The following is a 57,172-nucleotide window of genomic DNA, read 5'->3' on the forward strand; positions in this document are numbered from 1 at the left end:
GAGTTCGACGTCGCCTTCGCGCCCAACTACAGCACCAACACGATCACGCTGAAGCCGGAATTCTTCGCCGAGGTCAACGACGCCTCAAAGGTCACACTCACCCTCCACTTCTGGAGCGGCACGACCGTGACCTACTTCGTCACCAAGTCGGGAAGCACGGTCACCGGTACCACGACCTGACCGAGCGGGCTCCCCGCCCAGCAGCGTCCCGGCGGGCCACGGTTCAGCAGAACGGATCGTGGTCCACCGGCATCCCAGGCCATACCAGAACGTACGCCTGCGACCTCATCCGGCCGATCTTCGGCCTGACGTACAGCCGAATGATCATTTGAGGGGCCGTGGCCTGACCTGCACGGCGTGCGCCTCGATCCAGTCATCCAGGTACTCCACCACCGTGATCGCGTTCCGATCGACGCGGGCGCCCTCTCACACCGGAGCCGACGACGCGAAGGCCGCTCCACACGGAGGGTGATCATCAGAGCACGAACGGCGTTTACGGCAGTTTTAGGCGGCCTGATGCATTGTTCTCCTATTACAGCTAGTGGGAGGAAGAAAGATGACCTCTGGGTCGGACGAATTCAGCACTGCGGAAATGCTGGCGAACGAGCCACCCAGGCGCCGCGTCCCCCGCTCCGCACTGCTCATCGCCACCACCGCACTCGTCGTGGTCACGGGTGCCGGCGTCGCCACCGCGTCCGCGTTCTCGCCCTCGCCCTCACCGTCCTCGACACCCACGGCCGGCGACACCGCGACACCGTCGGCGGCCCCGTCCGAGACATCTTCCGACAAGGCGCCGGGACAGGGCCGGGGCCGGGGCCACAGGATGGGCTTCGGCGGACCTTCCATCCACGGCGAGTTCGTCGTGCCCGACGGCAAGGGCGGGTACGTGACCGTCGCCACCCAGTACGGCGACGTCACGGCCGTCGACCAGGACTCGGTCACGGTCAAGAGCGAGGACGGCTACACCAAGGAGTACGCGATCAACGGCGACACCCGGATCAACCGCCGCGGCGAGGACGGCGACGCGCTGAAGACCGGGCAGAAGGTCATGGTCATGGCGAAGGTGGACGGCAGCACGGCCACCGCCGTCGCGATCCACGACGCGACCATGCGCGACGGGCAGGGCCGACACGGCAAGGGAGGCCAGTGGCACGGCAGGGGAGACCGCTCGCACCACGACCACCAGCCCGGCCAGTCACCGACCTCCTCACCCGCGCCGACCTCCTGAGCGCTGGGAATCACCCCCGTTCCATGCCGCCCGAGGCGGCATGGAACGGGTTACCGCACCTTGAAGAGAACCGGCGTTGGCCCTGCGCCGACGCCTCGGCCGCCCACCAACGACAGCCCTCGTCGAGGGGGTGATCCGTGGAGACGCCATCGACGGAGGAGAGGGCGGTCCGAACACGCGGTGATCTCGACGCCACGGTTTCGGCGATGTCAGTCCGGTCGTGGGGCCGGGTTGGCGGTGACCGAGCGGAGCAGGGGCCGTGACAACGCGCCCGCCCCCAGCACCCCGGCGAACCCCACGGCGACAGAGGTCAGCAGCGTGACCGCCCCGCTCACGCTCATCGCCGCGTACACGAACGGCAACGCGCAGAACATGCCGATCAGGATGGAACCGCCGCCCATCACCGCGAGGGGGACGAGAGTCTCGGTACGCCGCGCCCGATCCAGCACTTCGAGTGGGGTCCCGGCCAGGCGGAGCAGGGCGTACGCCTGCCGCCGGTCGAGCACCGACGAGGCAGCCGTGATCCCCGCGCTCGCGATCGCCACCAGGAAGGAGACCCCGAGCACGACCAACGTCCCGGTGCGGACATCGTCGAGCAGACGGGTGCCCTGCCACTGGTCGTCCACCGGCAAGGTGGCGATGTGCCCCGGCACCAGGCCGGCGAGTGCCGTACGAGCGGTGTCGACCCGCACGGTGTATCCGTCACCCGAGGGCAGGCTGATCGTGAGCGTCCTCTCCTTCGCCCGGCCGGACCCCGACCCGCCGGAGGTCGTGACGTGAGCGTCGATCCCGGCTCCGGAGAGCCGTTCCCTCGCCTGCTCCGCGAGGGCGGACGCCTGGGCGTCGGGGACCACAAGGCGCAGGCCGGCCGTGGAGGGGGGAGCGCCCAGCAGGTCGGACGACGGGCTCAGCAGCCCGATGAACCCGGCGATGAAGCCGGTCAGTGCCACTCCGCTGACGGTCCGCCAGGCCGACTTCGGGTCGTCGACCAGGCGGCGGCCGGCCAGCAGCCTCGCGGGCCGCCGCGCCGTACGGGTGGTGATTCGGCCGATGACGCCCACCACCCAGGGCCCGACGAGGTTGACGCCGAGGAAGGCCAGCCCGAGCACGCCCGCGACGACCGTTATCGACGTGTTCCGGAACGACAGCGGGACGGCGATCAGGATCGCGAACAGCGCGACCACCCGGACGAACCGCATCGCGGGCGGCGTCTCCCGTTTCGCCACCCCGAGCGGGCTGACCACCACCCGCCGCAGCCCGACCACCGCCGACAGGCCGACCAGCAGGGGTACGGCCAGCAGTACGCCGAGCACGGGGAGGATTCCGGGCCACAGGTCGGTGGCGAACCACGACCCGCCGGCCATCTCGATCCGGCTCAGCAGCGGAATGGCCGCGCCGTACAGCACCAGGCCGAACACGGCCCCGCCGAACGCCGTGATCACCGCCTCGGCGACCGTCATCGTGACGACCTGCCACGGCGTCGCCCCCACCAGCCGCAGCGCGGCCAGCCGCTGGTCCCGCCGCGCCACGGTCAGCCGGGCCGCCGCGCCCCCGAACACGAGCAGCGGCACGACCATCAGCACGCTCGCGATGAGCGCCATGATCTGGTAGACGACGGTCTCGTCGCCGGCCCTCCCCGCGAAATCACTGATCTTCGTCGGCGGCTTGGACGTCAGCGGGTGGTCCGTCCGGGCGGCCGCCATCGCGGGGTCGGCGGCCGTGCGTCCCACAACGGCGACGAGCTCGTCCGGGTACAGCAGCCCGTCGTCCCCGATCGTGCCCGCCACCTTGCCGGGGAAGCGCGCGGCGAGCCGCCCGGCCGGCAGTTCCCTCATCAGCTCCACGAGCCCCGGCGACACCCACACCTCACCCGGCCTGGGCATCCGGCTCATCCCCGGCGGCCTCACCCCGGGGGCGTCCCGCAGCGGCGCGACGTCCACGACCGTGATGCTCAGGTCCCGGACGTAGTCCTTGGCCGTGGCCTCGATCGCGACGGGCGTCCCCTTGGCCTCCACCGGGTTGCGCCACGCCTCCCGGTCGGCGCGCGCCGCGAAGGCGACGTTGGCGGCCAGCGCGAACACCAGCAGCGCCGACGATATCGCCACGGCCACGGCCGTCAGCCCCGTCCCCAGCATCGACTGGCGCCCGCCGCCGCGGAGCAGCCGCCAGCTCAGCTCCAGCAGGTTCCTCACGCGCTCCCCCCGGACAGCGCCTGGGGGTGGTCCTGCCTCTGGCCAGGGGTGAGGATCATGCCGTCGCGGACCTCGACGACCCGGTCGCACCACCGGGCCACCTCCGGGTCGTGGGTGACGACGACCAGGGACGCGCCGTTGTGCTTGGTGGCCTCGACCAGGATGCGCATGATCTCATGGCCGGTGGCCTGGTCGAGGGCGCCGGTGGGCTCGTCCGCGAAGATCACGGCGGGGCGGGTGACGAGCGCGCGGGCGATCGCGACCCGCTGCGCCTGCCCTCCGGACAGCTCGCCCGGCCGCCGCCCCTCCATCCCGCCCAGTCCGAGCGGCCCGAACCACCCCCGCGCCTCCGGTACGGCCCGCCCTCGCGCCGTCCCGCCGAGCATCAGCGGCAGCGCGACGTTCTCGTCCGCCGGCAGTTCGGGCAGGAGCTGCCCGAACTGGAACACGAATCCGAACCGGGTACGGCGCAGCGTGCTGCGAGCCCGCTCCCCCATCGTGTCGATCCGTTCTCCCAGCAGACGCACCTCTCCGGAATCCGGCTTCATGATGCCCGCGAGGCAATGCAGCAGGGTTGACTTCCCGGACCCGCTCGGCCCCATGATCGCCAAAGCCTCCGCGCGGCCGATCCCGACATCCACCCCCGCCAGGGCGACGGCCGGTCCGAACCGTTTGACCAGGCGGTGGCCGGAAAGCACGAATTCACTCATGCCTCCGACCCTGGCCTGCCCGCCCTCTCTCCCGGATCGGCCGACCGGCTGATCGTCCATGTCCCGCATCGGCCGAAAGTCCACCCTGGTAAAGACGTACCGGGGCCTTCGCCCGGGTGCGGCGATGGCCGGAGGCATCGCCGCCGGTTGGGACCGGGCTCAGCGGAGCGTCACCCCGCCTGCGGCGGTGGCGACGCCTATCCGGTTCCAGGCGTTGATCGCGGCGATCGTCCACAGCAGATGGACCAGTTCGGTGTCGTCGAAGTGCTCGGCGGCCGCGTCGAGGACCTCGTCGGGAACGCCCTTCTCCGCGATCAGGGTCACGGACTCGGTCAGTGCCAGGGCCGCGTTTTCGGCTTCGGTGAACAGTGGGCTCTCACGCCAGGCCGACAGCGCGTCCAGACGGCGCGGGTCCTCTCCCGCGTCCAGGGCGGCCCGGGTGTGCAGGCCATGGCAGAACGCGCAGCCGTTGAGCTGTGATGCGCGCACCCGCACGAGCTCGACGAGGGCCGGCTCCAGTCCCTCGCACGCGGCCGCGTCGAAGACCGTCATGACGGAGTGGACATACGGTGCCGTGGCGTGCACGTTGACGCGCGGCTTCATCAGGCCTCCATCGGGCGGCGGCCCTGCACCGAGTAGATCACGCACGAGCTGGCCCGGAAGCCGGGGTCGGCCAGCAGGATGCGCACGGCGGCGAGTTGCCGGTCGGTCATCCCCTCCTGGATGAACTGATCACGCAGGTGCCGGGTGTGGTGGGCGACAAGGTGCACCCCCGGGGAATCCGAGTGCCACAGCTCCAGCCTGGGCAGCGGATCGATGTCGACCAGGCCGGCACGGCACATCGCGGCGGCGGCGTGGCGCCCCCACGCCACATCGGCGCCCGCGCGGGTCATCAGGCGAATCTTGGCCTCCATGAACGTCTCGTAGAGCCGCCGCGCGGCGGGGTCGGGCATCAGCAGTGCGGGACCGTAGGTGATGTCGAACTCGTCGAGTTGGAGCACGCCGCCGGGTTTGAGCGCGCGTACCAGGCGGTCCAGCACGGCGAGGCGTTCGGGCAGGTGCAGCAGGACCAGCCTGGCGTGTACGAGGTCGAACTCGGCTTCGGGCAGCGGGTCGCGCACGATGTCGTGGCGCAGGATCTCAAGGCCGGGGACGGCGGGAATGCGCTCGGGCTTGATGTCGGTGGCCACCACGCTCCCGGTGGGACTCACCCGCCGAGCCAGCCACACCGCCACACTGCCGCCGCCCGCCCCCACCTCCAGACACCGCCACCCCGGAGCGACCCCGGCCTGGGCGAGGCGGTCCGTGGTCATCGGGTCGTAGGCGCGGGCCAGGCAGCGGTGCTGGTCGAGGGCGTGCTCACCGTGATTGTCGAAGACGTAGCGCGACGCGCTCGTCCCGGCGGCGGTGACGGTTGGGTGCATGGATCACTCCTCGGTCGGTATGAGAGAGCCGGGGACGGCGGACTCGGCCGCGATGCGGGCGAGGGTGGCGGCGCAGACCTTGCCGGTCGGGCCGAGCGGCAGTTCGGGCAGCACCACGAACCGTTCGGGCAGTTTGCGCGGCTCCAGGCCACGCTCGTCGCGCAGGTAGGCGGTCAGTACGGCCGGGGACGGCGACGGGACGCCGTTCTTCGGGGCCACACACGCGCACAGGCGCTCACCCAGGTCCGGGTCGGGGACCGGCACACAGCACACGTCCGCGACATCGGGGTGGGTGCCGAGCTCGCGCTCCACTTCGAGCGGAGAGATGTTGAGCCCGCCCCTGACCACCACGCGCCGGATCCGGCCGACGACCCACAGCGTGCCGTCGGCTTCCAGCCGGCCCAGGTCGCCGGTGCGTACCCACCCGCCCGCGGCCCGGTAACGGTCGTCCAGTTCGGGTGCCGCCACGTGGCACAGCGGGCTCATCGGTCCCAGCGCCCAGATCTCCCCGATCTCCCCGGCGGGCACCGGTCGCCCTTCGCGTTCCCGGACGGTCACCTCGGTCACGTCGGGGTCGGGGCGACCGGCCAGCCCGGGACGCCACCGGCCGGGGTCGCCTCCGGTATGGCAGTTGACACCGTCGGTGGACCCGTAGACGTTGACGACGGGCCGGTCGAACCGCCGTACGCAGGCGTCCCACGTCTCCTGATGCAGCGGCGCCCCGCTGGCGATCACGGCCCGCAGGGACGACAGGTCCGCGTCGGCGTGACCGTCGAGATCGGCCATGCGGCGCAGCATCGTGGGTACGCCGAGCACGTGGCTGGGGCGGTGCCGCTCGATCGCGCGCAGCGCGGCGGCGGGGTCGTAGCGGGACAGCAGCACGAGGGTGCCGCCGTGCCTGGCCAGAGTCACCGAGGTCCCGCAGGACCCGAACGAGGACGCCAGGGAGACCAGCAGCAGATTGCGCATCGGCTCCGGGCCGAACCGCAGCGCCGCCAGGTAGTTGCCCCGCCCGCCCGCCATCGCGTTGTGCGAGTAGGCGACCATCTTGGGCTCGGCCTCCGAGCCCGAGGAGACCAGGATGCGTGCGGGCGCCTCCGGGTCGGGGCGGGTGGGACGCCAGCGCCGGACCTCGTTCGCTGCGGGACGGTCCAGGCCGCGCGCCCCTGTCACGGGCCGGCCGAACGTCCACAGTTCGCGAAGGTGCGGCATCTCGCACCGCCGGTCGCGGGTCGCCTCGACCGTGGCCGGGACGGTGATGAGGGCTCCGGCCCGGGACCTGGCGAGCAGGGCGACGACGTCGCGAAGCCCCCGGGCGTCGGGAATGGGCAATGCCACGGCGCCGATCGCCGCGACCGCGAGCTCGGCCACCACCGCGTCGCGTCCGTTGGGCAGCAGGACGCCGATGATGTCAGCCGAGCCCCAGCCCGCCCCGGACAGGGCGGCGGCGGCGCGGCGGACCCGGATATCCAGCGCGGCGTAATCGAGGGTGCCCGCCTCGTCGATGACCGCGGGGCGGCCGGGCGCCGTCCGGACATGCTCACCGAACAGGGTGTACAGATCCCGGCCGGGGCACAGTCCACGCGCGGTCCACTCCGCGCGCAGCCGTCCGGGAACACGATCGGTCAGGACGATGCCGTTGGCGGAGGTCCAGGACGGCGCATTGACGGGTCTCATCGGGCGTTCTCCAACTAAAGGGGCGCGGTTGCCGGGACGAACGTCCACGGCGCGCGGCTGTAGACGGCCTCGCCGCCGATGTCGAGCGCGGCCGAGAACGCGGGGTCGGCGGCCATCTCGGCCAGCTCGGTCACCACGGTGACGGCGCCGGTCCTGCCCGGCCACCGAGCTGGTGAGCAGGCGGGCGCGACACCACCGTCCCCCCTACCGTGCGGGACGGTGGTGTCGCGGATGAGGCGGGCCGCGTCGACCAGGGCCGTCTCGGCGCGCACCCCCGCGCCGGTGCGGGCGCGGGCCAGCAGCGCGGCGACGATCCCTTCCGCGCTGATGAGCCCGCCCAGCACATCGGTGAGAGTCAGCAGGGACGGCGCGGGCGGCTCGCCGGGGCCACCGACCAGGGCCGCCACTCCGCAGTACGCCTGCACCAGGTAGTCGGTGCCCAACGGCTGGGGGTCGGGCAGGAGGTCCGCCCACCCCCCCGCGTGCGCGTGAACCAGGCAGGGCCGCACGACGGCGAGGGCCTCATGGTCCAGGCCGAGCCGGGCCGCACGGCCCGGCGGCCAGTTGTGCAGGAACACGTCCGCGGCGGCGACGAGCCGTAGGGCGGCACGACGGCCAGGCGCGGACTTCAGATCGGCCTCGACCACCCGTTTTCCCCGGTTCAGTGCCTGGAACCTGGCCGAGCACTCTCCCGCCATGGGCGGCACTCCCCGCATGGGGTCACCTCCTGGCGGTTCGAGCCGGACGACCTCGGCGCCGAGCAGGCCGAGCAGGTGTCCCGCGAGCGGGCCCTGCACCCTGCTGGTGGCCTCCACGACCCGCAGCCCGGCCAGCGGGGCGTGGTCATGCGGACCGAGTGGCGGAAGGGCGGACGCCGGGGCGGTGACGGCCCGCCCGCGCAGCCGCCACGGCGACGCCGGGGCGGGGGGAAGAAGACCGGGGGCGTCGGCGGCCCGCACCGGCAGCACGCTGACGCCGCTGCGCTCGGCCACGGCTCGCACGGCCCGGTAGTCCAGCGCGGCCGCCGCCGTCCCGAGCGCGGCGGGCAGTGGGCACGTCGCGGTGGCGAAGCGCTGCTGGAACGGTGGCCAGCCCGCCGCGACCGCGGCGGGGCCGGCACCCAGTTCCGTCCAGAAGCGCCTCCAGTCCTCGGCGTCGAGCGTCTCGATCTCGAAACGCACGCCGTCCGCCGAGCGGAAGGGCGGGGCACCGTACCCCGCCGGGCCGGGTGAGCCGGGTGAGCCGAGGCCGGGCTCGGCGGTGGCCGCCGCCAGGGCCGGCCCGCCGCGCAGCAGGGCCAGCACACCCGCGCTGACCGCCTGGACCGCGAGCACCCCGGCGCACACGGAGACGTAGTCCACGCGCAGCGGTCGTGGCCCGCCGGCGGCCCGCCCGTGGACCTGCATGATCCCGCAGGCGGCCTGCACGTCGCGTTCGCCGGCCATGGGCACGGCCACGGGCCCTGACCAGCCGATCCGGCACTCGGGCAGCGCATCGCCCATCGCCGCGAACGGAAGGCGGGTGACGCCCAGCCACCCCGCGGGTGCCCCGTCCGGCGGCGACTCGTTCCCCGTCTCGACGGCGCAGCCCAGCGCGCGCAGCCGCCGTACGGCGACCCGCAGCGCGGGTGAGTCGCCGAGCGCGCGCACGGCCGCCCCCGCCAGCGGCCGGCCCGCCGCCACCCCGGACCGGATTACGTCCACCGGCCCGTCCCGTGGGTCTCCCGCATCTCGCCGAGCCGGTCGCGCAGAGCCATCCGGCGGACCTTGCCGGTGCCGGTGCGCGGTATCTCATTCCAGGTCAGCACCACGGGGTCGGCCAGCCGCGGCAGATCGGCGGTGGCGCGCCGCCACGATCCGAGATCGAGTGCGCCGTTCTCGGTGACCACGACGGGCAGGGAGGGGCGCTCGGGAACGCTCAGGATGACGCACTCCAACACCTCGGGGATACGGTCGTCGATGACGTCCTCCAACTCGACGCAGCTTCCCTCGGGGATGGCGTCCACCTCCCGATCCACGAAACGCATGCCGCCGGTACGGGTGAGGGCGCCGACGTCGCCGGTGTTCCACCACTCGCCCGCCCGCTTGTCCTGCCAGCGGCTCTGTTCGCCGACGTATCCGAGGCACAGTGCCTTGGTCCGGCAGTACACCAGGCCGGTGGTGCCTCGCGGCACCGGTCGCAGCGTCTCGGGATCCACGACGCGCAGCCGGGTGCGAGTGGGGATCGGATGACCGAGGTCGCGGGTGGTGGGGTGCCGGTCGTGCGCGGTGGCCATGGCGCGCCGGGTGAGGAACCGGAAGGTCAACGGACCGGTCTCGCTCTGCCCCCAGCCCTGCAACCACACCGGGCGACGGTGCCGCGTGGTGTGCAGGAAGGCACGCACGGTGGGCGGGTGCATGGCGTCGAAGGTGCTGATGTAGAGGCGGACGCGCTCGAACGGACCGCCCTGCTCCTCGGCGTGGCGCTGCCAGCGCACATAGGTCGCGGGTAGTGCTTCGAGGGTGGTGGGCCGATGCCGGTGCAGGAACGGGCCGGCCTCGGCCCAGTCGGGGGCGCAGACCGCCAGGAGTTTGGCGGGGGCCAGCCACAGCACGCTCGCGGCCTGGGCCAGCGCGCGGCCGTGCGCGAAGGAGATCGCACTGGCCACGGTGTCGCCGGAACGGCTGCCGAGCACCGGCCAGCGATGCGCCTCGAACCCGGCCAGGCGACGCATGATCGTACGGGTGGAGTGGACGACGAGTTTGGGCACGCCGGTGGTGCCGGAGGTGTGCATGATGGCCAGCGGGTCGTCGGCGGGCGGGCGGTACGCGGGTGGTGCGGCATGGCCGCGTACATCGTCGATGGACAGGGTGCCCTCGGCCGCACCGTCGACGAGCAGGGTCCTGGTGGCGAAACAGGTCAGGTCGGTGCCGGCCTCGCGGCTCGACGCCAGCAGCGCGGAATCGGTGACCAGGAGGGTCGGCTCCAGTCGCTTCAGCAGCGTCTCCAGCACGTCGGGGGTCAGGTTCGCGGAGAGCGACGCGGGCACCGCGCCGATGCGCGCCGCCGCGCAGTTCAGCAGCACGTAGTCCCAGTGGTTGCGCTTGGCGATGGCGACCCGGTCTCCGCGCCGCACCCCGGCGGCTGCGAGCCACCCGGCGACATCGCGGACGAGCCCGGCCAGGCCGGGAATGTTCAGCGCGGAACCCAGCGCGGGCGCGATGTCCAGCGGCCGGCTCAGGTGCACGGCCGTGGCGTGGCCTCGGTCGGCCAGATCGTCGAACAGGGTGCCCAACTCGATGGGCTTGGTGAGGAGTGCCATCTGCTCGCCTTCCGGTTCGGGGATGGGGAGGGGAGGCCGCGGCGCGGCCACGGCGGACGACCCCGGTCAGCCGGCGGGCGACAGGTGGGCGAGCACCCGCGCGGCGGCCCGCGCGGCGGAGGCCACCGCACCCTCGCTGCACGGGCGCAGCGCCGTCCAGTCGCCCGCGTACTCCACCGCCGAGGCCGGACGGGCCTCGAACGCGGCGCGCAGTTCGAGGGCACGCGGTGTCGCCTCGGGCAGGCCGTACCGGAACCGATGCACGTGGGCGGAGGTGACGCACGCGGCCATCCCTGGCACGAAGTGTTCGGCCCGGGCGGTGAGGCGGTCCTTCACCTCCTCGTCGGGGGCGTCGATCAGTTCGGCGGTACCCCGGGGTGAGGCGACGAGCGACACCAGGCCACGCCCCGCGGGCACCCGTCCGGGATGCTTGTGATGATCCACGGTGATCACGTTGACCAGGGGGTCCTCGGCGGCGGGGACGAGGGTGGCGAAGCCGCGCCGTACGCCCGTGGGGGCCATCGGCCGGTCCAGGACCAGGGTGAGACGGAGCATGGGCGCGTAGCCGCACGCATCCCGGTAGGCGCGTTCGACCGGCGGGGCGTCCGTGTGCAGGCGTGCCGCGACGGGGGCGGGCACGGCCAGTACCGCCGAGCGCGCGGTGACGGTGCCGCCGGGCGACTCCAGCCGGACCTCGCCGGAGTCCGCGACCACCCGGGTCACGGTGTGCCCGGTGACCACGTCGAGCCGCGCGGCCAGCGCGCGAGCGAGGGTGTCCATGCCGTCGCGGTAGGTGTGCCAGCTGTTCGTGCTGCCCGAAGCCGCCAGATGCGCGGCGAACGGGGCCGCCGCGGCGCGCTCGGAATCCCACCCGAAGAATCCGGCGACCAGCGGTTGGACGAGGTAGTCGTGAAGGTCGGGATGGTAGCGCCTGACGAGGTCGGCGACGGTGGCGGAGCCCAGTGGGCCGCGCTCCGGGCGGTCAGGGTCGAGGTCGCCGAGCCGGGCCAGGCGCGTCTGGAGGCGGAGCAGGTCCACCCGCGCGCGTGGCGGCAGCCCCGCCCCGGTGAGCAGTCCCAGCGGGCGGCCGGCGTGTGGCCTGGATCGGCCGCCACGCCACACGGCGAGCGCGTCGCGCACCCGGGGCACGGCCTCGGGGTCGGCGTCGAGACCAAGGGCGGCGATGAGCCTCCAGGTGGCCGGGTAGCCCGCGGCCGAGGGGAGCATCTCGGCCCCGGTGTCGATCAGACAGCCGTGGGCGCGCAGGGTGCGCATCCGCCCGCCGACCGCGTCGGCGGCCTCGAAGACTCTTACCGAGCACCCCGCCTCGGCGAGCGCGTAGGCGGCGGCCAGCCCGGCGGGACCCGCGCCGACCACCGCGACGTCCAGTGCGGAGGTCATCTGGTGGTGCCGGCGAGCAGGGGGGCGGCCAGGTTCGCGATGACCAGCAGGATCACCGTGGCCCGGTGGGCGCGAATGGCGATCCGCCGGGCGCGCAGGATGTCACCTCGCACGGAGCCGATCACCAGGTGGGTCGCGCGCATGGCGAGAACCGGCACCAAGACGATCGGTAACCACCAGGGTGCGGCGCCGAGAAGGGGGCCGACGACGATGAGCAGGCCCGCGGCGGCGGTCATCACGGTGATGAACGCCGTGTTGACCCCGGCGGGCACCAGGGCCGCGACGGTGACACGCCCGGCGCGACGGTCGCCGTCGATGTCGTGGGTGTTGGAGTAGAGCCCGAACAGCATCGGCCCGAATCCGAACAGCAGGGCCTGCACGAGAACCAGTTCGGTCACCTCGCCGGTGAGCAGGCCGTACGGCACCAGCACCCAGCCGACGCCCAGACCGATCAGGAAGATCTCCTGAAATCCTCGATAGCTGATCTTCAGTCCCCAGGAGTACTGCACCGACGCCACGACGCACACCGCCGCCAGAACGACCGCCCACGGCGGGCGGTGTGGCGCGGCGGCCACCGCCAGCGCCCACAGCAGCACGCCGAGCGCGGTCGCCGCCCAGGCGAAACGGAGCGCCTGCGCCTCGGTGAGGGTGCCGGCGACCAGCGGTTTCCTGGCCAGGCGTCGCTTGGCGGCATCGGCGCCGTAGTTGGCCGCGTCGCTGCCGTCGCGGTAGCCGGTGATGTCATCGAAGCCGACCATGGCGGCCACCACGGTGACCTCGGCGAGGCAGATCAGCACCAGCAGGCCGATGACGCCCGGCTCCCACCGGCCGGCGGGGGCGAGCAGCGTCCACACCAGTGGCAGGCCGATGTAGTAGTCGTAGACGTCGAGCTTGGCCAGGCGCGCGTAGGCCCCGAGGGTGCCGCGTGCGGTCGCGGCCGGAGCGGACTCCGCTTCCCTGCCGGTGAACTGATCGGTCATCGTGCTCCCCGGGTTTCGTGGGCGAAGGCGCAGACGGTGTCGGCGATGTGTTCCAACTGGATGTCACTGAGGTGCGGATACAACGGCAGGGCGAGGTTGCGCCGGGCGGCCGAGGCCGCGTTGGGCCAATGTGTGTCGCGGGGCGCGTGCGGCGCGAACGCGGGCTGGGCGGGAAGGGTGCGCGGGTAGTAGACGTGCGAGTCGACGCCGTGTGCGGCCAGGTGGGTTCTGAGCGCTTCGCGGTGGGTGGCCAGCACCGCGTAGACGTAGTGGCAGCGACCGTCACCGCCGACGGGAGGTGCCGACACCCCGAGGGCGGCCAGGGAGGCGAACCGGGTGGAGTAGTAGTCGGCGATATCCGCCCGGCGTGCCAGCCGTCGGCCCAGACCGGCCAGCCGATACGTCTGGAAGGCGGCCATCACCTCGTCGAAGCGGCTGTTGTGCCCGATGCGGTGGTGGACGAATCGGCGCGTGCCGTCCTGGCCGTGATTGCGCAGCATCCGCACGCGCGTGGCCAGGTCGGCGTCGTCGGTGACCACCACACCGCCCTCACCCGGCATCCCGAACGTCTTGACCTGTACGAACGAGTAAACGCCCGCGTCACCCCAGCGACCCGCGGGACGTCCCAGCAGCGTGCCGCCCTGCGCGACCGCCGAGTCCTCCAGCAGGCGTAGGCCGTACCGGTCGGCCAGCTCACGGAAGCGGGGCATGTCCGCCATCGTCGAGAACATGTGCGCCGGCATCAGCGCCTTGGTACGCGGGGTGATGAGTGCCTCGGCGGCGGCGGGGTCCATGGTCAGCCGCACCGGGTCGACGTCGGCGAAGACCGGCCGGGCACCGATGTTGACGACGGTCGCGGCCAGTGGCGCGCAGCCGAAGGCGGGCACCACCACCTCGTCGCCGGGGCCGACCTCCATGGCGTTCAGCACCAGGGTGAGGGCGGCCGTGCCACTGGAGCAGGCGACGACGTCGCCGGCCCCCAGCCGATCGCGCAGTTCCCGCTCGAACCGGGCCGTGTGCTCGCCCAGGATGAATCTTTGGGGGGCGGCGGTGCCGATGGTGTGCACCGTCTCCAGCAGCGCGTCGCGGTCCTCCTCGAACAGGTCGGGTGGGAAGAAGGGGATGGTCGTGGTGGTCGGGGCGGTCACCGTCGTCCTCCCGCGTAGAAGTTCTCGATCTCGTCGCACACCCGGTCCACCTGCCACTCGGCCAGGTCGGGATAGAGCGGTAGCGCGAGGGCTCTCGCGCAGGCCGCCTCGGCGCGTGGGAAGTCGCCGGGGGCGTGTCCCAGATGCGCGAAGCACGGCTGGAGATGCATCGGAACCGGGTAGTAGGTTTCGGACTCGATCCCCTTGGCGGCCAGATGCGCGACGAGGGCGTCGCGATCCTCGGCCTCGATGAGATGGACGTAACAGACCCGGTTGCCGCCGGGGTGCGGCGGGACGGCGCCGGGAACCGCGTATACCCCCGGGACACCGCGCAGCCGGTCGTCGTAGCGCGCCGAGAGCTCGTCTCGGCGGACGATGTCGGCGTCGAGGCGAGCGAGTTTGGCGAGCAGGACGGCGGCCTGGATATCGTCCATCTTGCTGTTGAGGCCGGAGAGCACCGTGGGGTTGGCGATACCGGGAAAGTGGTCCAGGGTGTGTCCGCCGCGACCGTGGTGGCGTAGCGCCCGCGCGGTCTCGGCGACGGCGTCGTCGTCGGTGAGCAGTGCCCCGGCGTCGCCGATGGCGCCGAGGGTCTTGGTCGGGAAGAACGACAGCACCCCGCCGACGCCGAGCAGCCCGGCGTGCGTGCCGTCCAGACGCATGCCGATGGCTTCGGCGCTGTCCTCCAGGACGGTCAGCCCGTGTCTTCGCGCCACCTCGTGCACGCCCCGCATGTCCGCGAGGCGGTCGAACAGGTGTACCGGCATCACCATCCGGCTGCGGGGGGTCACCACGGCGTCCACGGAGCGCGGATCGATCCCGTACCCGTGCTCCTCGATGTCCGCAAAGACGGGCACGCCTCCGGCGAGCACCACCGAGCCGGCCGTGGCGATGAAAGTGTAGGCGGGGACGATGACCTCGTCTCCGGGGCGCAGCCCGGCCGCGCGCAGCAGCAACACCAGTGCGTCGGTGCCGGAGTTGACGCCGACGACGTGTCTCGCGCCGGTCCACCGGGCGAGCGCCCCCTCGAACTCCGCGACCTTGGCGCCGTGCGAGAACTTGCCCCGGTCCAGGATGTCGACGCAGTGAGCGCGGATCTCGGGCCACAGCTCATCGAACGACACGGCCTGGGTGAAGAAGGGGATGGGCGCGGACTCGGTTCGCGCCGGGGATGTCGCGGGAGGAGGGAGGGGTCTCTCCATGGCTCTCTTCCTGTGCGGCATGGTCGGGGAGATCAGGTCCAGAGAGCACGGCGGCATGGCTCGGGAGGCCATGTGTCGGTTTCGCGCGTCCGGTCGCACCAGCCGTGGGCTGTCCGGGGCGCCTCCGGGCAGCCGCACGGCGGGCGCGCGGCGGACGCGTCTGGGTCAGCGGCCCAGCAGGGGGATGTCGTTCTTGCCGAGGTGGTAGTCGCGAACCGCGTCGATCAGCTCCGTCACGGAGAGCCGGCCGGTGCCGTCGGTGTCCAGCTCCCGGAACGCCTGGTCGGCCACGTCCGGCTCAAGGCCGATGGCCTCGAACCACTTGGTCATCTCCGTCTGGCTGACCTCGCCGTCGCCGTCGCTGTCCAGGACGTTGACGATGGCCTGGATGGTGGGACCGACCACGCTGGCGAATCCGGCGTCGCCCTTGCTGATGATCTCCTGGTTGGCGGCCTGGATGAACTGGCCCTTGTCCATCTGGGGGGTGCCCGCGGCCCTGGACAGGCGGTCGAACATGGCCAGGTAGACCTGCCTGAGCTCGGCGCCCTTCGGGGTGCCCTGAGCGCCCAGGCCGGTGACGATGTCGTCGGCCTCGGTTTCGAAGTCCGAGCGCTCGATCACACCGTCGCCGTCCGAATCCCAGAGACGGAAGCGCTCTTCCAGACGGCTGCTCTGCTTGGTACCTGCGGCCATTCCAGTCCTTTCCCGAGAATTTTGGGCAGCCCAATGGGTGAGCGCCCGGGATGAGCAGAGTCGGCGGCAGAATTCCATCCTTTGAAATTCGCCACTCTCCGCAACGGAGATATAGCCATGCGTGACGACTCGTAAACACAGGATCAAGAAAGTCCCATGGCTTTACAATGGCGAGGGAACAAAAAGGGGATAGCTGGACATAAATCTGCTGTCCGCTGATATCTGAATATCGAGGATCGGCCAATTCTCATAGCCCGATCACCGTGAAATCACGCACGCCGGCACCGGACTCATCCATGCCCCCGGGCTCGCCCTGCCGGAACACCAGCGACATCTCAGGTGCCAGATTCAGGTCCCGGCCGGTGACCATCGGATCGGCATGGATGAGCACGTTGTAGTGATTGGGGAAGTGGCAGCCGTCGAACCCGAGCAGCACGCCGATCCGGCGCCGGCCGATCCAGACCTCGTCACCACGGTCGAGCACACCCGCCGTGGCGATCTCGACGAAGCCGAGAAAACCGACACGGTCGATCCTGGCTCCGGCTGCGGTCTCGGTGTGGTCGGTGACGACCAACTCGTGTACCTCCCCGGCTCGCACGCACCGGCTTGCGTACGGTTCGAGTCGCATGCCCCGGTCCGTCCGACGGTGGACCAGCAGCTTCACCAGGGTCGCGGTGACCTCGCGCTTGGGACCGTCCTCGTCCGGGTTCACACCGTCTCCTTTCCGGTGGCCGCCAGCCGATAGACGTCCTCGACGAGACGTAGGGCGGGCAGTCCGCCGTCACCGTCCCCCACACCGTTCCGGATCCGCCCTTCGAACGCGCGCAGCACCCCCACGTACTCGTGCCACAGGGAGTTCTTGAACCCCGGATGGCCCGTCAGCATGTCGGCGTAGAGCGTTCGGCCGTCGGCCAGCAGGACCTCGATGTCCTTGCGCTCGCCCGGATAGGACCAGTCGAGCAGCACCCGCACCGACGCCGCCCCGGCGCGCAGCCCGATGTCGGCCCGCCGATCGGTGTCCGCCGCGTCACGGGTGATCCGCGCGGACACCACCTCGGCCGGCCCCAGCAGCGACTCGACCAGATCGAACGCGTTGGGGCCGTTGTCGGCGACACATCCACCGCCGCACCGCCGCGCGTCCAGGTACCAGGTGTCCGCACCCGCGTGCTCCTCGATGCGTTCCAGGTAGCGCACCGTCAGCTTCTCGACCCGTGCCCCGGCGAGCCCGGCTCGCAACCGCCCGACCGCGTGGTTGTACCTGCGGTGGAAGGCGGTGAACAACGGGGCGTCCCCGCGCGCGGCCAGCCGCGTCAGTGAGGCGCCCTGCTCCGTGTCCAACGCGAGCGGCTTCTCCACGCACACGGCCACTCCGCGCTCCAGCGCGTCCGCGCACACCCGCGCGTGCGCGTCGTTCGGCACGGTGACCACCACCGCGTCCGGACGTACCTCGTCCAGCAGCCGCAGATGGTCGGTGTAGACGGGCACCGAGCCGGTCTGCGCGGCCAGCACCGCCGGATCGCGGTCGCACACCGCGCTCAGCCGCAGCGTCGCCGAGCCGCGCAGCGCCGCGAGGTAGAAGCGGGAGATCACACCGAGACCGACGACCCCGATCCGCAGCGGGACCGTCATCGCTCCGCCAGGACGTCCGGTACGGCAAGACCGGCATCTGCTGCGACCTCCGCCAGCTCGGCGTATACCGTCGCGTCCAGCGGGACTCCCGTACTCAGGTGTTCCTCGGCACGCCGGTGTTCGTGCCATCCGGGGTAGCGCACCGGCTTCGCCCGGTCGACGGGCGGGCAGGCCAGCAACGCGCCGAACAGGGCGTTCGCGTCGGCCTCGGCCCCCTCGCGCAACGCACCCGGCGCGACGGCCGCCACGAAGAAGCCGATGTCGTCGTCGCGCCCGCCCGGTCCGCCGTCGCCCGCGAGCGCGTCGGGATGCGCGCCCAGCCCCGCGCCGGGCACCAGCGCGGCCAGCACCTCCACCGCGATGCCCAGCCCGAACCCCTTGTACTGCCCGGCCTCGCCCCCCAGCCACATCAGGTGTGCCCGCCCGGCGTCGAAGGCGGCGGGGTCGGTGACGGAGGCGCCCCCGTCGTCGCGGAGCAATCCTTCGGGGACGGGTCGCCCGGCGCGGGCGGCCTGGCGGATGCGGCCGGTGGGGGCCGCGGTGGTGCTCATGTCGAGTACGAACGGGGGATGGTCGCCCGCCGGAGCGGCCACGCTGAGCGGGTTGGTACCCAGCATCGTCACCGCACCGCCGGGTGGCCTGGCGATGCGCTGGCCGCCACAGTTGCTGGCGACCAGTCCGATCATGCCGCGGCTGACCGCACGCAGCGCGTGGTGCCCGGCGCAGCCCAGATGGGTGGCCCCACGCACGGCCGCCACACCGATCCCGTACTCGGCGGCGCGTTCGGCCGCCACGTCCATCGCGACCCCGGCGACCCACAGGCCAAGCGCCCGGTCGGCGTCGATGAGCACGGCCGCGCCGCGGTCGGCGACCGTACGGGGCTCGGCATGGGGGTTGACCCGCCCCTCGTCGAACAACGGCAGATAGAGCCGGGTCAGGTTGACCAGGCCGTGCGAGTTCAGGCCGGTGAGGTCGCCGTAGCAGAGCGCCTGCGCGGCCTCGTGCGCCCGCTCGGGTGCCAGACCCCGGGCGGCGAACACCGCCGAGGTGAGACCGAGCAGGTCGGCGTGGCGCACCCGTACGGTCCCCGGCACCGACGGCGCGGGCTCGGGGTGCGGTCGCGCGGCTGACAGGGTTTGGTTCACGGTCGTCCGTTCGTGTCGTCGGTGAAGGCCAGCAGCAGTCGGGCCACCGCGGCGGCGAACTCCGCGAGCTCGTCGACTCGCGCGAACTCGCCGTCGGCGTGGGCGTTGTTGGCGGCGAGGTCACCGGGTCCCAGCACCACGGTGCAGGCCCCGGCGACCTCCGACATCCAGATGGCGTCGCAGGTGAAGGCGGGCTCGTCGGACGGCCACGGCACGATCCCGGCCGCGTCACGCAGGAGCGCGTGCATCCGGAGGTCACGATCGTCCAGGACGGGCAGGCCGCGCTTGAGCCACTCCAGCCGGGTGATGACGTGCGCCTCGGCGGCGGTTCTGGCGAACAGCGTCGTGCCGGCGAAGGCCGTGACGAACGCGTCGAGACCGTCGTCCAGGGCGGTTCGCAGGTCCCGCTCCAGCCGCCGCCCGGCGGCGGCCGAGGCGTAGGCGAGGTTGAGCAGTAGCGACCCGCCGCCGTAGACCTTGTTGTGCAGGGTGCCCGTGTGCAGGCCCGCCACGCACACCGCGCCCTCGGCGGTGTGCCGGTCGAGCGCCCGGCCCAGGTGCTGGGCGAGAAAGCCCAGCAGGACGCTGGCGTTGTGCCCGTGGGCGGGGTGGTCGTCGATGGCGTCCATCCCGTCGACGACCACCTGTGCGGTCATCGCCGCCGTGCCGCGCGGCAGGAACCGCAGCCGGGTGGGCTCGCAGAAGACGTTCAGTCGCCCGGTGTAGCCGCGCTCCACCAACGGCCTGGTGCCGAAGACGCCCATGGCACCGCCCTCCTCCCCCGCCACGGCCTGGATCAGAATCCCGATGTCACGGCCGATGGCAGGGCGCAGCGCCCGCGCGGCGCGCACCCCGGCGAGCAGCGCCACCGCGGGCCCCTTGGCGTCGATCGCGCCGCGGCCGTAGAAGCATTCGCCGTCGAAATGGACGGGCTGCCGTCCGGCGACGGTGTCCAGGTGCACGTTGAACATCACGGTGCGGGCGACCGGCAGGGCGGGACCCAGCAGCAGCACCAGGCTGGGCTGGTGTTCGAGGAAACCGGGGATGTCCAGCGCCGCGCGTACGGGTGCCGGGACATCGGGGCGGTCAAGCTCGGCCCGCTCGGCGGGCGCATGGTGTACGCCGCGAAAGCCGATCGCGGCGGCGGCGCGGAGATAGTCGGCCTGCGCCTCGCGCAGCCTGGGCACGGGCGCCTCCGGGCCGGTCTCCAGCGGACCGGCGGTGGGCAGCCGCAGCAGTCGCAGCAGCAGGTCGCGGTCGGCCGGGGTGAGCGGGATCGGGGGCACGGCGCGGGCGGGCGGAACGGTCATCGGAGCTCTCCGGCCGATACGGCGACCTGGGCCACAAGCCGTTCCAGCGCACGCCCGTACGCCACGAATGCGGCGTGGTCGCCACGACCGGGGTCACCGGGCGCCGCGTCGGTGCTCGCCGCGGCGAGGTGCGGGCGCAGGTGCAGGTGCGGTTCGATGGAGAGCACCCCGGTGTAGCCATGGGCGAACAGCAGGCGAAGGCATTTCGCGACCTGGGCCTCACCGGTGCCCGGCGGGACGAAACCGACTCTGCCCTCCGGGCCGGTCACCGCGTCCTTGACGTGCACGTGCACCACGTGCTGGACGACGGCGGCCAGCATCGGCGCCGACGGGTATCCATACGCGACGCCGTTGCCGACGTCGAACAGCAGCCGCAGCGCCGGACTGCCGACGCCGGTCACCAGGTCCAGCATTCGTTCGGCGCGATCGCCTGCCCAGCCCGTGCAGTTCTCGTGCGCCAGCAGCAGCCCGGCGTCCTCGGCGCGCCGCGCCAGCTCACGCAGCCGCCGATGGGCGCGACGGCCCCACTCGGCCTCGGGCAGACCGCCCGAGGGGTAGGACATGACGCGCACCAGGCGGGTTCCCAGAACGGCGCAGCGTCGGGCAAGGACATCCAGTTCGGCCAGGTCGAGGGCGAAGTCGCCGGTCACGGGCCGGGACCAGTCACCGATCTTGGAGGCGACGCAGACCACGGTGACGCCGGCCGCCCGGATGCGCTCCGCCGAGTGGGCGAAGGTGGCCTCGTCCAGCTTCGCGACGGGAAGGCCGCCGATCGTGCGCAACTCCAGGTGCTTCCAGCCCAACTCGTCCAGAGCGGCGAGTTGGCCGGGCAGGTCGGGAGCCGCCTCGTCTCCGATCCCGGCCGGCACGACTCCGCCCGGCGGGGCGGGCGTGTGCTCAGCGGACGCCGTGGACACGCCGGACCTCCTTGTGCCGGCCGGTGTCCGGCTCGTGCGCGGCGCACAGCTCCTTGGCCTCGTTGAGTAGCCGGACGGCGTCGATCTGCACCGGCAGCGCCCCCGGCGCGGAGGGAAACCGGGCGTAGCGCGTGTAGGTGCTGCGGACGAAGGCGGACAGGGCGTCGTCGGCGAACGCCGAGCAGGTCTGATCTCGGCCCTCGATCACCACCCGGAGCTGGGCGGTGTGGTCCGCGTCGCTGCACGGATAGTGACCGACGAGCGTCGCCCCCTCGAAGTCCAGGGTGATACGGCGCTCGCGCACGGGCGAGGTCAGGTCCGAGTCGATCTCGGTGCGCACGCCGGAACGGTGGTCCAACCGGAGCCTGGCGCGGCCCAGGCGTGGCAACCGAAGCTGGTCGGTCACCATGTCCGTCCAGGAGGCATCGGCGATCCGGGCACCGCCGGCCAGGGTGAGCACCACGGCGAGCGCGTGCGGCATCTCGACGTCGAAGGCGGTGGGGTGGCCGGGGACCGTCGCGCTGCGGGTGAACCGGGGCTTGTTCTGCACCACACGGATGCCGCGCAGCCTGCCGAACTCCTCCGAGTCCACCGCCGCACGCAGGCGGTTGGTCAGGGAGCTGTGCAGCCAGTGGGTGGCGACGGTGATGTCCAGGCCCCAGCGTCGCCTCGTGCGTGCGATGGCCGCCAGGCCCATCAGGTCCAGGGCCAGCGGCTTCTCGATGATGATCTTTCGGTAGCCGAGCTCGGCCAGCCGCTCCAGCATGCCCGAACGAATATGCGGCGGGGTGCACAGGTGGACCACGGTGCGGTGCGGTGGAGTGCGCCCGGCAGCCTCCTCCAGGGTGCCGACCGCGACCACGCCGGCGACATCGGGGGGAGGCCGGAACGGGTCGTGGACGATGATCCGCCCGGGGGCGAGCAGGTCCGGGATCGCGGCGCGCACCCTGAACAGTGCCGGCAGATGCAGTCCTTCTCCGGCCCTGCCCATTCCAAGGATGAAGGTATGCAACATGATGCATCAGCGCCTTTCCGAGTTGCCTGTCACATGACTCCGAAACATGTTTTCCCGGGTACATGTCAGGCGTTCGGCGGAATCTTCATTCACATGGTTCGACGCCACCGTGAGCACCCGCAAACCGTGCTGCTCCACTCACCGCGTCGGGCTGGATGCCATCGAGCGTCAGATATCGAATATCGGGTGTCGGGTGCCAGGTGGAGAAACGTTGATGGGGACATGAATAAAGAGCCGGCCGGCACCCCTGAACCCGAAAACCTGGAATTTCGCGCGATCGGGCCGCCGGCCTGTGCGGGCGGGAATTTTCCGGGTGACCTCCGCCCCCGATCACCGGTGGTCATGATTTTGACGGTCGGGTCGGCAGCGAGCCGGACGTGCCTACCGGGCTAACCCGGACCACGTCACGCCGTTCACCTGTCGCGATCAGGCTGTGGAGAAGCTGGACTGTCCGCCGGGCGGGGCGTGCCAGCCGTGATTCGGCTCGACCGGAACACCGGGGCCAAGGCAGAGCGGACCCGCGTGGATGAAGACCTTGGAATCGGTCAGGTTGATCAGCAGATGCGCGGTCGGCGGGAGCCGTCTGCATCCACCGGCGGGTAGGTCCCGGTACCTGCCGAGCTCCTCCAACTCGGTGGTGAAGACGACGACCTCGCCCTCGGCGGCCGCACCCGGCCCCGCCCAGGCGAGAACGGTCGTGGCCGACACCACGATCACCCCCAGAACAGCACCGAACAGCTTCATTCGCCCCTCCTGGATGGTCTTGAAGCATGCCCCGAAAGATCTCGGCGCCCCGGCGTCGTCCATACGGAACCACCGACATCGGCCATCATCAGGTAATGGAAAGTGATGTGTCAATCACTCTGGGTAATGAAAATCCGAAGCCGGTCAACCCGGCGGACGTGCCGGCTCCGCGCGCCGGTCGAGCCGTACGGTGACCTTCTGCGAGCCGCCGCCCCGGTCCGCCAGTCGTCCGAAGGCGAGGGTGAGGCTCGCGCCGGTCGTGGCGCTCCTCAGGAGCGGGTGTTCGCCGAGCACCTCGGCCACCGGCCGGTCCCAGGTCACGATCAGCTCGTCCAGGTCGCGCCGGGGATCCGACACGGTCAACGTGGCCGTACCGTCGCCGCGCTCCCTGACCAGGACCGCGCACGGGGCGGAGGCGGCCAGGCCGCCGACGGCTCCGTCGTTCCAGAAGTTGACCGCGGTGATTCCGAGAGACGGGACCCGGACGCCCTGCTGCCGGGCGGTGTTGGCGAGCACCCGTGCCCAGCCGGGGTCGGCGGCACGGGCCCGGGTCTCCGCCCGGCTCGCCCCCGGCAGGAGAAGGTAGACGTAACCGGCCGAGTCCGGGTCGACCCCGTGGTCCAGCCAGAGCGTCACGTAGCTCCGGGTCACCTGGCCTGCCGTGCGTTCCTCGCGCAGCGTGCGCAGCCGGGTGGGACAGGGCAGGACGTAGCCGCCGTGCCCGGCCAGATGTGCCCAGCCCTCCCGGTCGTCCACGGTGAGGGGCGCGCCGGTCCTGCGGTTGTCCACGACGGTCTCGACCGCCGCACCGTCCTCGCTCGTGATCCCGGCCCCCAGGCAGAGCACCGCGTCGTCGAGGAAGAACCACGACTTGAAAGCCTCCATCGTGCTCTCGAAGCCGTTCAGGTGCTGGCCGACCGTCGCGTAGGTGCCGTCGGTGGCGCCGCCCACCCAGCGGGCGGGCGGGCAGGTGTCGCCCCAGGCGTTACCGGCGCCGTCGGCCAGCCGCCTGGTGGAGACGGTCGTGCCCGGCAGGCGGTAGGGGTCGACGGTGGGCCAGAAGGAGTCCGAGTACTGGTCGCCGTGCCCCTCGCCCCACCAGTAGAGCATCCCCGAGCCGGTGTGCCAGCCGCGCCGGTTCTCGCCGTTGCCGTGCTCGTAGTGGCCGATCCGGTACGAGGCCATGCTGAGCCCCGCGCACCAGGCCGGCCTGCGGTGGACGGCGCGGGCGCTCATCGCCGTCAGCCGGTGCCCGAGCGGTTCCTCGGCCGCCGGGATCGCGTCGTCGTCCAGAACCGCGGCGAGGCGGGCGTGGAACCCCAGGTCGCTCCTCTCTGCCGCGTCGAGCATGGGTCTGGAGGTGTCGCGCAGCACCCACCCCTTGACCATGCCCTGCCAGCGGACCCGCTCGGCGGCGGAGGCCGCCTCCCCCAGCAGCAGGATCGCCGCGGCGATGTCGCGTCCCCTGCGGTGGTCGCCGTACGGTTCCCTGCCGATCCCCCGGCCGCTGACCAGGTCCATGCAGAAGCCGTCGTGGACGAACGGCGCGAACGACCTCTCGACGCCGTCGAAGACGACCTGCCTGTTCGGGTCGGTGATCTCCCATGGCGAGCCGCGCAGCACCGCGAACAGGGTGGCGAGCCCGGACAGCAGCACCGCCCCGTACCCGCCCTGGTAGGGGACGGAGGTGTGCTGGATGAACGAGCCGTCCCGATAGAACCCGTCGCCCTCGAAGACGTGGCGGAAGACCGGGGAGAGCGCGGAGGCGGCCGACGTGGCCTTCCCGGAGTCGGAGCCGAGGATGGCGCGGAGCAGCATCACCGTGCACAGGTCCACCCGATTGGCCCCGGTGCTGGTGCCCTCGTAGTCGTTCAGACGGCACTCGGGGAGAAAATGGTCCACCGCCTCCTGGAGCGCCCCGCTTCGTGGGTCTGTCAGGTGCGGACCGATCAGCACGGCCGCGTCGAGGAGCTTTCTGGGAACGCCGATCTGCCAGTTCCACCAGTTGCCCGCCGGGTCGGCGCCCGCGGCGTACACCCGCCGCCGGTAGTGGTCGACGCCTTCCGCGACGGCGGCGGCCAGGTTCGCGTCGCCGGTCAGCCCGGTGCCCGGCAGCGCGTACGCGCGGGCCATGGTCCGCAACCGCACCGGAGTGTCGGTGAAGGAGGGGAACGCCAGCCCTGGCCAGAGCGAGGTGTCGGCGGGCGCCATGGTGTCCCGGTACAGGGCGGCAGTCGTCCCCAGCCTCGCCAGCCGGATGCGGTACGGCTCGGCGGTCGGGTCGAATCCCGACCCCGTCGTCACCTCACGCCAGCGGCGGCGCAGCAGGGCGAAGGAGTCGTCCTCCGCGGGCGCGGTACGCGCCGGAACCAGCGCTCCAGCCGCGGCGGCACCGCCGAGCTGGAGAAATAATCGCCTGGAATATCCGCTCACATATAGATTGTGAGGCGACGGTCACCGCCGCCCCGAATGCTACGCCGTACCGCCTCACGCGCTCGGGCACTCCGGGCTTCCGCCGGAGGCCGCCCTACCCGGGCATGAGGGCGCCTCGCTCGCGGCCTGTCCCGAGCGAGGCGTCCTGCCCTGGCCGACGGGCTGTCAGCAGCCCTTGGTGATCTTCTTCAGGTGGTAGCGGGTGACCCAGAACTTCTTCTTGCCGCTCGTCTTGCCGTTGGTGATCAGGCACTTCGTGGTGGTCTGGCCGCCGCCGGCCCTGAAGTGGAGCTTCGCCTTCACCTTGTGCGAGCAGTGGTTGTTGAAGTAGACAGTCGTGGAGTCGTTACTACCCGTACCCCAGGAATAGTTGGCCTTCTTTCCCGCGGGCTTGGAGCAGGGGATGCTCGCCCTCTTGACGTCCAGGGTTCCGGCCGTGTCCGCGGACTTCGCCGCCACCTTGGCGGCGGGCGCCGCGGCCTGGGCCGTGGCGGACATGGCGGGCGTGACCATCATCGCGAGCGCGACACCGGTCGCGGCCACCGCAGAGGTCGGTTTCCGGTGGTTCATGTTCTCTCCTTCTCGTCGGAACGCGGTTCTCCGGGGTGCGGTCAGTGGGACGGAGATGTCTTCCGATGTGGGCGCGTTTCCATCCACGGATGACGCCCGTGGATGGAAACGCGGCCCGAGTCCTCGCGGCCCCCGTAGGCCCCGCTTCCTGCGTGGATCGCGAACACTGCGGGAATCCACGGAAGCGGTGAGGCGAGGAGTGGCCCCGACTATGCCGGTGTGCCGCGACCGGCGGCAAGGAGGATCCACCGGATATGCGGCCAAACATTGTCCAGACCCCTCTGGACAATTGACGGCGCAGGTCACAGCCGTGTGCTCTGCGGATCAGATCCGGACCGAACGGCGGCGGACGGCCGGCAAGGGGGACTTCCGGTAATCTCCTCAGGTTTTGGGCGTACTGCCAAAGAGGCCGCGCCTGGGGCGTGAGGATGTCCGCACGGCGGTGTCGAGCAGGGGGTGGATATGGCGGAGTCACCGAATCCACGGGACGGGGAGCCGGGGACACGGCGGGGGCGGAAACCGGTCCGGCCCGATCCTGAGTCCGGTCCTGTCGCGCTGCTCGCGCACCGGCTCTGGAAACTCAAGGAGGAGGCGGGCGACCCCTCCTTCGCCGAGATGTCGTCCCGTCTGGGCGCGGCCGCCTCGAAGTCGTCGCTGGCCGCCGCCGCCCGGGGACAGGTGCTGCCGAGCTGGGAGACGACCTGGGAGTTCGTTCGGGTCCTGGCGGTCGACCGGCTGGGACAGGACCCGGCCGAGGCCGAGCGCGAGTGGCGGGAGCACTGGGAGCGGGCCAGGAGCACCGGCCGGGAGCCCGTCCCGGCCGGAGCCGGGGCCGAGCCCGGATCCCGGGATGTTCGACGGTCGCGCGTCAGGAAGCCGGTCGTCCTCACCGTGCTGTCCGCCGTGGTCGCCGGTGGCGCGGGCGCCCTCATCGCCTTCGTCGCGTCGTCCGACGGCGGGGAGGAGAAGCCCGTTCCGCAGGCCCCCCTGACACACGCCGCCTCACCGCGCGACGACTCCGCCTTCGAGGGGGACGTCACGCATCCGGACGGGACCGTGGTGCGGGGCGGGACGCACTTCACGAAGGTGTGGAGGCTCCGCAACTCGGGGACCATCCCGTGGCACAGGCGCTACCTCGACCGGATGAACGAGACCCCGTGCCATGCTCCCGAACGGGTCGCGATCGAGACGACCGCGCCTGGCGAGACCGTCGACATAGCGGTGCGCGTCCGCGCCGCCGACAGCCCGGGCAGGTGCAAGATCTACTGGAAGATGACCAACGAGGACGGGGCTCCACTGTTCGCCGGGAAAAATCCGATATTTCTGGATGTCACGGTGAAGTGATCGTCCACCTCGGAGAGCTTCACGGGTCGGACCCGGTGCCGGAGAACCGAGGTCCTTTCCTCCAGTGCAGGATCGCGGGCGCCGCTCCGGTCAGGTCGACGACCAGACCCGTGCCCCCGCGCGCGGCCGGACCACCCGCCCGTCACACCTGGGCATCGCGGTTCCTCTCCGAGCCTCCCCCTGCCGGACGCGGGAGACCGGTGCCGCCCGGTGAAGCGCCGCCTGCCGTGCGGCGCCCGGTTCCGCCGGGCCGCTCAACCATGATCGGGTACGCCCCCGGCGGCACCAGGGAATCGGATATGGCGCCCGGGGAGCCGTGATCCGACGGGAGTCAGAGGTCCACGTCGTGGGAGGCGATCACGTGGACCCCCTCGGGATGCCGGCCCGCGGGAGTGACCAGGACCCGCCGGCCCTGCTCCCGGTAACCGTGCTCGGTCAGCCACATCAGGGCATACGGGCCGAGGTTGCTGAAATCGATCGGGGAGTCGGGCGAAAAGAGGTCCTTGCCCGACGAGATACCGCCGGTGTCGCCTTCGACGATCGACAGGGTGTAGGTGGTCATGGCAGCCCCCGAGCCGTAGTTGTCCTCAGGGTGTTTCATACCCGGCCACCCGGGTTCTGCTCTCGGCTCCCGGTTCCCCCGTCCCGGACCCCGACCCCGGATGCCGGACATCAAGCGGCGCCTGCGGCCCGGCCGCCGCACATCACCCGAAGCACCACTAAAAGCAACATAAAGGATATATAGGTATATAGTGGACAGAAATTTCCCTCCAGGAGGAGCCCCTCCCCACAGCACATGTGGTTGATCGCGAAGAGCGGCCCGGCACAGGCCGAACCGGGTCACATCTCCGGCGCCGCCGCCCTCCCCGATCGCTCCTTCGACACGCTCACCAGCAGACCCGGAAGCCATGTCATGAGCCAGGACAGCGCCAGCCCGTATGTCGACTTCGAGATCGACCTCACCCTTGAGGAGACTCGCCGCCGCGCCGCCGTCATGGCGGCGCTGGAGCCGGACTGGGATCCGCCGGGGGTGCTGCGGGCCGAGGAGGAGGCGTACGACCTCCTCTACTCCGGCCTCGACAGCCGGCAGCAGGAGATCTACGACATGCTCGTGGCCGCCGGCGTGCTTCCCCCCAGGGAGTCCGGCCGTGCCGCTTGACCCACACGCCGACTTCGGACGCAGGGCGTGGGTGCCCTGCCCCGGCTGCCAGGACCACCGCGACTGCGACGACTGCCTCGGCGGCCGCAACTGCGGGGAGCACTGGCGCTACCTCATCGGCAACACCGGAAGCCTGCTGCACCTGCAGTGCCCGGGATGCACCCACCTGTGGAACCACGAGACGGGCTTCGGCGCGGGCGGCCGGACCACCTCCGGCTGACCTGGCCAAAGGTGTCGGCGTCGCCCACGTGCGCGACGAATGCGAGCGGGTCAACGGCATCCCGCGGCAGTTCCCCGGCCGGGACCATCACTCGCCGACCGAGGTCGGCAAGGCGTTCGGCGAGGTCGCCCGGCGTTATCTGGAGGGGGTCTCCTACCTGGCCCGGCGCGAGCACCTGGTCGCGGAGGCCAGGACCCGGGGAGCTCACCAGGTGGTGGTCGACTCGCTGCTGATGATCCCGGCACGGGAGCACCCCGGGGGAACGCGGTTCTGGTGGAGCTCATCGAGCTGGAGTAGACGGCACCCCTGCCCGGAGGGGACGTTTCGCGTCGGCACCGGGCCTCCCCGCCCGCGCTCGTCGCGGGCCGATCGCATGCCCGGCGGGCCGTTCGGGGCGCCCCTCCTGAGGCGGGAGACCGTCGTCCCCCGGCGGGCACGGAAAAGACGGAGCTCCAATTCCCGGAACGGGGTCCGAGGCCGAACAGCCGAACCCGGGAAACGCATTCATATCAAGTTGTTATGGAGCTTGTACCAATCTGGAGTGTGAAAGGTTTTCGCGATCACTTGCCTCCTGCGGGACGCCCGGCCGGAGACCGGAAAGCCCAACGGAAGGTGAACAACGGGCTTGCTCTGGAAAAAGGGCAGTTCACCAAGGAGCACGGAAGGTCACCCGAAACCCAGAGATGACGGCACATCTCTAGAGAACTACTGGTACGGTCCATCGACAGGATGCCAGCAGGTGGGGGCAGTCCGTATTTCGGACAGCCCATATGTCGACTTAAGTGTTATTTATAATCAAATAGCCATAAGTATCAATTACTAAGCCCTTTACCTTCCCAATAGATCACGGTCAGTCTAATATTTGGACCTATGTCATGGCGTGCATCAGATTTCCCAGATGGACAGGCTGGGTCCTCTGGCCGTGGCGGTGCTTCCTCCAGGCATGATTCCGAACAAGGATCCGACTGGCATCCCGAACGCCTCCTGTCATTCGATTGGCGGAAGGTCATTCTGTTCACGGCGGTTTTAGCGATCATCGCCGCCTCCGCGCTCTGGCTCGCGACCAGAGAGCCCTCCGGTCCGCCCCTCGCGGCGAACCCCACCCCCGACTCCTCGGACGCCGGCTGGGAGAAGGCCGTTTCCTCGCCCTCACCGACGCCGTCCTCCTCACCCCCCACCCCCGGTTCAACCCCGAAACCCGCAAAGAGCGGTAGGTCCTCTCCTCGCCCCGAGGCGACCGGTACGGAGAAACCCCCCACGGAGAAACCCCGTACGGAGAAACCCCGGAGCGAGACGAAAACCCCCCCGCCCGACACCGACTCGCCGGCCGCGTCCCGCCCGCCTCAGCTCACCGTCAAGGAGGCGTACGGCATCCACGGCCGCTACCAGCGAGGGCTGTCGGCCGCCCAGAGCAGGAAGGACCAGGCCGCCATGGCGAAGCTGGAGCACGGGCTCGCGCTGGAGATGACGCGGGCCGGCTTCAAGACCGCCGAGATGGAGAAGAAGTCGCTGGCCTCGGGGATATGGCCCAACCCGCAGATATGGATCCCGCGCCATGTGAACGGCACCGCCGACTGGTTCGTGGCGGTCTCGTACGAACCCGGTGTCGCCCGGATCGTCGACGTGATGAGCTCGGCCCCCGGTGGCTGGCGGCTCGTCGCCTCGGCCGCCGACACGCGTGCCACCCCGGCGCGGTTCCCCAAGATAGCGACCGACGCCGAAGGCTACGCGACGAGCCTGCCGGAGAACGCCACCGGGCTGAGCGCGACCCCTCGCCAGATCGCCCGCGCACACCTGGCGAGCCTGGAGAACGCCGAGGTCGACGCACGGTTCGACGAGGGGCCGTGGACCAGCGAGGCCGCACTGTTCTGGCAGCAGGAGCGGGCGCAGCTGGGACAGGCCGACTGGAAGCTCACGCTGTCGTACCGGCTTGAGGGACCGGTACGCGCGCTCAGGACCAGTGACGGGGGCGCCCTGGTCTGGTACGGAGCCCGATCCACCGAGGTCCGCGAAGCGGAGCGGGAGGGCGCGACGGTCAAGCTGAAGGGCTCGGCCGCCGTCCGCACCCGCGGTAAGGCCTTCGCCCACTCGGTGAGCGCCACATACGGACGCATGTATGTGACATATGTCCCCCCTGCCGGCTCGAACGAGCCCGCTCGCGTGCTGGGCGAGTGGAGCGACGTCCTGGAGAGCCACGGCGACTGACGTTTCACCGGAAGAAAAGGAACATTCATAATGACACCCTCACGTAAGCCATCACGCGCGACGGTGCTCACTGCGAGTGTCGCGATCGGCGTCTTCAGCGCCGGCGCCGGGCTGGGAACCGTCATCGCCGTCCGCTCCGACCCCGGCGGGGGGCAGGTGATGCGACTGGCCGCGGGCACGTATCTCCTCGACGACCAGGCCAAGGCCTGGTCGTCGAGCGCGTCTTCCGGCAGTGACCAACCGGTCCCGCTCTCCGGCGCCGACGCGGGCAGCACCATCGCGGGCGGTGCACGCAGGGGTGACTCCACGGACCCGCGGGTCTGCCTGACCACCACCACCGACGGGCACGCGGTCGAGGCATCGGGGGAAGGCTGTGTCGCCCTCCCGGTCCTGGCCCTGGCCGCCGCCGCAGCCCCTCTCGCACAGCGGCCCGGAAACCCCAAGAGCACGCCGATCCCGCCACCGCCCAAGACGACCACGGCGGCGAAACCCTCGACCCCCACGACGAATGCCCCGGCGGCCCCCAAGGCCACCTCGGCGCCGGTGCAGCCCGCCCCCAACCCGGGGCCGGTGCAACCCCCGGCTGCACCACCGGTGGCGAATCCCCAGCCCGTCAAGCCCCCGGCCCCTCCGGCACCGACGCCGACGGAGAAGGTCAGCGGGAACATCTCGCAGAGCGAGAGCGAGAGCGGCAGCGTCATCGAGCACCCCGCGGAGAAGAAGGTCGAGGTGGTCTCGCCACCCAAGCCTGCTCCTGAGGCCGGCAGGACGAAGTCCTCGGGCCCCTCACTGTCATCGCAGCCCCAGCCCCCCGGCGGGAACAAGCCCTCCCAGCCCCCCGGCGGGAACCGGACCTCACAGCCGCAACCCCCCAGCGGGAACCGGACCTCCCAGCCACAGCCCACTGGCGACAACAAGTCACAACCCCAGCCTCCCGGCGGCAACCGAACCACCCAGCCAGGGGAGACGGCACCGCACACCCGGCCGACGGGCACCCTGCTGCCGGCGATCCGGTCGGGTACGGGCCAGCCGATCGTGCCCTCCGGCGATGTCAGGCCCCCCACGGCGCCCGCCGTCGTGCCCCCCGCGACCAGGCCGACGGACGACGCGGGCGCGCCTTCGCCGAGGAAACAGCCGTCGGCCCCGCCGAGAACGGTGACGCCGACAGCGGCACCGACGGCGCCCGGTGGCAGCCTGAAGCCTGTCCAGCCACAGCCGTCCGCCGGTCCCGGCGAGAACGCGTCGCAGGGTCCCGACGGAACCGTGCTCATGCCGGCCACACCGCAACTCCCCGGCGGCCAGAACGGCGTCTCGCTGCCGGTCTTCGAGGACCCTGAGCTCCTGCGGCGAGCCTACGAGGCCCTCGGGCTGGACAGGGGCATGCGCTACACGGACGAGAACGGCGTGTGGGATCTCAACATCGCTCCGCCGGGCACGCCACCGTGCCGCAACTACACCGCCGAGGAGCTCCAGGCGCTGAGCACGTCCCAGGGGCCGAGCCCGGCCCAGAGCGGCCAGACGATCCCCCGCGACTCGTGCCTGTGGCCCGCGTTCATCCGCTGGCTCTACGCGGAGCCCGCATCCGGTGAGGTCAGCAACTGGACCAAGTTCACCGGCCTGCCCCAGCGGAACCTGGAACTCGTGGTGACCGACCCCGCTCCCGCGCCGCTTCCCCAGCCGGTGCCCGACCAGGTCCAGCCCGATCCCGGCCAGCCCGATCCCGCCCAGTCCCTTCCCGGCCAGAACCTTCCCGATCAGCCCGACCAGGGCCGGCAGGTTCCCGCACAGCCCGACCCCGGCCGGTTGAGCCCGGCTCAGCCGGGCACCGGAGACGGTGCCCCCGCACAGTGGGGGCGCGGCGAGAACGACCGAAACCGGACCTCCCCCTTCCAGCCCGACCAAGGCCAGGTCGAGCCGGACCCGGTCGAATACGACGGCCAATGAGCACACCCACCGGAACCGGGCGTTTCGCGCCCGGCCCCGGCCAGGGGGCGGCCTGGGTGCGCGAGCACGGCGCGCACCTGATGGACTACGCCGCCTCCCGCCTCGAATCCGGCCGGGCACGCGCGGCGGTCGTCGCCGCGCTGGCGGCCGGCCGGACCGAGGCCGCCCCCGAGGGCGTCACGGTCCGGGGACGGTTGCTGGCCGCGCTGCGACGTGACTGCCGCACCTCCACCGGCCACCGGGAGCGGTACGTGCCGGGTTCGGGGCCCGGCATGCCCGATGCCCTGCTGATCGAACGGGTGTGGACGATCGTCGACCCCCTGGGCACGGAGACGCTCAGGTTGATGTACCGCCACGCGCTCGGCATGGAGGATCTCCCCCACGTGCTGGGAATGCCCGCCGACGAGATCGGCAGGCTCGCCACCCGTACCCAGGATCTGATCGAGACCCTGGTGAGCGGGCTGGACGCGCTCGCCAACGGGCGGCGTACCTGTCCGGAGCTCGCCCCGCTGGTGGAGGCGGTCTTTCCGGGCGTCTTCCCCACCGGTAGGCCCGGTGGGCAGGCATCCTCCGCCATCGATCCCGACGACGCCCGGACGACCCTGCTCTCCCACATGATCAGGTGTTCCGTGTGCACGCGGCCGATCAACATCCGCTACACGGTCCCACAGATGATCTCCCACCCGCCGGTCGCGCCGCTCTCCGCCGAGGAGCGGCAGCGGCTCACGGACTCGCTGCCCCCGGAGGCGGTCCCGCCCGCACACCCGGCCCGTGGCGGGTCCGCGCTCCTGCCCGCACCTCCCGCCGAGGGCCGGTCCTCCGTCCTCCCCGCTCCTCCGGCCGGGAGCGGTGTCCCCGCCGCTCCGGTACCGCCTGCCGTGGCACTGCCCGCGCCCAGGGTCGGCACACCTCCCTATCCGCCGGTGGCCTCGAAGCCGCCGGCGAAACCACCGGCCACGACGTCAACGGGCACGGGGTCTGCGAGTACGGTCACGCCACCGGCCGGCGGGCCGGCGGCGGGCGCCTCCGATCCCTCCGGCCTGCCCCCGCTGCCCGCCCTGCCACCCCGTAGGACCCGGCCGGTCCGCCCACCGTCCGCACCCCCCGTACCCGGGCACGACACCCCGCTGTACGACGCCCTGCTCACCCAGGCATGGGCGCGCGAGGTCCTCGCCCAGAGCGAGGAGATCACCGGCACCATCCCCAGGCAGGCGCCGCCCGCCTCTCAACCTGTGGCCAGGGCCGAGCCCGTCGTCATCGCGGGGCAGGCGTCCGTCGAGATGCGCGACGACACCCAGGTTCCCGCGCTGCGCTTCCACACCGAACCCGACGACCGCCCCGACGAGGAGCGGATCGAGATAGGGATCCGCGTGCTGGAGGCGCTCAGCTGGGCCGGTACCCGGATCAGGAACATGACGATCAAGATCGTCATCATCGTCGTGGCGGGCGCGGCCGGCACCCTGACCGGAATGAACCTTCTCGGCCCCGCGATCGAGTCAAAGGAGCCGGCCAGGTCGCTGCAGGCGTCCACCAGCCAGACCACCCAGGCTCCCCCCGCCGCGGGCGCGCCGGCGCGACGAGACGGACTCGCCTCTCGCCTGCGGGTCCCGCCCGTGGTGACGCTGGACGAGTTCGGCCAGGGAAGCATGATCCTCACCATCTCGGGAGAGCCGTTGAAGTGGCGGATATCGGCTCCCGGCCTGGCCGTGAGCCCTTCCGACGGCACGTTGCGGGAAGGGGTCACGCAGGTGATCAACCTGCGGGCCCACCGGATCCGCAACTGGTGCGGTGCCCCCGCCTCCGTCACCGTCCCGCTGACCGTTCACGGCCTCGACGACTCGATCAGTACGACGGTGCGCTGGCGGACCTGCTGACAGCCCCGTCCCCCTCCCTGCGAAAGGAACTTGGCAATGACCGATACCTCCCCCCATATCCAGACATCACCACCCACTCCGGCCGAGCAGTTCCATGAAACGGTCCCGCTCACCGCGGAACACCTGCTCACCAACCGCCGTCCTGAGCCCGCCGGAGGATGGCGCCGCCTCGTCTGGCAACTCTCCGGCAGGCGCATCATCCCCGCGGAGTCGGCGGCGGAGCTGGAACGGCGCACGCTGATGGCGCAGGCACAGACCCCCGTCGCGAGCGGGCACCACCGGATCGCGGTCATGAGCCTCAAGGGCGGGGTGGGCAAGACCACGACGACCGTCGCCCTCGGCAACACCCTGGCCTCCCTGCGCGGCGACCGGGTGATCGCGATCGACGCCAACCCCGACCGCGGGACCCTGGGCCTCAAGGTCAAGTCCGAGACGGCCGCGACCATCCGCACCATGCTGGCCGAGGCCCCCCACATCCTGCGCTACGCCGACGCGCGTGCCTTCACCTCGCAGTCCCCCGCCCGGCTTGAGGTCCTCGCCTCCGACACCGATCCGGCCGTGAGCGAGGCCTTCAACGCCGAGGACTACCGCACCGTCGCCGGTCTCATCGAGCGCTACTACTCCATCTGCATCACCGACTGCGGTACCGGCCTGCTGCACGGGGCCATGGGCGCGACGCTGGAGCTGGCCGACCAGATCGTGCTGGTCAGCCTGGTCGCGGTGGACGGGGCGAGCTCTGCCGCCGCGACGCTGGACTGGCTGACCGCCCACGGCCACGCCGACCTGGTCAGGAACGCCATCGTCGTGCTGAACGCCGTGGAGTCCAAGTCCGACGTGGACCTGGACCTGCTGGAGCGCCACTTCACCTCCCGCTGCCGCGCGGTGATCCGTATCCCCTACGACCCGCACCTCAAGGAGGGTGCCGAGGTTGACCTGGTCCGCCTGCGGCCCACGACCCGGGGCGCGTACCTCCGCCTGGCGGCGGCGGCCGGGCAGACGTTCAACCAGCGCACCGATCGGAGCCACTAGTGCGCCATGTCGCCGACGATCCCGGGCTGAACTGGGATCTGGGCCCGCCGCCGAACGCTCGGCGCCGGATGATCATCGTGGTCGTCTCGATCGTGGGGGCGATCCTGCTGGCGGCCGCGGCATGGCAGCTCCTGCGATCCGAACCCGAAACCGTGAGCGCCTCCGTACCCGTCGGGAACGCCGGGGACACCGTCATGCTCGCCCCGCCCTCCGGTTACGAGGGCGCGGCCGGCTACCCCGTCGGATTCCCCCGCAGCGAGGTGGGCGCGATCTCGGCCGCCGCCGCCGCGCTGGAGGCGGCGTGGACCCTGGACTCCGCACAGGCCGAGCAGGCGGCGCTGCTGTACGCGCCACCCGAGCAGCACGACGCGGCACGGGCCGGCGCCCGCGAGGCCGTCGCCGGATGGCGCGAGATCCTCGGCCTTCCCAAGGACGGGGCGCTACCCGACGGCGCCGCCATGCGGACACGGACGGTCGGCGTCCAGTGGAAACCCCGCGGCCAGGATCAGACGCAGGTCTCGGTCCTGGTCCAGGTGACCGCCACCCGGGGCGTCGGGGACACCGAACCGACCTTCTCCAACTCGTACGCCATCAGCCTGCTCATGCGCTGGCAGCCCGGCATGCGCGGCGCGAACCAGGGGGACTGGGTCAACATCCCCGACCCCCTGGCAGCCTCCGTGCCGCCGGTCGCCCTGCCGGGCACCCCCGAATTCACCACCGCCGGCTGGAGACCCATCTCCGGCCCAAAGCCCACCTCATAGATCCAGGAAGAGCCATCAATGCCCCCACGTAGCTCGTCCCGGCGAGTCAGCTTACTCTCCGGCCTACTGCTGGCCGCGGTATCCGCGACGACAAGCGCGGTCATCGCCCAGCCGTGGGCCGCCGTGGCGGATCCCGGCGTGAGCACCACCTCAGGCCCGATCCAGGAGGCGCTCCCCCAGCAGGAGGCCGTCTCCGAGGTCGTGATCCCCTCCGTCCAGAGGGAGAGCTCCCCGCCCACCCAGACGAGACAATCCCGCACCACCGAGGCCCCCGTGGCCCAGAGGGAGAGCCCTCCACCCACCCAGACGGGACAATCCCGCACCACCGAGGCCCCCGTGGCCCAGAGGGAGAGCCCCTCACCCACCCAGACGGGACAATCCCGCACCACCGAGGAGAAGCCGGCGGAGGAGCCCAGGAGTTCCACCGCCGAGACCGCGCCGGTCTCCCGTAACAGCCCCGGTACGAGGAACGCCGCGCCCGCCCCACAGGAGGAGGTCCCCGCCGGGGAGACCACGGCGGCTCGGCAACCCGCACGGACCGGGACCACCGCATCGGCGGACCCGGCGCCCTCCAGGACGCGTCCGACCGAGGAACCACCCGCGAACACCACCACGCGCACCACCGCGCCGACGACGCCCCCGAAGCCCACCCAGACGCCACCAAAGAGCAGCCAGCCCACCAGGCCTCCTGGGGGCACCGAGCCGCCGTCCGCGACGCCGGCACCCTCCGGCACCCCCGCGCCGAAGCCGAGTGAGACGGCCACCGGCCCGGCCGCGACCCCGCCGGCCACCACGGCACCGGCCGGCACCCCCAGTCCCACGAGGCCGACACTCCCGACGTTCCCGAAGCCGACATCGATCCCGAAGCCGACACTCCCGAAGCCGACGTCGATCCCGAAGCCGACACTCCCGAAGCCGACGTCGATCCCGCCGAAGGCGACGCCGACGCCCTCGGCGAGTCAGCCCACCATCCCCACCATCCCCACCACGCCACCGCGCACCGGCGCGCCGAGCCAGGCGTCGCACACGCCACAGCCCGCCCCCGCGCAGACCGGCGTCTACGAGCCCACCCTGCTGAGCGAGTGGGTCCGTGACAACCAGCCCCAGGCGGTGGACTCCTCCCCACGGACCGTCGTGCCGCCGCCCTCGTTCAAGCGCTCCGCCTCGGAGGTGTGCGACCCCGCCGACATCGCCTCGTGCTGGAGCCTCGCGCCCTGGCGGAGCCGTACCGCGGAGTCTCCTGACGCCCTGCCGGTCTCGAACCAGGGATCGTCGTCGTCGAACACGCCCCGCTGGGTGTTCGCACCGCCACCCCAGTCCGCCCAGCCGCTGTCAAGCCCGAAGAGGACGGCGGCCCCCAGCCCGACGACCGTCGGCTGCTGGAGCTTCAGTCCCTCCAAACTCTGCGCCAGATCCTGGGAGGAGTAATCATGATCACCAGATCCCACGTGCGGGTAGCCGTACTCAGCATGGTGGCCGCGCTGGCGGTGAGCACTCTCAGCGCGGCCCAGGGAGAGGTGGTCAAGGCGGCGCCCTGCGCCCCCGCCACAACCGGCGAGGCCAGCGCCGCGCAAGCCCTCAACTGGGGCACACCGTCCTGGTGCGCGGAGTTCGACGACTACCTCAACGAGTCCGACTGGGTGTTCTACGACTCGGCCGGGCACGCGGGTAACGGCCGCCGCTCTCCGCAGCAGCTCTACCTCGGCAACGGGGCGCTCTACCTGTACGGCCGTGAGGACGGGACCACGGCCGGGCTGGCCGCCCGTCACGACCAGGCCTACGGGCGCTGGGAGACCCGCATCCGCCTGTACCCGGGCGCCGGGTCGTACCATCCCGTCGCCCTGCTGTGGCCGAAGGACGGCGGCGGCAACGTGCAGAGCTCCACCGGCGAGGAGGTGGACTTCCTGGAGGTCATCGACGACCCGAACAGGCAGCGGCCGAACTTCTTCCTGCACACCCCGCAGGGACAGGAGCAGGCCCACGCCAACATCGACATGACCACCTGGCACACCTACGCGGTGGAGATCACCCCCAACAGCGTCGTCGGCTACATCGACGGGCAGGAGTGGTTCCGCTCCGGCAACGCCACCCGCAGTTCGATGTCGGTCTGCCTGCAGCTGGACTGGTTCCCGGGCCAGGGCAGCTCGGGAGAGGCGTGGATGGAGGTGGACTGGCTCCGCATCTACCCGTCCGGGACGGGCGTCGCGGGCTGACCCCATCTCGGTAGGGCGGGAGGGCGCGGGACATGGGTCCCGCGCCCTCCTCACGTTCCCGGACAGGCTGCTCCGGGACCGGCTGGTTCCGCGGGGAAACGGACGGCCGGAAGGTGCTCAGGCGAGCTGGGCGCCCTGCAGCCCGGCGTAGACGCCGCGCAACCGCATCAGCTCGTCGTGAGTGCCCATCTCCTGGATCCCGCCGTCGCGCATGACCACGATGCGGTCGGCGCCGCGGATGGTCGACAGCCGGTGAGCGACGACAAGGACCGTGCGCCCGGCGACCAGGCGGGTCAACGCCTCCTGGATGAGCGCCTCCGAGCGGGTGTCCAGGGCGGAGGTGGCCTCGTCCAGGATCAGCACACGCGGGTCGCGGATCAGGGCGCGGGCGATGGCCAGACGCTGGCGCTGGCCGCCCGACAGACGGGCGCCCCGCTCTCCGACGACCGTGTCGAGGCCGGCGGGGAGCCGGTCGATGAACTCCAGCGCGTTGGCGTCCTGGAGCGCCTGCCGCACCCTGTCGGAGGGGACGTCGGCCATGCCGTAGGTGATGTTCTCCCTGATGCTGCCCTCGAACAGGATCGACTCCTGCGGTACGACGGACAGGAACCTGCGGTAGGTCCGCAGGTCCAGTGTCTCCATGTCATGCCCGTCCAGCAGGATCCGGCCGGAGGTGGGACGCACGAAGCCGATGACGAGATTGAGCACCGTCGACTTGCCCGCTCCCGAGGGGCCGACCAGCGCGATCGTCTCTCCGGGGGTCACCGTGAGGTTGAACCCGGTGACCGCGGTGCCCTCGCCGTAGGAGAACTCGACGTCGCGGAACTCGATCTCGCCGCCGACGGAGACGACCTGCTCCTTGCCCGCGTTGTGCTCCAGGTCGGGCGCCTGGAGCACCTCACCGATGGATCGTACGGAGGCCAGCCCTTTGCTGATCACCGGGGTGAGGCTGAGCAGGGAGGTGACGGCGGAGGTGAGGGTGGCGAAGAAGGTGGTGAGCATGACCACGTCGCCCGCGGTGATGGGGATGACCTGGTAGTAGGCGACGAGCGCGGAGCCGGCGAGGAAGGCGACACCGAGCATGTTGAGCAGGATCCAGGCCAGCGCGCCGAAACTGCCGTTGAGCAGGTCCAGCCGGAGCCCCTTGCGCAGCACCTTGGTCAGCGTGCCGTCGACGCGGTGCAGGGCGTCCTGTTCCAGGCCGTGCGCGCGGGTGATCGGGATGAGCGTGGTCATCTCGCTGACCCGGGTGGACAGTTGCTCGACCTCGCGGCGGAAGCTCTCGTTGTCGTCGCGCAGCCGGGTGCGCATCCGCATCACGAGCAGCGCGGCGGCGGGTACCACCACCAGGAAGACCGGCATCGCGGCGGGCACCCGCACGGCGATCACCACCAGGCCCCCGGCCAGCATGGTGAGCGCGGACAGGCCCATGTCCGCCGCCTGCTGGCTGGTCTGCTCCACGCTCTCGACGTCCCGGATGACCTTGGTCTGGAGTACGGCGGCGCTGACCCGCGAGTGGTAGCCGATGGAGAGCTGCTGCATGCGGCGGCAGAGCGCGGAGCGCAGGTCCGTCCCCATCCGGCGGATGGCTCCGTGCAGGCAGCGGACGTAGAGCAGGTGGAGGGGATAGTTGAGGAGCAGCAGGACGAGCAGCACGCCCGCGTTGACCCACAGATGCGCGATCGGGCCGTGACCGACCACGATGTCGACGACATTGGCCGTGATCAGCGGCAGCAGCCAGGTGGGGCTGTGCTTGAAGAGGAAGGCGAAGACCGCCACGAGCAGCCTGAGGCGGTCCTCCCGGAAGAGATAGGCGAGCGTACGCATTGGATGCTCACCGCGGTAGCGATGATCGAGAGCGCCAACCACAAATCCCCCAAATAGTGGTAGATCTCCGGTCAATCCTCTCGTATCGAAATTTCGGCCGCGTGACAAGCCCGCGCGTGCCGCCGCCGGACCCCCCGCCCGTCGCGAGCCGTTCAGTCCCTCGCTGCGGGAAGCCTCATCTCCAGGAGCTGACCGGGCCAGTCGCCGACCTTGAAACTCTCGGTCCTGGTGAAGCCCTGGCTCTCGTAGTACGCCACCAGGCGACCGTCGTCGCCGCCGTAGCAGTCGACCCGCAGCAGCGCGACCTCCCGCTCGACGGCCTCGGCCCTGGCACGCTCCAGCAGGGCCGAGCCGACCCCGCGACCGTGGAACCGCTGGTCGATGACCAGCCCCTGGACGTACAGCTCGGGCTCGGAGGCGGGGGTGACGTAGGGCATCGCGGACCCCACGACCAGGCATCCCGCGGGCCGGCCGTCGAGTTCGGCGACGCGCATCCCGCCGGACGTCGCCCATGAGGTGACACTCTCCACACGGGCCGCGTCAGTCGAGAACGGTTCGCTGCCCCACTGGCCGGTGCGCCCCTGGGAGGTCAGCCACGCCACCGCGCTGTCGAACATCGCCAGGACAGCCGGTACGTCGCCGAGGTGCCCGTCACGGATAATCACCGGCGGATCGTAACAGGACATGCACCCCTATACGGGATATGCCGCGTAAAGAACCTCACCGCGCCGGAAGATCAGTACACTCGGCGACGGCCGGAGTACGGCTCCTTGGTCACGAGCGCATGCCGTGGCCCCTTCCCCCCCGGGAGTCACGTGAGCAGCGGAGTGATCGGCGCGTTCCCCGAGCCGCCCCCGGTTCCACCCGGTCGGCGCTCGTTCCGCCCTGGTCGCAGGTGGCTGTGGTGGTTGGTGGCCGCCGTCACCGCCGTGCTGCTCGTGGCGGGCGGGACCGTGGCCGGCGCGTACGTCAAGCTGACCGGCAACGTCAAGCACGTCGAGGTCACCGCGGAGGACCTCGGACGCCGACCGGCCAAGGTCGCGACCAGTGCGATGAACGTCCTGATCGTCGGCTCGGACCAGCGAAACGGCAAGAACGCGAGGTACGGCCGGGTCGCGGGCGAGCGGACCGACACGATCATGCTCGCGCACATCTCGCCGAAGCGGGACAACGCGATGGTCATCAGTTTCCCGCGCGACTCGATGGTCCAGCTCCCCGCCTGCCGGGCCAGGCAGGGGCTGCCAGGGCAGCGGCCGCACCTGGGCATGATCAACGAGTCGTTCAACTCCGGCGGCATCACCTGCACCTGGAAGACCGTCGAATCGCTCACCGGCATCCACATCGACCACTTCGTGAAGGTCGACTTCACCGGTTTCAAGGACATGGTCGACGCGGTCGGTGGCGTGGAGATCTGCGTGCCCGAGGCGATCGACGACAAGAAGGCCCTGCTCCACCTGTCCGCCGGACGTCAGAACCTCGGGGGTGAGCAGGCCCTGGGCTACGTACGGGCCCGCTACAGCCTGGGCGACGGATCGGACATCGGGCGCATCCAGCGCCAGCAGATGTTCATCGCCTCCATGGTCAAGAAGGTCATGAGCGGTGAGACGCTCACCGACCCGGCCCGGCTCTTCGGCTTCCTGGACGCGGCGACGAAATCGGTCACCACCGATCCCGGCCTCACCCCGGGCGTCATGAAGGACCTGGCCACCAGCGCCGAGGGGCTCGCCGCCGGGCAGATCCACTTCATCACCACCCCGTGGCGCTACTCGCTGGTCCACCCGGGCCGGGTGGAGTGGGTCGAGCCGCAGAGCGGCAGGCTGTTCCGTATCGTCGCGACGGACCGGGCGATCGCCGGCTCCGGGGTCAGGGGCGGCCAGTCCAGGGTGCCCCGATCGAAGATCCAGATAGAGGTGCGCAACGGAACCATGCGGTCCGGCCTGGCCACCGGAGTGGCGGTCCAGTTGGAGGAGCGGGGCTATCACGTCGCCAGGATCGGCGACGCCCTGCGCAAGCCGTACCCGGCGACCACGATCGCCTACTCGCCGAACGGCACCGCCAAGGCGCCCACCCTCAGCCGAGACCTGATCGCCTCCACCCCCAAGCCCGTCTCCTGGGCGACCACGGGAAGGCTCATCCTGACGATCGGTGACGACTGGAAAGGCCTGAAGCCGCTTCCCCGCAACGACAACGAGAGCCTGAAGGGTTTCGACGCGACCCACGACTCGTGCACCGGCGCCTGACCGCTCCCGTCAGATGGACTTCGAGGCGAGCCGTACGGGAGGGACGCCGGGCAGGCCATGATCGACCGGCTGCCATCGGGATGCCGCGAAGGCCCCGGCGGCTTCCTCCCGATCCCGCCTGAGCTGGAAGCCATTTCCCCTCACCATCAAATGAGCATAAAAACTTGACCCGGCTTTGCTGTCTGATTAATACCAATAACCTATAAATAGTCCTAAGTATGCATTTATAGGAGTAAAGACCCTTTCGAGGGGGAACGTCGGCATTGCGATATCCACGTTCGATCCAGGGCCGCATGACCCTCACCGCGCTCGTCCTGTTCATGCTGGTGCTGGGGATCGGCATGTTCGCCATACAGGATGTCGTGCGGGACAAAGTGTTGACCGACGCCACCGACGCGGTGGCCGAGGCCGCCGGGAAGGCGGTCCAGAGCGTCGAGAACGGGCCCGCGAACGCCGTCGTCCTTCCCACCAGCCACATCTCCCTCATCCAGGTCGTCGCGGCCGACGGCCGGGTGGTCGCCGCCAGCCCCGCCATGAAGGGGAAGCCCAGGATCAGCGAAACACTCCCTACCGACGGCGACCTCCGGGTGAACGGGACGTCCTGCATGACCTTCCCCACGGGGCGGCAGACGTGCTACATCATCGTGGGCTTCCGGATCGATCACTCCCCCTACGGCAAGGTGATGGTCTACGCGGCGGCACCGGAACCCCAACTGCTCCGTACCAACGTCCTGGAGATCTCACTGGCGCTTTTCGGCTCCGTGCTCCTCGCGCTGCTCGGCTGGGGCACCTGGCAGCTCGCCGGTCGCACCCTGAAACCGGTGGCGCGGATCCGCGCCAAGATGGCCGAGATCACCGCCACCGACCTCAGCCGCCGGATGCCCGTACCCGATTCCGAGGACGAGGTGGCGCAGCTCACCAAGACCGTCAACGCGACCCTCGAGAGACTGGAGCGGGCTGTGGAGCACCAGCGCCGCTTCGCCTCCGACGCCTCCCACGAGCTGCGCACCCCGCTGACCGGGCTGCGCACCAAACTCGAACTGGCGATCTCCGATCCCGACGCGGAGGATTCGCACACGACCATGCGCTCCGTGCTGGCGGACGCAGAACGGCTCCAGGCCATCATCGACGACCTTCTGCTGCTCACCCGCCTCGACGCCGGCGTGCAGAGTACATCGGAGCAGATCAACCTCTCCGAGCTGGTCACCGCCGAGGTGGAGCGGTGGCCCCACCGGCACGAGGTGCTGTTGAAGCTCGCTCCCGACGTCGTGGTGCGAGGCAACCGGCTCCAGCTGACCCGGCTGCTGACCAATCTGCTCACCAACGCCGACCGGCACGCGACGAAGGAGATACAGGTCCGGGTCGGAATCGAACGGGACGAGGCCGTGATGGAGGTCATCGACGACGGGCTCGGCATCCCGGCCGGGGAGCATGAGCGGATCTTCCAGCGGTTCACCCGCCTGGATTCGGCGCGCAGCCGCGACGCCGGGGGAACCGGCCTGGGCCTGCCCATCGCCAGGGACATCGCCCTGGCGCACCAGGGCAGGCTCTGTGCCACCGACCGCGCCACCGGCAACGGCGCCCGAATCGTCCTCTGCCTCCCGCTGTCGACCGCCACACGCCGCTGAGGGATCCCTCCGACGGGTTGGCGGAGAGACCACCCTGATGATCACGAGGTCCGGCCCCTGCGGAGATGGCCCGTATCCGTCATATGTGAGAATCAGGCCATGCACAGGGTCGTCATGTTCGCCATGGACGGTGTGATCCCCTTCGAGCTGGGCATCCCGCCGCGCATCTTCGGTATCGCCAGGAGCCCCGAGGGCGAGCGGCTCTACGAGGTGCTCACCTGCACCGTCGACGGCGCCCCGGTACGCACCGACGCCGACTTCTCGATCGCGGTGGACCACGGAGCCGAGGCCCTGGCCGGCGCGGACACCGTGGTGATCCCCGCCACCCACGCGCTCGGCCCCGTCTCCACCGAGGGACGGCTCACCAGGCCCATGGCCGACGCGATCGCGCTCATCCGGCCGGGCACCCGCCTGGTCTCGATCTGCACCGCCGCCTACGTGCTCGGGGCGGCCGGACTGCTCGACGGCCGCCCCGCGACCACCCACTGGAGCCACACCGAGCACTTCCAGAAGCTGTTTCCCCGGGTCAGGGTCAACCCGGACGTACTGTTCGTGGACGACGGGGATGTGCTCACCTCCGCCGGAGTGGCCGCGGGGATCGACCTCTGCCTGCACATCGTCCGGCGCGACCACGGCACCGAGGTGGCCAACCGGGTGGCCAGGCGATGCGTCGTGCCGCCGTGGCGCGACGGCGGCCAGGCCCAGTTCATCGAGCGCCCGCTTCCCGCGCCGACCGCCGCGACCACCGCGGCGACCAGGGCCTGGGCGCTGGAACGGCTGCACAAGCCGCTCCCCCTCAGCGAGCTGGCCGCCCACGCCCGGATGAGCCGCCGTACCTTCACCCGGCGCTTCCGCGACGAGGTGGGCCTCAGCCCCGGACAGTGGCTCATCCTGCAGCGGGTGGAGCTGGCCCGGCAGCTCCTGGAGAGCAGCGACCTGCCGGTGGACGGCATCGCCCTGCGGGCCGGGTTCGGCACCGCGGCCTCGCTCCGCCAGCACCTGCAGGTGGCCGTCGGCGTCTCGCCGTTGGCCTACCGCCGCACGTTCCGGCCCGTGGAGGCCGCACCGGGTCCGGAGCCGTCACCGGCTGCGTGACCACTCCTCCTGCAGACGGGCCGCCGCCTTCTCCGGGGTGATCCTGCCGTGGGCGACATCGAGGATCACATCGCCCTCCGCACGCTCCAGGAACACCTCGTCGGGGACGTTCAGCGAGCCGCCGCCCCGGATGAGTTCCTGGAGCGCGGCGTAGCCGTCCTTACCCTCCGGGGTGGCGAAGACCGACGATTCCACCTTGAAGTCCGCAGCCGCGGGGGCCATCGTCAGGTCTCCGGCCCAGCTGGAGACACCGTCGCCCACGGTCAGGAATTCGATCAGCGTGGCCGCCTCGGCCACGTGCCCGGACTTCCTGGGGACGGCCAGGCCCACCTCGGCCGTGCTACGGACGGCCGGCCTGGCGCCCGGCAGGACGGTGGGGAAGGGACCGGCGCCGATCTTCTTGACGGAGAACTTGCCGGTCCTGCGGTAGGACGTGGCCAGCATCGAGCTCTGGCCTGAGCCGTCCACCAGGAACAGCGCCTTGCCGGAGCGGAAGAGCTCGGCCGGGCCGTCGCCCCTGAGGGCCAGCGTGGACCTCGCCAGCATGCCCCTGTCGAACATCGCCCCATAGGCGGTCAGGGCCGAGACCATCTCGGCGCTCTTCCACGACTTTCCGCCGGCCAGCAGGTCGTCGGAGAGGGTCGGGTCGGTCTGGCCGGCGATGGTGAACAGCAGTTCCTCCTGCCGGCGCGGCTCGCCGGAGAAGACGATCGGCTGGAGGTCGGGGATCTCCTTCCTGACCCGCATGACGATGGATTCGAGATCGGCGACCGTCTTGGGGAAGGACTCCCCGAGCTCGGACAGGAGAGCCGCGTCGTAGTACATGACCGCGCCGGCGGTGGATCCCATCGGGACCGAGTAGAGCGTGCCGTCCTTGGTGACCTGCTCCGTCTGCTTGACCGCGACCGGGTCGAGTTCCCCGAGCAGGTCGCCGGAGACCTCGTCCTTCCAGTCGGCGACCGGACGGAGCCGGTTCTTGACCGCGCCGGTCATGGTCGGGATGTGGATCCCGACGACGTCGAGCGCCTCGCCGCCGTCGAGTGCCTTGGGCAGCCGCTTGCGGTAGTCGGCCTCACCGAAGGTGCGCAGGTCGACCTTGATGCCGGGATTCGCCTCCTCGAAGGCGGCGAGCGCCGCCTTCAGCCCGGCCTCGGGCGGGGAGAAGGTCCAGTACTTCAGGGTGACGGGCCCCGCGGGCTTCTCGGCCGGCTTCTCCGTCGGTTTCTCCGTGGGCTTGGAAACGGACTGCTCGGCCGGTTTCCCGCCCTCGGCCGCCCCGCCGGCACCGCAGGCGGTCAGCCCCAGGACGAGGGCGGCGGTCATGGCGAACACGCGAGCTGTACCACGCATGCATACCTCCAAAAGGATCACGGTGCGGGTGACGGTGTTCAGCCCGGCGAGTCCGATCACGGTGTAGATCGTGAAAAAAGATCTTATGTGCTCATCTGCCGCGACGACGGCCGCTAAAACCCCGCCGCGCCCCTCAACCCTGCCGTGAACCGCGCGGCGAACCCCGGCGACAACCGGCTCTCAGCCCTCGACGATCTCGTGACGGAGGTGCTCGCGACTGAGGTCGAGGAGCATCCTGACGTGGGCGTCGGCGAGACGGTAGTAGATCATCCGGCCGGACCGGCGATTGGCCACGATGCCCGCCGTCCGCAGCAGCCTCAGGGCGTGCGACACGGCGGTGTCGCTGACCTCGACGGTCTCGGCGAGATCGCAGACGCACAGCTCACCGGCCTCGAGCAGCGCGTACAGCAGTTGCGCACGGGTCTGGTCGCCCAGCAGCCTGAACAGGTCGGCGAGCCGGGCCGCCTCGCTCGGGGTGACAAGGCGATCCCGTGTCGCCGCCACCCTGGCCTCGTCGGGCTCCACGGTCACGCACGCGTCCAGACCGGCGACGACTTCCATGGGCGAACTCCTGAACAGATACTCAAATGATAACGACTATCGTACCAAGTCGCCCGGACGGCGGCGGGTCCCGCGAGCCCGGCGGGACGGTCAGTCCGGCTTGGCGCTCAGTGGCCGGGCGATGTCCTCCAGGCTCCTGCCCTCGGCCTTGACCCCGAGGAAGAGCTCCACCAGCCCTGCGATGATCATGAGGGTCGCGCCGATACAGAAGGCCAGCGCCGTGTCACCGGGTCTGCCGCTCTTGACCAGGTTGGCGAAGACCAGCGGTCCGGACACGCCACCGGCGAAGGTGCCGATCGCGTAGAAGAACGCGATCGCCATGGCCCGGGTCTCCATCGGGAAGATCTCGCTGACCGTCAGGTAGGCCGCGCTCGCCCCGGCGGAGGCGAAGAAGAGCACGACGCACCAGCAGGCGGTGAGCGTGACCGCGGTCAGCACCCCCTGGTCGAACAGCCAGGCCGTGCCGAGAAGGAGCACCCCGGACCCGATGTAGGTGCCGGAGATCATGGGGATGCGGCCGACCGTGTCGAACAACCGCCCGAGCAGGAGCGGGCCGAGGAAGTTGCCGACCGCGATGACCGCGAAGTAGTAGCCGGTGTGGGTGACGATGCCGAAGAAGGTCGACAGGATCTGTGCGTACCCGAAGGTGATGGCGTTGTAGAGGAACGCCTGACCGATGAAGAGCGCCAGGCCGAGGACCGTGCGCTTGGGGTAGCGGGCGACCATGGTGTGCGCGATCCGCCCGAAGCCGATCGACGTGCGCTGGTGGATGGTCATCGACCGCGAGGGCTCGTCGAGCGGGACGCCCTCCTCGCGCTCGATCCGCTTCTCCACCTCGTCGACCAGCCTCTCGGCCTCCCGGTCGCGGCCGTGGATGAACAGCCAGCGAGGGCTCTCCGGCACGTGTCTGCGGACCAGCAGGATGGCCAGGCCGAGCACCACCCCCATCCCGAAGGCGACACGCCAGCCGATGTTCAGCGGGAGGTTGTCGAGCAGCGGCACGGTCAGCAGCGCGCCTCCGGCGGCGCCGAGCCAGTAGCTGCCGTTGATGATGATGTCGATCCTGCCGCGATGGCGGCTCGGGATGAGCTCGTCGATGGCCGAGTTGACGGCCGCGTACTCGCCGCCGATGCCGAAACCGGTCAGGAACCGGAACAGGAAGAACCACCAGACGGAGAAGGAGAACGCCGTCGCGGCGGTGGCGACCAGGTAGACGGCCATCGTGATGATGAACATCTTCTTCCGGCCGAACCTGTCGGTGAGCCAGCCGAAGAACAGCGCCCCGAGACACGCCCCCGCCACGTAGAGGGCCGCGGCCTGCCCTGCGACCTGGGCCTGGGTGATCGCCAGGCCGCTGCCCTCCTTGGCCAGCTGGGCGGAGAGGTTTCCGATGATCGTCACTTCGAGGCCGTCGAGGATCCAGACGGTGCCGAGGCCGACGACGATCATCCAGTGCCATCGTGACCACGGCAGCCGGTCCAACCTCGCGGGGACCTTCGTGGTCACGGTCCCCGTCTGAACGTCGCTCACGACAGGAGCGGTTACCCCCGCATAACCGGCTTATGCCGGTGTGAGACGCGCCGCTTCATTGGTCCTCAGCTGCGCGATCAGGACAAACCCCCACCTTTTCGATACATTGCGCGAGCATGGGGACATGGGGAGACTTAATCCTGTTTAGGGAGATCAATGAAAGCCCGGATCACGGGCGTCGCGACGTATCTGCCGGAACGGACCATGTCCAGCGCGGATGTGGAGCGGCGGATCGAGGGCTACGTGCCCTACGGAGGCGTCGTCGAGAGGCTGACGGGAATCCGACGGCGCCATGTGGCCCGCGATGACCAGCAGGCCTCGGACCTGGCCGCCGAGGCGGCCCGCGGCCTCGACCACTCAGACGTCGACCTGCTCGTCTTCGCGTCGGCCTCGCAGGACATGGTCGAGCCCGCCACCGCGCACATCGTGGCGGCCAAGCTGGGACTCTCCTGCCCGGTGTTCGACGTCAAGAACGCCTGCAACAGCATGCTCAACGGGATCCAGATCGCCGAGGCGCTGATCCTGTCCGGGGCGCACCGCAAGGTACTGGTCTGCTCGGGCGAGATCCCCTCACGGGCGATCCGCTGGCAGGTCAGGGATCGCGCGCAGTTCGTCGACTCCTTCGCGGGCTACACGATGTCGGACACCGGAGCCGCGGTCATGGTCGCCGCCGATATGGAACGCGGCATTTTCTACCGCGACTTCGCGGCCGACTCCACGGCGTGGGCGATCGGCACCCTGCCGGGAGGCGGTTCGGCGCATCCTCGCGACCCCGAATACTCCTACTTCCGCGGCGACGGGCGCAGGTTGAAGGAGGCGTTCGAGATGATCGGCCCGGACATCTTCCTCAACGCGCTCAAGCGCACCGGCCTGACCTGGGACGACTTCGCCATCGTGGCGGTACATCAGGTAGCACTGCCCTACCTGCGCTTCCTGGCCCAGGTGCTCGGCATCCCCGCCGACAGGCTCGTGGTCAGCCTGCCCGAGCACGGCAACTGCGCCTCGACCACGCTGCCGCTCCAGCTCGCGCTGGGCGGCTGGCGGCCTGGCGACCGGGTGGCGCTGCTCGGGCTGGGCGGCGGGATCAGTACCGGCGTGATCCTGGCGGAGATGTGATGGACCTCTGGGTGATCATCCCTGCCTACAACGAGGCCCACGGCATCGAGGCGACGCTGAGGGCGCTGGCCGAGCAGGACGACCGGGACTTCACACTGCTCGTGGTGGACAACGCGAGCACCGACGGCACCGCCGAGATCGTCCGGCGGCACGGTGTCCAGGTGGTCGTCGAGACCCGGAAGGGCACGGGCGCCGCCTCCGACACCGGCATGCGCCACGCCATCGCGCACGGGGCGACCCACCTGGCCAGGACCGACGCCGACTGCCTGCCCCGCCCCGACTGGGTGCGCAACATCCGGCGGGCCTTCGGCGACGGACTGGAGATGGTCGGCGGCCAGCTGCGCCCCCGGACCGACGAGTTCCGGCTGAAGTTCTGGGAGCGGCACCTCATCCCGTTCGTGGTGGAGGTGGCGGCCGCCTTCGGGCGCTTTCGGCCCGGCAACAGGGACCCGCGCTACCTGGGGCCGTACGTGATGATGCCCGGCGCCACCCTGGCCATCACCGCGGAGCTCTACGACCGCGCGGGCGGTTTCCCCAGGACCGCGATCGAGGAGGTCCACGAGGACCGCGCCCTGGTCAACCGGGTGCGCATGCTCACCGCCGCGTACGGCTCGCGCCGCGACGTGGTGGTCTTCGGCTCCGTGCGCAGGCTCAGGGCGTACGGCCTCGCGGGCACCCTCGCCTGGTATGCCGACCACCACTACCGCCCAGAAGTGATCGACGTCCGGTGAACCACGAGACGCGGCTCTACCTGGCCGCGCATCCCTTCGCCTACCCGCTCCTGCGGCTGCTGGCCAGACTCGGGCCCGTGGTGCGGGTTCCCGGGCTGGGCGTCGTGGTCAACGACGCCGCCGTCGCGCGGGCCGTGCTGATGGACGAGCGGTTCCGCAAGGACGGTCCCGGATCGCCCGGCGACCTGTGGACGCCCGTGCTCGGCCCCTCCGTGCTGCTCAACATGGAGGGAGCGGGCCACCTCGCGCTGCGCAGGAAGCTGATGCCGCTGTTCACCCCCGGATACGTCTCGGCGCTGGTGGACGACGTGCTCCGCGGGCCGCTCGACGACCTCTCGGCGCGGCTGGGACGCGGCGAGGCGGTCGACCTGGTGGACGCCATGCGGCTGATGGCCGGAGCGGTGATCTGCCGGGTGATCGGGCTGGGCGAGGTCTCCGAGGCTCGGGCCAGGGAGCTGTTCGCGGACGGGGAGCGGGTCGTCTCGATGGTCTCGCTCCGCTCGCGGCGGCTGTCGGATCGGCAGGTGGCGGCCGCCCGGCAGGTGCTGGACCGGATCGGGGACATCGCGCAGGCCGCCTATGAGGCCGCCGACGAGTCCACGGTGATGGGCCGGATGCGGGCACAGGGGCTCTCGCCCGCCGAGGCCAGGGGAGCGGCCGGGGCGTTCTTCCTGACCGGTACCGAGACGGTCGCCACGTTCGTCCCCCGGCTCTTCGCCCTCCTGCACGACCACCGGACCCCGGTGGACGACCTGGACCGGATCATCGAGGAGGCCATGCGGGTCACCACGCCGACCCCGCTGATGCTCCGCTCGGTGTCCACCGCCGCGCGCGTCGGCAAGGCCGCGGTGCGCCCCGGTGACCGGGTGCTGATCGTCACCCACAACTGCGCCAGGGCGTACGGCCCGTTCGATCCCTCCCGCCCTCACCCGCCCGAGCTGCGCAGGCTCTGGTTCGGCGCGGGCCCGCACTTCTGCATCGGCTACCCGCTGGCCCTGGCGGAGATCCGGGCGGTGGCCTCCGTCCTGCTCTCCCACCGGGTACGCGTCCTGCGACGGCGCGCGGCCAGGGGGGTCCTCATTCCCACCTACGAGCACCTGTGGGTCGGTGCCACATGAACGACATCATCAACGGGATCATGACCATCGCCGGGCGGGAGCCGGGACGGACCGCCATCGTCGACGGCCGAGGCCGCGAGATCACCTACGGTGAGCTCGCCCGCCGGGTGTCGGCGGTCCGCGACGCGATGGGCGGGCCGTCACCTGAGAACGGGATGCGGCCCGGGGACGGGGTGCTGTTCGCGGTGCGGCCCGGGGTGGACGCGGTGACGCTGGCGCTGGGGGCGGTCGCGGCGGGCGGGACGCTCGTCCTCGCGGACCCCGGGCTGGCGCCCGACGTGCTCGCGGCCCGCATGGCCGCGACCCGGCCCGCGTGGGTGATCAGCGAGTCCCTGCTCTACACGCTGAGCGGCCCGCTCAGGAGCCTGGCCCGCCGCCGCGGCCTGCTCCTGCCGAACCTCGCCGATCCGCTTCCCGGCCGGCCCGTCCGCCACCTGTACACCGGCCCGTGGCTGCCGGGGGTTCCCCGAGGGGCGCTACGGCTGTCTGGGATCCTCCGATCACCGTCCGGCCCGTCCGGGCCGCGGGCGTACCGATCCGACCCGGACCAGCCGGCGGCGGTGATCTTCACCTCCGGGACCACGGCACGCCCGCGAGGGGTGGTGCACACCCGAAGGTCGCTCGCGACCGGGCTGGAGATGTTCAGAAGCGTGTTCCCGCTCGGCCCCGGCGACATCGTGCACACCGACCAGCTGATGCTCGGCCTCCCCGCCCTGCTGGCCGGGGCGACCTGGTCACTGCCCGGAGGCGGGGACCTCGCCGCCGAGCTGGCCGCGAGGCGGGCCACCCACACCTTCGCCGTGCCGGTGCACCTGGACAGGCTGCTGCGCCAGACCCCCAGACTTCCCGGAACCCTCCGCTACCTCCTGCTCGGCGCCGCCCCCGCCCCGCCGGGCGTGCTCCGGCGCGCGATCGAGGCCGGCCCCGAGGTGCTGTCCGTCTACGCGATGACCGAGGCGCTCCCCATCGCCATCGCGTCGGCGCGGGAGAAGCTGGCCCAGGCCGAGGGGGACCTGCTCGGGGCACCGCTGCCCGGTGTCGGCGTCCGGATCGCCGAGGACGGTGAGCTGTTCGTCTCGGGGCCCCACCTCGCGCGGTGCTACCTCGGTGAGGAGCCGTTGCGCGAGATCGCCACCGGCGACCTGGTCCGGCTCGACGCCGGCCGGCTGGTACTGCTCGGCCGGAAGAAGGACATGATCCTCCGCGACGGCGTCAACATCTATCCGGGCCTGTACGAGTCCGGCATCGCGGCGCTGCCCGGGGTGGCCGAGGCCGCGATCGTCGGACTCGCCGACCCCGACACCGGGGACGAGGAGGTCGTGCTGGCCGTCGTGCCCACCGACGGCTACGACGAGGGCCTGCTGCGCGGGGCACTCCCCGAAATCGTGGACTCGGCGGCCCTGCCCGACCGGATCGAGCCGCTCGACGCCTTTCCCCGCTCGGGGCGGGCCGACAAGCTCGACCGGGCCGCCCTGCGGGATCTGGTCGCCCGCCGTGACTGAGCATCGGAACCGCCCGCATCGGGCCGGCACCGATCCCGGGCCGGGCGGCAGGGCGTTGCGGGTCGCGGTGACGGGGGCCTCGGGGTTCGTGGGAGGCGCGGTCTGCCGGGCGGCCGTGGCGGAGGGCTGGACGGTGTTCGCCTTCGGCAGGCGGTCCGGAGTGGACGGCGGGCACGTCGGCCACGCGCCGTACACATCGTGGGATCTCCTCAGCGGGCGACCGGAGCCGCGGGAGGTGGACGCGGTGATCCACTGTGCCGGGAGCGTCACGGACTGGGGGCCGGCGCGCGACATCTGGGCGGCCAATGTCGACGGCACCCGCAACGCGGCCGCGGCCTTCCCCGGCGCCAGGTTCGTGCACGTCAGCACGGCGAGCGTCTACGACCCGTTCCTGCCGACCGTGATGGCCACCGAGGAGGCCGCCCCGGTCGGGCGGTACGCGAACGCCTACGGCGCCTCGAAGGCCGCCGCGGAGAGGTGTCTGGAGCGGGCGGTCATCCTACGACCGCACGCGGTCTACGGCAGGGGGGACACCACGCTGCTTCCCCGAGTTCTCGGTGCGGTCAGGGGTGGCAGGCTTCTCGCGGTGGGCGATGGACGCCAGCGGATCAGCCTGACCTCGGTGGACAACCTGGTCCTGGCCTGTCTGCTCGCCGCCGCGGGACCCGTCGACCACGGTGTCTTCAACGTGACCGACGCCGAACCCGTCATGCTCGACGACGCCCTGCGCTCGATCCTCGCGGAGCGCGGCATCGACGCCGAACCGTACTATCTGCCCCTGAAGCTGGTCGACCCCGTCGCGGCCGTCGCCGAGGCCGCCTTCCGGCTGCTCCGACGCCCGCACCCGCCCCGGCTGACGCGCTACGCCGCGGGCCACCTGGCCGTCGAGCGGACCCTCGACATCACCGCGGCGCGCGCCCGCCTCGGCTACCGGCCGTCGGCGACGTCGTTCGTCGGATCCTCCGACTGGTGAGCGCGGGATTCGAACATGGCGGCGGCGGCCTGGTAACGGATGAGCCCGTTCCTGGCGACGAAGACCACCCCCGCCATGAGCAGGCCGAGCGTGAAGAGCACGCGCAGGCCGTTTCTCAGGAAGGCGGTCAGCGCGTCGAATATCACGAGCACGGCGGCGACCGGCAGGCCGCCGGGGCCGGTGGAGTCCGGCAGGTAGATGTTACGTAGCGCGGACATGGCGATCGCCAGCGTGAACATGCTCCCGGCCATGCCGATACCGGCACCGATCAGTGCGGTGCACCGGTCGCGGGCCAGGAAGACCCCGGCGGTGATCAGGGCCGGTGACGTACCCGCCAGAACCCACCTCAGTGAGATCAGCCTGTCATGGATGTGGTCCATCTTGGCCACGGCGGAGGCGGGGAGCACCTCGGCGACGGGATGTGTCCTGGGCAGGCGGGAGGCGGCTTCCAGACCGCCGCTCCGCAGCCGGTGTCTGACCAGTTCGTACATCGGGGCGAGGTCGTAGCCGATGCTGCTTGGTATGCCGGAATCCGCGCTCAGGACCGCGACGAACCTGCGGTGCGCCAGCCTGTTGATCTCCACCCAGGCGGTGACGAAGTCATCGTCGACCTGATCCCCCACCGCGTTGTGGACAAGCCCCTCCTCGGCCGCGACACCCCGCTCGCGCAACCTCAGGGTGATCTCGTCGGCGACGCGACCGGTGACCGCGTCCCGTACGTCCGGGTGGCGGGCCAGCGGTGCCATGTTCCTGAGGTAGCCGCCGGGATCCGCCACCTCGTTCGCCGTCCAGAACGCCACGAGGGTAAGGGGCGCGAGAAGGCAGCCGAGCGCGATCAAAATCGAGCTGATCATTTTACGCACGGGACCTCCTAACCGCTTTACCTGGAAATCCCCTCGTTTGCCAGTCAAAATCGATTACGTGTCCTTTTTGACCATAACTTGGAGGTCAGCGTCATCCCGACGGCGCGATCTGGTTTACAAACCTTGACCGACCACCCTCAGCGCGTCGAACAACCACATAGCCCATTCAACTGGAAACCGTTACTAACCTGCGACGTATTGGGGTGACGGACAGGAGATGTAGGGCTATGGCCGATAACACGGGGCGGACAGGCGTCGGATCGAGTCTGGCACTGACACTGGGCTCGGCCGTTCTGTGGGGCCTGGCCCATATCTGGGCGGGCCGCCGCCTGACGGGCGCCTTTCTGATGGGCATCGAGCTGACCCTCGCCGGAGCCGCCGCGATCGCCGTGCTGACCGCGGGGCCCGCCCTGCTCGCCCTCGCCGTACAACCCGCCTGGCTCTGGGCCTTCGCGCTCGCCGCGATGTTGCTGGCCACCGTGGCGGTGGCCGTGGTCATACACTCCTACCTGCTGGTGCGGCCGGAGTCGTCATCGCCCGCGGCCCAGTACCTCTCAACCGCCGCCGTCGGCCTGCTGTGCATGCTGGTGACCGCTCCGATGATCTATGTGGCTCGGCTGGCCTACGTCTCCCAGAGCGTGGTGACCTCGGTGTTCGCGGAGAGCGTCACGCCGATGCCGACGGACCCGTGGAAGGGCATGGAGCGGATCAACATCCTGCTCATCGGCGCGGACGCGGCGGCCAACCGGGTCGGCGTGCGCACCGACAGCATGACCGTGGCCAGCGTCGACACCCGGACCGGCGAAACCGTGCTTTTCGGCCTGCCGCGGAATCTGGAGAAAGTCCCGATGCCGCCGGGCCCGGCCCGCGAGCGATTCCCCTTCGGCTTCGAAGGCGAGCCGCCCTACACACCGGGCATGCTCAACGAGGTCTACCAGTACGCCGAGGACTACCCGGAAATGGCCCCGAGGCTGGGCAAGAGGCACCGCGGCCCCTCGCTGCTGAAAAGAACGGTCGGCGGCATCCTCGGACTCGACATCTCCTATTACGCGATGGTTGACATGAGGGGGTTCGTGGAAATCGTCGATGCGATGGGCGGCGTGCGGATCCGTATCAAAGACCCCATCGTGTACGGCAGGCAGAACGAGGGCCGGATCGAGGCGGGCCGGCGGAAACTCTCGGGCGAGGAGGCGCTCTGGTACGGCAGGTCCCGCACCTTCAGCGACGACTACGTACGGATGAGCCGCCAGAAATGCCTGCTGAACGCCGTCGCCAAGCAGGCCGACCCGGTGACGGTGTTCAAGAGCTTCGAGAGGCTGGCCACCGCCACCGTCGAAGCGATCTCCACCGACATACCGCGGCAGCTACTGCCCGACCTGGTCGAGCTTTCGGAGAAGGTGAAGAACTCCAGGATCAGGAGCCTCCAGTTCGTGCCCCCGCTGATCTATACGGGTGCGCCCGACTACCACCTGATCAGGCGTGAGGTCATCGCCACCCTGGCGGCCCCGCCCGCCGGGGCCGACGCCGCCGTGCCCGCCGTACCGACGGGGAACCGCGGCAGGAACGCCGGGGAGCGCGCGGGGGCGAGCGCCGTCGTCCTCGACTCCGCCTGCGACTGACGGACGGCAGACCAGCGGGTAACGGCTGATGAGCGACACACCCGGCGCGTTGAGAGCGCCCACGAGGGCCGGAATGCTGTTATGGAGTGATTACTTAGAGTCACCATGGAGGTAAGAGGATGAAACGCCGCCTGGCCAGCCTGAGCCTGCTCACCGCAGTCGCCGTACCCGCTGCTGGATGGCAGCCGGCCTGGGATGATCCGGTCCCCTCACTCTCCATCTCCCTCGACGACGGGACGAGGGACACCGCTCCCGGCGCGGAGAACACGTACACGCTCCGTATCAACAACCAGGGAACCACCCGGTTGAGGCACATCCTCCTGGTGCAGTCCCTGCCGCCGTCGATGACCTTCGTGAAGGCCGACGCCGGAGGCCGCGTGGAGCAGGGCAAGGTGGCGTGGACCGTGAACGTCCTGCCCAGGAAGGAGACCGTCGTCCACCTGAGCGCCCGGGTCGGCGCGGTCGCGGGGGCGCAGGTGCGGGACCTGGCGACGACCGCCTGCGCCCGCAGGAGCGCGGCCGGCCCCGTGCTGGTCTGCGCCACGGACGTC

At 70.9% G+C, this 57,172-nt stretch carries 52 protein-coding genes (1 of these 52 cut by a window edge); 22 read left to right on the top strand and 30 right to left on the bottom strand.

The features are described from left to right. Together ABT061_RS06615 and ABT061_RS06620 are read left to right on the top strand one after the other, a co-directional pair. On the top strand, window positions 1-180 hold a 180-nt coding region (locus ABT061_RS06615), incomplete at its 5' end, for a hypothetical protein (RefSeq protein ID WP_350913445.1). A gap of 376 nt (window positions 181-556) precedes the next feature. Continuing rightward, the gene (locus ABT061_RS06620; RefSeq protein WP_350913447.1) at window positions 557-1,228 is read left to right on the top strand and encodes a hypothetical protein; all 672 of its coding nucleotides are present in this window, start codon (window positions 557-559) and stop codon (window positions 1,226-1,228) included. Window positions 1,229-1,437: 209 nt separating this feature from the next. On the opposite strand, the gene ABT061_RS06625 is transcribed toward ABT061_RS06620, so the two are convergent. The 21 genes from ABT061_RS06625 to ABT061_RS06725 all read right to left on the bottom strand — a co-directional run bounded on the left by ABT061_RS06625 (window position 1,438) and on the right by ABT061_RS06725 (window position 25,719). Next, a complete protein-coding gene (locus tag ABT061_RS06625; RefSeq protein ID WP_350913449.1) occupies window positions 1,438-3,420 on the bottom strand; it encodes an FtsX-like permease family protein in 1,983 nt (660 codons plus the stop codon). Further along, complete coding sequence (locus ABT061_RS06630) at window positions 3,417-4,130, bottom strand: ABC transporter ATP-binding protein (RefSeq protein ID WP_350913451.1); 714 nt, start codon at window positions 4,128-4,130, stop codon at window positions 3,417-3,419. Before ABT061_RS06630 ends, ABT061_RS06625 begins: the two co-directional genes overlap by 4 nt. A gap of 159 nt (window positions 4,131-4,289) precedes the next feature. Continuing rightward, window positions 4,290-4,733, bottom strand: coding sequence for a carboxymuconolactone decarboxylase family protein (locus ABT061_RS06635; protein WP_350913453.1), 444 nt, complete (start codon window positions 4,731-4,733; stop codon window positions 4,290-4,292). Beyond that, window positions 4,733-5,554, bottom strand: a complete 822-nt coding sequence (locus ABT061_RS06640) for a class I SAM-dependent methyltransferase (RefSeq protein ID WP_350913455.1) — start codon at window positions 5,552-5,554, stop codon at window positions 4,733-4,735. Before ABT061_RS06640 ends, ABT061_RS06635 begins: the two co-directional genes overlap by 1 nt. Before the next feature lie 3 nt (window positions 5,555-5,557). Next, window positions 5,558-7,231, bottom strand: coding sequence for a class I adenylate-forming enzyme family protein (locus tag ABT061_RS06645; RefSeq protein ID WP_350913457.1), 1,674 nt, complete (start codon window positions 7,229-7,231; stop codon window positions 5,558-5,560). A gap of 14 nt (window positions 7,232-7,245) precedes the next feature. Continuing rightward, window positions 7,246-8,934: a CoA transferase gene (locus ABT061_RS06650; protein ID WP_350913460.1), complete on the bottom strand. Its 1,689-nt coding sequence runs from the start codon at window positions 8,932-8,934 to the stop codon at window positions 7,246-7,248. After that, window positions 8,925-10,532, bottom strand: a complete 1,608-nt coding sequence (locus tag ABT061_RS06655; protein WP_350913462.1) for a class I adenylate-forming enzyme family protein — start codon at window positions 10,530-10,532, stop codon at window positions 8,925-8,927. Before ABT061_RS06655 ends, ABT061_RS06650 begins: the two co-directional genes overlap by 10 nt. Before the next feature lie 66 nt (window positions 10,533-10,598). Continuing rightward, the gene (locus tag ABT061_RS06660) at window positions 10,599-11,933 is read right to left on the bottom strand and encodes a protoporphyrinogen/coproporphyrinogen oxidase (RefSeq protein ID WP_350913464.1); all 1,335 of its coding nucleotides are present in this window, start codon (window positions 11,931-11,933) and stop codon (window positions 10,599-10,601) included. Continuing rightward, window positions 11,930-12,913 (bottom strand): UbiA family prenyltransferase, encoded by a 984-nt coding sequence (locus ABT061_RS06665; protein WP_350913466.1) that lies wholly within the window; start codon window positions 12,911-12,913, stop codon window positions 11,930-11,932. The genes ABT061_RS06660 and ABT061_RS06665 overlap by 4 nt, the downstream gene beginning before the upstream one ends. Beyond that, window positions 12,910-14,061 carry a DegT/DnrJ/EryC1/StrS family aminotransferase gene (locus ABT061_RS06670; protein ID WP_350913467.1) on the bottom strand — a complete coding sequence of 384 codons (1,152 nt, stop codon included), beginning with the start codon at window positions 14,059-14,061 and terminating at the stop codon, window positions 12,910-12,912. The genes ABT061_RS06665 and ABT061_RS06670 overlap by 4 nt, the downstream gene beginning before the upstream one ends. Continuing rightward, window positions 14,058-15,263 (bottom strand): DegT/DnrJ/EryC1/StrS family aminotransferase, encoded by a 1,206-nt coding sequence (locus ABT061_RS06675; RefSeq protein WP_350913468.1) that lies wholly within the window; start codon window positions 15,261-15,263, stop codon window positions 14,058-14,060. Before ABT061_RS06675 ends, ABT061_RS06670 begins: the two co-directional genes overlap by 4 nt. A 165-nt stretch (window positions 15,264-15,428) precedes the next feature. Beyond that, window positions 15,429-15,956, bottom strand: a complete 528-nt coding sequence (locus ABT061_RS06680; RefSeq protein ID WP_350913471.1) for an EF-hand domain-containing protein — start codon at window positions 15,954-15,956, stop codon at window positions 15,429-15,431. Window positions 15,957-16,203: 247 nt separating this feature from the next. Next, window positions 16,204-16,668, bottom strand: a complete 465-nt coding sequence (locus ABT061_RS06685; RefSeq protein WP_350913474.1) for a DUF6917 domain-containing protein — start codon at window positions 16,666-16,668, stop codon at window positions 16,204-16,206. Continuing rightward, window positions 16,665-17,585: a Gfo/Idh/MocA family protein gene (locus ABT061_RS06690; protein WP_350913477.1), complete on the bottom strand. Its 921-nt coding sequence runs from the start codon at window positions 17,583-17,585 to the stop codon at window positions 16,665-16,667. The genes ABT061_RS06685 and ABT061_RS06690 overlap by 4 nt, the downstream gene beginning before the upstream one ends. Next, complete coding sequence (locus tag ABT061_RS06695; RefSeq protein WP_350913479.1) at window positions 17,582-18,730, bottom strand: Ldh family oxidoreductase; 1,149 nt, start codon at window positions 18,728-18,730, stop codon at window positions 17,582-17,584. Before ABT061_RS06695 ends, ABT061_RS06690 begins: the two co-directional genes overlap by 4 nt. Further along, the gene (locus ABT061_RS06700) at window positions 18,727-20,040 is read right to left on the bottom strand and encodes a M20/M25/M40 family metallo-hydrolase (RefSeq protein ID WP_350913481.1); all 1,314 of its coding nucleotides are present in this window, start codon (window positions 20,038-20,040) and stop codon (window positions 18,727-18,729) included. Before ABT061_RS06700 ends, ABT061_RS06695 begins: the two co-directional genes overlap by 4 nt. After that, window positions 20,037-20,957 (bottom strand): sugar phosphate isomerase/epimerase family protein, encoded by a 921-nt coding sequence (locus ABT061_RS06705; RefSeq protein WP_350913483.1) that lies wholly within the window; start codon window positions 20,955-20,957, stop codon window positions 20,037-20,039. Before ABT061_RS06705 ends, ABT061_RS06700 begins: the two co-directional genes overlap by 4 nt. Then, window positions 20,938-21,972, bottom strand: coding sequence for a Gfo/Idh/MocA family oxidoreductase (locus ABT061_RS06710; RefSeq protein WP_350913485.1), 1,035 nt, complete (start codon window positions 21,970-21,972; stop codon window positions 20,938-20,940). The genes ABT061_RS06705 and ABT061_RS06710 overlap by 20 nt, the downstream gene beginning before the upstream one ends. A 426-nt stretch (window positions 21,973-22,398) precedes the next feature. After that, the gene (locus ABT061_RS06715) at window positions 22,399-22,716 is read right to left on the bottom strand and encodes a hypothetical protein (protein ID WP_350913487.1); all 318 of its coding nucleotides are present in this window, start codon (window positions 22,714-22,716) and stop codon (window positions 22,399-22,401) included. Between the two features lie 144 nt (window positions 22,717-22,860). After that, the gene (locus ABT061_RS06720) at window positions 22,861-25,149 is read right to left on the bottom strand and encodes a polysaccharide lyase 8 family protein (protein ID WP_350913489.1); all 2,289 of its coding nucleotides are present in this window, start codon (window positions 25,147-25,149) and stop codon (window positions 22,861-22,863) included. 165 nt (window positions 25,150-25,314) lie between these two features. Further along, complete coding sequence (locus tag ABT061_RS06725) at window positions 25,315-25,719, bottom strand: hypothetical protein (RefSeq protein ID WP_350913491.1); 405 nt, start codon at window positions 25,717-25,719, stop codon at window positions 25,315-25,317. 462 nt (window positions 25,720-26,181) lie between these two features. On the opposite strand from ABT061_RS06725, the gene ABT061_RS06730 reads away from it, so the two are divergent. Next, window positions 26,182-27,063 (top strand): NBR1-Ig-like domain-containing protein, encoded by an 882-nt coding sequence (locus ABT061_RS06730; RefSeq protein ID WP_350913493.1) that lies wholly within the window; start codon window positions 26,182-26,184, stop codon window positions 27,061-27,063. Window positions 27,064-27,394: 331 nt separating this feature from the next. Here ABT061_RS06730 and ABT061_RS06735 read toward each other — a convergent pair whose 3' ends face one another. Then, window positions 27,395-27,664: a hypothetical protein gene (locus tag ABT061_RS06735; protein WP_350913495.1), complete on the bottom strand. Its 270-nt coding sequence runs from the start codon at window positions 27,662-27,664 to the stop codon at window positions 27,395-27,397. A 195-nt stretch (window positions 27,665-27,859) separates the two neighbouring features. Here ABT061_RS06735 and ABT061_RS06740 point away from each other — a divergent pair, with 195 nt between their 5' ends. From ABT061_RS06740 to ABT061_RS06775, 8 genes are all read left to right on the top strand, one after another. Further along, window positions 27,860-28,222 (top strand): DUF6400 family protein, encoded by a 363-nt coding sequence (locus ABT061_RS06740; protein WP_350913497.1) that lies wholly within the window; start codon window positions 27,860-27,862, stop codon window positions 28,220-28,222. Continuing rightward, on the top strand, window positions 28,212-28,442 hold the full coding sequence (locus ABT061_RS06745) for a hypothetical protein (RefSeq protein WP_350913499.1): 231 nt from the start codon (window positions 28,212-28,214) through the stop codon (window positions 28,440-28,442). The genes ABT061_RS06740 and ABT061_RS06745 overlap by 11 nt, the downstream gene beginning before the upstream one ends. Window positions 28,443-28,470: 28 nt before the next feature. Then, the gene (locus tag ABT061_RS06750; RefSeq protein WP_350913501.1) at window positions 28,471-28,989 is read left to right on the top strand and encodes a hypothetical protein; all 519 of its coding nucleotides are present in this window, start codon (window positions 28,471-28,473) and stop codon (window positions 28,987-28,989) included. A gap of 323 nt (window positions 28,990-29,312) precedes the next feature. Then, window positions 29,313-30,647 (top strand): DUF8094 domain-containing protein, encoded by a 1,335-nt coding sequence (locus tag ABT061_RS48345; RefSeq protein ID WP_502991372.1) that lies wholly within the window; start codon window positions 29,313-29,315, stop codon window positions 30,645-30,647. A gap of 30 nt (window positions 30,648-30,677) precedes the next feature. Then, the gene (locus ABT061_RS06760) at window positions 30,678-32,591 is read left to right on the top strand and encodes a hypothetical protein (protein ID WP_350913505.1); all 1,914 of its coding nucleotides are present in this window, start codon (window positions 30,678-30,680) and stop codon (window positions 32,589-32,591) included. After that, window positions 32,588-34,465, top strand: coding sequence for a hypothetical protein (locus tag ABT061_RS06765; protein ID WP_350913507.1), 1,878 nt, complete (start codon window positions 32,588-32,590; stop codon window positions 34,463-34,465). Before ABT061_RS06760 ends, ABT061_RS06765 begins: the two co-directional genes overlap by 4 nt. 36 nt (window positions 34,466-34,501) lie before the next feature. Beyond that, the gene (locus ABT061_RS06770) at window positions 34,502-35,494 is read left to right on the top strand and encodes a MinD/ParA family ATP-binding protein (RefSeq protein ID WP_350913509.1); all 993 of its coding nucleotides are present in this window, start codon (window positions 34,502-34,504) and stop codon (window positions 35,492-35,494) included. After that, window positions 35,494-36,255, top strand: coding sequence for a hypothetical protein (locus ABT061_RS06775; RefSeq protein ID WP_350913511.1), 762 nt, complete (start codon window positions 35,494-35,496; stop codon window positions 36,253-36,255). The genes ABT061_RS06770 and ABT061_RS06775 overlap by 1 nt, the downstream gene beginning before the upstream one ends. Window positions 36,256-37,313: 1,058 nt before the next feature. On the opposite strand, the gene ABT061_RS06780 is transcribed toward ABT061_RS06775, so the two are convergent. Then, window positions 37,314-37,655 carry a hypothetical protein gene (locus tag ABT061_RS06780; protein ID WP_350913513.1) on the bottom strand — a complete coding sequence of 114 codons (342 nt, stop codon included), beginning with the start codon at window positions 37,653-37,655 and terminating at the stop codon, window positions 37,314-37,316. Between the two features lie 30 nt (window positions 37,656-37,685). On the opposite strand from ABT061_RS06780, the gene ABT061_RS06785 reads away from it, so the two are divergent. Next, window positions 37,686-38,468 carry a glycoside hydrolase family 16 protein gene (locus ABT061_RS06785; RefSeq protein ID WP_350913515.1) on the top strand — a complete coding sequence of 261 codons (783 nt, stop codon included), beginning with the start codon at window positions 37,686-37,688 and terminating at the stop codon, window positions 38,466-38,468. Between the two features lie 117 nt (window positions 38,469-38,585). On the opposite strand, the gene ABT061_RS06790 is transcribed toward ABT061_RS06785, so the two are convergent. Both ABT061_RS06790 and ABT061_RS06795 read right to left on the bottom strand, forming a co-directional pair. Further along, window positions 38,586-40,295 (bottom strand): ABC transporter ATP-binding protein, encoded by a 1,710-nt coding sequence (locus tag ABT061_RS06790; protein WP_350913517.1) that lies wholly within the window; start codon window positions 40,293-40,295, stop codon window positions 38,586-38,588. A 152-nt stretch (window positions 40,296-40,447) separates the two neighbouring features. Beyond that, window positions 40,448-40,960, bottom strand: a complete 513-nt coding sequence (locus ABT061_RS06795; protein ID WP_350913519.1) for a GNAT family N-acetyltransferase — start codon at window positions 40,958-40,960, stop codon at window positions 40,448-40,450. Between the two features lie 150 nt (window positions 40,961-41,110). Between ABT061_RS06795 and ABT061_RS06800 the strand changes: the two genes are divergently transcribed. Further along, window positions 41,111-42,535 (top strand): LCP family protein, encoded by a 1,425-nt coding sequence (locus ABT061_RS06800; protein ID WP_350913521.1) that lies wholly within the window; start codon window positions 41,111-41,113, stop codon window positions 42,533-42,535. 9 nt (window positions 42,536-42,544) lie between these two features. On the opposite strand, the gene ABT061_RS06805 is transcribed toward ABT061_RS06800, so the two are convergent. Next, complete coding sequence (locus ABT061_RS06805; RefSeq protein WP_350913523.1) at window positions 42,545-42,682, bottom strand: hypothetical protein; 138 nt, start codon at window positions 42,680-42,682, stop codon at window positions 42,545-42,547. 146 nt (window positions 42,683-42,828) lie between these two features. Here ABT061_RS06805 and ABT061_RS06810 point away from each other — a divergent pair, with 146 nt between their 5' ends. Both ABT061_RS06810 and ABT061_RS06815 read left to right on the top strand, forming a co-directional pair. Then, window positions 42,829-44,163, top strand: a complete 1,335-nt coding sequence (locus ABT061_RS06810; RefSeq protein WP_350913525.1) for a sensor histidine kinase — start codon at window positions 42,829-42,831, stop codon at window positions 44,161-44,163. Window positions 44,164-44,262: 99 nt separating this feature from the next. Then, on the top strand, window positions 44,263-45,258 hold the full coding sequence (locus ABT061_RS06815; RefSeq protein ID WP_350913527.1) for a GlxA family transcriptional regulator: 996 nt from the start codon (window positions 44,263-44,265) through the stop codon (window positions 45,256-45,258). Here the strand turns inward: ABT061_RS06815 and ABT061_RS06820 are convergent. The 3 genes from ABT061_RS06820 to ABT061_RS06830 all read right to left on the bottom strand — a co-directional run bounded on the left by ABT061_RS06820 (window position 45,244) and on the right by ABT061_RS06830 (window position 48,699). Next, on the bottom strand, window positions 45,244-46,608 hold the full coding sequence (locus ABT061_RS06820; protein WP_350913529.1) for an ABC transporter substrate-binding protein: 1,365 nt from the start codon (window positions 46,606-46,608) through the stop codon (window positions 45,244-45,246). The genes ABT061_RS06815 and ABT061_RS06820 overlap by 15 nt on opposite strands. Before the next feature lie 180 nt (window positions 46,609-46,788). After that, window positions 46,789-47,169, bottom strand: a complete 381-nt coding sequence (locus tag ABT061_RS06825) for an ArsR/SmtB family transcription factor (protein WP_350913531.1) — start codon at window positions 47,167-47,169, stop codon at window positions 46,789-46,791. 90 nt (window positions 47,170-47,259) lie between these two features. Beyond that, window positions 47,260-48,699 carry an MFS transporter gene (locus ABT061_RS06830; protein WP_350913533.1) on the bottom strand — a complete coding sequence of 480 codons (1,440 nt, stop codon included), beginning with the start codon at window positions 48,697-48,699 and terminating at the stop codon, window positions 47,260-47,262. Between the two features lie 156 nt (window positions 48,700-48,855). Here ABT061_RS06830 and ABT061_RS06835 point away from each other — a divergent pair, with 156 nt between their 5' ends. The 5 genes from ABT061_RS06835 to ABT061_RS06855 are packed head-to-tail and all read left to right on the top strand — an operon-like array spanning window position 48,856 to window position 54,139. Beyond that, entirely contained in the window at window positions 48,856-49,815 is a 960-nt protein-coding gene (locus tag ABT061_RS06835) for a 3-oxoacyl-ACP synthase III family protein (RefSeq protein ID WP_350913535.1), read from the top strand. After that, window positions 49,815-50,546 carry a glycosyltransferase family 2 protein gene (locus ABT061_RS06840; RefSeq protein ID WP_350913537.1) on the top strand — a complete coding sequence of 244 codons (732 nt, stop codon included), beginning with the start codon at window positions 49,815-49,817 and terminating at the stop codon, window positions 50,544-50,546. Before ABT061_RS06835 ends, ABT061_RS06840 begins: the two co-directional genes overlap by 1 nt. After that, window positions 50,543-51,664, top strand: a complete 1,122-nt coding sequence (locus ABT061_RS06845) for a cytochrome P450 (protein ID WP_350913539.1) — start codon at window positions 50,543-50,545, stop codon at window positions 51,662-51,664. The genes ABT061_RS06840 and ABT061_RS06845 overlap by 4 nt, the downstream gene beginning before the upstream one ends. After that, window positions 51,661-53,166, top strand: coding sequence for a class I adenylate-forming enzyme family protein (locus ABT061_RS06850; RefSeq protein WP_350913541.1), 1,506 nt, complete (start codon window positions 51,661-51,663; stop codon window positions 53,164-53,166). Before ABT061_RS06845 ends, ABT061_RS06850 begins: the two co-directional genes overlap by 4 nt. Next, window positions 53,159-54,139, top strand: a complete 981-nt coding sequence (locus ABT061_RS06855) for an NAD-dependent epimerase/dehydratase family protein (RefSeq protein ID WP_350913543.1) — start codon at window positions 53,159-53,161, stop codon at window positions 54,137-54,139. Before ABT061_RS06850 ends, ABT061_RS06855 begins: the two co-directional genes overlap by 8 nt. Here ABT061_RS06855 and ABT061_RS06860 read toward each other — a convergent pair. After that, complete coding sequence (locus ABT061_RS06860) at window positions 54,094-55,002, bottom strand: hypothetical protein (RefSeq protein ID WP_350913545.1); 909 nt, start codon at window positions 55,000-55,002, stop codon at window positions 54,094-54,096. The genes ABT061_RS06855 and ABT061_RS06860 overlap by 46 nt on opposite strands. Window positions 55,003-55,229: 227 nt before the next feature. Here ABT061_RS06860 and ABT061_RS06865 point away from each other — a divergent pair, with 227 nt between their 5' ends. Together ABT061_RS06865 and ABT061_RS06870 are read left to right on the top strand one after the other, a co-directional pair. Beyond that, a complete protein-coding gene (locus ABT061_RS06865; protein ID WP_350913547.1) occupies window positions 55,230-56,621 on the top strand; it encodes an LCP family protein in 1,392 nt (463 codons plus the stop codon). A gap of 119 nt (window positions 56,622-56,740) precedes the next feature. After that, window positions 56,741-57,172: the 5' portion of a hypothetical protein gene (locus tag ABT061_RS06870; protein ID WP_350913549.1), read on the top strand. The gene runs 129 nt beyond the window's last position; the window shows 432 of its 561 coding nt (coding positions 1-432); the start codon lies at window positions 56,741-56,743; its stop codon lies off the right edge, out of view.

Origin of the sequence: Streptosporangium sp. NPDC002544 (assembly GCF_040295965.1) — a bacterium.
Taxonomy (GTDB): domain Bacteria; phylum Actinomycetota; class Actinomycetes; order Streptosporangiales; family Streptosporangiaceae; genus Streptosporangium.

Excerpts from the sequence above, each read along its gene's own strand:
- ABT061_RS06620 (WP_350913447.1), top strand. The coding sequence starts at position 557 with ATGACCTCTGGGTCGGACGAATTCAGCACTGCGGAAATGCTGGCGAAC.
- ABT061_RS06630 (WP_350913451.1), bottom strand. The coding sequence starts at position 4,130 with ATGAGTGAATTCGTGCTTTCCGGCCACCGCCTGGTCAAACGGTTCGGA.
- ABT061_RS06635 (WP_350913453.1), bottom strand. The coding sequence starts at position 4,733 with ATGAAGCCGCGCGTCAACGTGCACGCCACGGCACCGTATGTCCACTCC.
- ABT061_RS06640 (WP_350913455.1), bottom strand. The coding sequence starts at position 5,554 with ATGCACCCAACCGTCACCGCCGCCGGGACGAGCGCGTCGCGCTACGTC.
- ABT061_RS06645 (WP_350913457.1), bottom strand. The coding sequence starts at position 7,231 with ATGAGACCCGTCAATGCGCCGTCCTGGACCTCCGCCAACGGCATCGTC.
- ABT061_RS06655 (WP_350913462.1), bottom strand. The coding sequence starts at position 10,532 with ATGGCACTCCTCACCAAGCCCATCGAGTTGGGCACCCTGTTCGACGAT.
- ABT061_RS06660 (WP_350913464.1), bottom strand. The coding sequence starts at position 11,933 with ATGACCTCCGCACTGGACGTCGCGGTGGTCGGCGCGGGTCCCGCCGGG.
- ABT061_RS06665 (WP_350913466.1), bottom strand. The coding sequence starts at position 12,913 with ATGACCGATCAGTTCACCGGCAGGGAAGCGGAGTCCGCTCCGGCCGCG.
- ABT061_RS06675 (WP_350913468.1), bottom strand. The coding sequence starts at position 15,263 with ATGGAGAGACCCCTCCCTCCTCCCGCGACATCCCCGGCGCGAACCGAG.
- ABT061_RS06680 (WP_350913471.1), bottom strand. The coding sequence starts at position 15,956 with ATGGCCGCAGGTACCAAGCAGAGCAGCCGTCTGGAAGAGCGCTTCCGT.
- ABT061_RS06690 (WP_350913477.1), bottom strand. The coding sequence starts at position 17,585 with ATGACGGTCCCGCTGCGGATCGGGGTCGTCGGTCTCGGTGTGATCTCC.
- ABT061_RS06700 (WP_350913481.1), bottom strand. The coding sequence starts at position 20,040 with ATGACCGTTCCGCCCGCCCGCGCCGTGCCCCCGATCCCGCTCACCCCG.
- ABT061_RS06710 (WP_350913485.1), bottom strand. The coding sequence starts at position 21,972 with ATGTTGCATACCTTCATCCTTGGAATGGGCAGGGCCGGAGAAGGACTG.
- ABT061_RS06715 (WP_350913487.1), bottom strand. The coding sequence starts at position 22,716 with ATGAAGCTGTTCGGTGCTGTTCTGGGGGTGATCGTGGTGTCGGCCACG.
- ABT061_RS06725 (WP_350913491.1), bottom strand. The coding sequence starts at position 25,719 with ATGAACCACCGGAAACCGACCTCTGCGGTGGCCGCGACCGGTGTCGCG.
- ABT061_RS06730 (WP_350913493.1), top strand. The coding sequence starts at position 26,182 with ATGGCGGAGTCACCGAATCCACGGGACGGGGAGCCGGGGACACGGCGG.
- ABT061_RS06735 (WP_350913495.1), bottom strand. The coding sequence starts at position 27,664 with ATGAAACACCCTGAGGACAACTACGGCTCGGGGGCTGCCATGACCACC.
- ABT061_RS06740 (WP_350913497.1), top strand. The coding sequence starts at position 27,860 with ATGTGGTTGATCGCGAAGAGCGGCCCGGCACAGGCCGAACCGGGTCAC.
- ABT061_RS48345 (WP_502991372.1), top strand. The coding sequence starts at position 29,313 with ATGTCATGGCGTGCATCAGATTTCCCAGATGGACAGGCTGGGTCCTCT.
- ABT061_RS06760 (WP_350913505.1), top strand. The coding sequence starts at position 30,678 with ATGACACCCTCACGTAAGCCATCACGCGCGACGGTGCTCACTGCGAGT.
- ABT061_RS06765 (WP_350913507.1), top strand. The coding sequence starts at position 32,588 with ATGAGCACACCCACCGGAACCGGGCGTTTCGCGCCCGGCCCCGGCCAG.
- ABT061_RS06770 (WP_350913509.1), top strand. The coding sequence starts at position 34,502 with ATGACCGATACCTCCCCCCATATCCAGACATCACCACCCACTCCGGCC.
- ABT061_RS06785 (WP_350913515.1), top strand. The coding sequence starts at position 37,686 with ATGATCACCAGATCCCACGTGCGGGTAGCCGTACTCAGCATGGTGGCC.
- ABT061_RS06790 (WP_350913517.1), bottom strand. The coding sequence starts at position 40,295 with ATGCGTACGCTCGCCTATCTCTTCCGGGAGGACCGCCTCAGGCTGCTC.
- ABT061_RS06805 (WP_350913523.1), bottom strand. The coding sequence starts at position 42,682 with ATGGTGAGGGGAAATGGCTTCCAGCTCAGGCGGGATCGGGAGGAAGCC.
- ABT061_RS06810 (WP_350913525.1), top strand. The coding sequence starts at position 42,829 with ATGACCCTCACCGCGCTCGTCCTGTTCATGCTGGTGCTGGGGATCGGC.
- ABT061_RS06815 (WP_350913527.1), top strand. The coding sequence starts at position 44,263 with ATGCACAGGGTCGTCATGTTCGCCATGGACGGTGTGATCCCCTTCGAG.
- ABT061_RS06820 (WP_350913529.1), bottom strand. The coding sequence starts at position 46,608 with ATGCGTGGTACAGCTCGCGTGTTCGCCATGACCGCCGCCCTCGTCCTG.
- ABT061_RS06825 (WP_350913531.1), bottom strand. The coding sequence starts at position 47,169 with ATGGAAGTCGTCGCCGGTCTGGACGCGTGCGTGACCGTGGAGCCCGAC.
- ABT061_RS06835 (WP_350913535.1), top strand. The coding sequence starts at position 48,856 with ATGAAAGCCCGGATCACGGGCGTCGCGACGTATCTGCCGGAACGGACC.
- ABT061_RS06840 (WP_350913537.1), top strand. The coding sequence starts at position 49,815 with ATGGACCTCTGGGTGATCATCCCTGCCTACAACGAGGCCCACGGCATC.
- ABT061_RS06850 (WP_350913541.1), top strand. The coding sequence starts at position 51,661 with ATGAACGACATCATCAACGGGATCATGACCATCGCCGGGCGGGAGCCG.
- ABT061_RS06865 (WP_350913547.1), top strand. The coding sequence starts at position 55,230 with ATGGCCGATAACACGGGGCGGACAGGCGTCGGATCGAGTCTGGCACTG.